Annotated in this window: 46 protein-coding genes (1 of these 46 only partly in view); 20 read left to right on the forward strand and 26 right to left on the reverse strand. The window is 39.4% G+C overall.

The window, feature by feature from the left end:
* Positions 1-1,278, reverse strand: the 5' portion of a protein-coding gene (locus A3GE_RS0107245; protein ID WP_026215432.1) for a DNA internalization-related competence protein ComEC/Rec2. 1,104 nt of this gene lie to the left of the window's left edge; only the first 1,278 of its 2,382 coding nucleotides appear in the window; the start codon lies at positions 1,276-1,278; its stop codon lies beyond the left edge, outside the window.
* Between the two features lie 266 nt (positions 1,279-1,544).
* On the opposite strand from A3GE_RS0107245, the gene dksA reads away from it, so the two are divergent.
* The 3 genes from dksA to folK all read left to right on the forward strand — a co-directional run bounded on the left by dksA (position 1,545) and on the right by folK (position 3,996).
* Complete coding sequence (gene dksA / locus A3GE_RS0107250; protein WP_018356595.1) at positions 1,545-1,982, forward strand: RNA polymerase-binding protein DksA; 438 nt, start codon at positions 1,545-1,547, stop codon at positions 1,980-1,982.
* Positions 1,983-2,211: 229 nt separating this feature from the next.
* Positions 2,212-3,516 (forward strand): polynucleotide adenylyltransferase PcnB, encoded by a 1,305-nt coding sequence (gene pcnB / locus A3GE_RS0107255; protein WP_136125965.1) that lies wholly within the window; start codon positions 2,212-2,214, stop codon positions 3,514-3,516.
* A gap of 3 nt (positions 3,517-3,519) precedes the next feature.
* Positions 3,520-3,996 carry a 2-amino-4-hydroxy-6-hydroxymethyldihydropteridine diphosphokinase gene (gene folK / locus A3GE_RS0107260; RefSeq protein ID WP_018356597.1) on the forward strand — a complete coding sequence of 159 codons (477 nt, stop codon included), beginning with the start codon at positions 3,520-3,522 and terminating at the stop codon, positions 3,994-3,996.
* 51 nt (positions 3,997-4,047) lie between these two features.
* On the opposite strand, the gene A3GE_RS0107265 is transcribed toward folK, so the two are convergent.
* A complete protein-coding gene (locus tag A3GE_RS0107265) occupies positions 4,048-4,389 on the reverse strand; it encodes a DUF496 family protein (RefSeq protein WP_018356598.1) in 342 nt (113 codons plus the stop codon).
* A 180-nt stretch (positions 4,390-4,569) separates the two neighbouring features.
* On the opposite strand from A3GE_RS0107265, the gene serC reads away from it, so the two are divergent.
* Genes serC through tpx form a run of 3 tightly spaced genes read left to right on the forward strand, consistent with a single transcriptional unit; the run spans position 4,570 to position 7,302 of the window.
* Positions 4,570-5,655, forward strand: coding sequence for a 3-phosphoserine/phosphohydroxythreonine transaminase (serC, locus tag A3GE_RS0107270; protein ID WP_018356599.1), 1,086 nt, complete (start codon positions 4,570-4,572; stop codon positions 5,653-5,655).
* 31 nt (positions 5,656-5,686) lie between these two features.
* On the forward strand, positions 5,687-6,796 hold the full coding sequence (hisC, locus tag A3GE_RS0107275) for a histidinol-phosphate transaminase (protein WP_018356600.1): 1,110 nt from the start codon (positions 5,687-5,689) through the stop codon (positions 6,794-6,796).
* Positions 6,797-6,804: 8 nt separating this feature from the next.
* Positions 6,805-7,302, forward strand: coding sequence for a thiol peroxidase (gene tpx / locus A3GE_RS0107280; RefSeq protein WP_018356601.1), 498 nt, complete (start codon positions 6,805-6,807; stop codon positions 7,300-7,302).
* Positions 7,303-7,357: 55 nt separating this feature from the next.
* On the opposite strand, the gene serS is transcribed toward tpx, so the two are convergent.
* Positions 7,358-8,647, reverse strand: coding sequence for a serine--tRNA ligase (gene serS / locus A3GE_RS0107285; protein WP_018356602.1), 1,290 nt, complete (start codon positions 8,645-8,647; stop codon positions 7,358-7,360).
* Between the two features lie 248 nt (positions 8,648-8,895).
* Here serS and A3GE_RS0107290 point away from each other — a divergent pair, with 248 nt between their 5' ends.
* The gene (locus A3GE_RS0107290; RefSeq protein WP_018356603.1) at positions 8,896-9,114 is read left to right on the forward strand and encodes an HP1242/YdcH family protein; all 219 of its coding nucleotides are present in this window, start codon (positions 8,896-8,898) and stop codon (positions 9,112-9,114) included.
* Between the two features lie 38 nt (positions 9,115-9,152).
* On the opposite strand, the gene A3GE_RS0107295 is transcribed toward A3GE_RS0107290, so the two are convergent.
* Positions 9,153-9,956, reverse strand: a complete 804-nt coding sequence (locus A3GE_RS0107295; RefSeq protein ID WP_018356604.1) for a hypothetical protein — start codon at positions 9,954-9,956, stop codon at positions 9,153-9,155.
* Between the two features lie 98 nt (positions 9,957-10,054).
* On the opposite strand from A3GE_RS0107295, the gene A3GE_RS0107300 reads away from it, so the two are divergent.
* The 4 genes from A3GE_RS0107300 to A3GE_RS0107315 all read left to right on the forward strand — a co-directional run bounded on the left by A3GE_RS0107300 (position 10,055) and on the right by A3GE_RS0107315 (position 13,413).
* A complete protein-coding gene (locus tag A3GE_RS0107300; RefSeq protein WP_018356605.1) occupies positions 10,055-10,717 on the forward strand; it encodes a trimeric intracellular cation channel family protein in 663 nt (220 codons plus the stop codon).
* A gap of 292 nt (positions 10,718-11,009) precedes the next feature.
* Positions 11,010-12,077: a peptide-methionine (R)-S-oxide reductase MsrB gene (gene msrB, locus A3GE_RS0107305; protein ID WP_018356606.1), complete on the forward strand. Its 1,068-nt coding sequence runs from the start codon at positions 11,010-11,012 to the stop codon at positions 12,075-12,077.
* 104 nt (positions 12,078-12,181) lie between these two features.
* Entirely contained in the window at positions 12,182-12,823 is a 642-nt protein-coding gene (locus A3GE_RS0107310) for a cytochrome c biogenesis protein CcdA (RefSeq protein WP_018356607.1), read from the forward strand.
* A 119-nt stretch (positions 12,824-12,942) separates the two neighbouring features.
* Positions 12,943-13,413, forward strand: a complete 471-nt coding sequence (locus A3GE_RS0107315; protein ID WP_018356608.1) for a redoxin family protein — start codon at positions 12,943-12,945, stop codon at positions 13,411-13,413.
* A gap of 383 nt (positions 13,414-13,796) precedes the next feature.
* On the opposite strand, the gene A3GE_RS0107320 is transcribed toward A3GE_RS0107315, so the two are convergent.
* A complete protein-coding gene (locus A3GE_RS0107320; RefSeq protein WP_018356609.1) occupies positions 13,797-14,147 on the reverse strand; it encodes a hypothetical protein in 351 nt (116 codons plus the stop codon).
* A gap of 113 nt (positions 14,148-14,260) precedes the next feature.
* On the opposite strand from A3GE_RS0107320, the gene A3GE_RS0107325 reads away from it, so the two are divergent.
* From A3GE_RS0107325 to A3GE_RS0107335, 3 genes are all read left to right on the forward strand, one after another.
* Positions 14,261-14,809, forward strand: a complete 549-nt coding sequence (locus tag A3GE_RS0107325; protein ID WP_018356610.1) for a sigma-70 family RNA polymerase sigma factor — start codon at positions 14,261-14,263, stop codon at positions 14,807-14,809.
* Between the two features lie 9 nt (positions 14,810-14,818).
* Positions 14,819-14,998, forward strand: a complete 180-nt coding sequence (locus A3GE_RS0107330) for a zf-HC2 domain-containing protein (RefSeq protein WP_018356611.1) — start codon at positions 14,819-14,821, stop codon at positions 14,996-14,998.
* Between the two features lie 351 nt (positions 14,999-15,349).
* A complete protein-coding gene (locus A3GE_RS0107335; RefSeq protein ID WP_018356612.1) occupies positions 15,350-16,435 on the forward strand; it encodes a zinc-dependent alcohol dehydrogenase family protein in 1,086 nt (361 codons plus the stop codon).
* Positions 16,436-16,820: 385 nt separating this feature from the next.
* Here the strand turns inward: A3GE_RS0107335 and A3GE_RS0107340 are convergent, their stop codons facing one another.
* Complete coding sequence (locus A3GE_RS0107340) at positions 16,821-17,249, reverse strand: Lrp/AsnC family transcriptional regulator (protein WP_018356613.1); 429 nt, start codon at positions 17,247-17,249, stop codon at positions 16,821-16,823.
* 142 nt (positions 17,250-17,391) lie between these two features.
* Between A3GE_RS0107340 and A3GE_RS11245 the strand changes: the two genes are divergently transcribed.
* Both A3GE_RS11245 and nhaC read left to right on the forward strand, forming a co-directional pair.
* The gene (locus A3GE_RS11245) at positions 17,392-18,450 is read left to right on the forward strand and encodes an ornithine cyclodeaminase (protein WP_018356614.1); all 1,059 of its coding nucleotides are present in this window, start codon (positions 17,392-17,394) and stop codon (positions 18,448-18,450) included.
* A gap of 121 nt (positions 18,451-18,571) precedes the next feature.
* Positions 18,572-19,972, forward strand: a complete 1,401-nt coding sequence (nhaC, locus tag A3GE_RS0107350; protein WP_018356615.1) for a Na+/H+ antiporter NhaC — start codon at positions 18,572-18,574, stop codon at positions 19,970-19,972.
* Between the two features lie 179 nt (positions 19,973-20,151).
* Here the strand turns inward: nhaC and A3GE_RS0107355 are convergent, their stop codons facing one another.
* The 12 genes from A3GE_RS0107355 to A3GE_RS0107410 form a co-directional block, all read right to left on the reverse strand.
* Positions 20,152-20,487: a hypothetical protein gene (locus tag A3GE_RS0107355; protein ID WP_018356616.1), complete on the reverse strand. Its 336-nt coding sequence runs from the start codon at positions 20,485-20,487 to the stop codon at positions 20,152-20,154.
* A gap of 77 nt (positions 20,488-20,564) precedes the next feature.
* Entirely contained in the window at positions 20,565-21,074 is a 510-nt protein-coding gene (locus A3GE_RS0107360; RefSeq protein ID WP_235181351.1) for an ankyrin repeat domain-containing protein, read from the reverse strand.
* 8 nt (positions 21,075-21,082) lie between these two features.
* Positions 21,083-21,556, reverse strand: a complete 474-nt coding sequence (locus tag A3GE_RS11250) for a GH-E family nuclease (protein WP_018356618.1) — start codon at positions 21,554-21,556, stop codon at positions 21,083-21,085.
* Positions 21,557-21,630: 74 nt separating this feature from the next.
* Positions 21,631-21,996: an Imm8 family immunity protein gene (locus tag A3GE_RS0107370; RefSeq protein WP_018356619.1), complete on the reverse strand. Its 366-nt coding sequence runs from the start codon at positions 21,994-21,996 to the stop codon at positions 21,631-21,633.
* 6 nt (positions 21,997-22,002) lie between these two features.
* Positions 22,003-23,037: a hypothetical protein gene (locus tag A3GE_RS12280; RefSeq protein ID WP_018356620.1), complete on the reverse strand. Its 1,035-nt coding sequence runs from the start codon at positions 23,035-23,037 to the stop codon at positions 22,003-22,005.
* A gap of 135 nt (positions 23,038-23,172) precedes the next feature.
* A complete protein-coding gene (locus tag A3GE_RS0107380) occupies positions 23,173-23,718 on the reverse strand; it encodes a hypothetical protein (RefSeq protein ID WP_018356621.1) in 546 nt (181 codons plus the stop codon).
* A 43-nt stretch (positions 23,719-23,761) separates the two neighbouring features.
* Positions 23,762-24,025 carry a NucA/NucB deoxyribonuclease domain-containing protein gene (locus tag A3GE_RS11480; RefSeq protein WP_018356622.1) on the reverse strand — a complete coding sequence of 88 codons (264 nt, stop codon included), beginning with the start codon at positions 24,023-24,025 and terminating at the stop codon, positions 23,762-23,764.
* 182 nt (positions 24,026-24,207) lie between these two features.
* Positions 24,208-24,624, reverse strand: coding sequence for a hypothetical protein (locus tag A3GE_RS11620; protein WP_018356624.1), 417 nt, complete (start codon positions 24,622-24,624; stop codon positions 24,208-24,210).
* Between the two features lie 15 nt (positions 24,625-24,639).
* Positions 24,640-25,074: a scabin-related ADP-ribosyltransferase gene (locus A3GE_RS0107395; RefSeq protein WP_018356625.1), complete on the reverse strand. Its 435-nt coding sequence runs from the start codon at positions 25,072-25,074 to the stop codon at positions 24,640-24,642.
* A gap of 185 nt (positions 25,075-25,259) precedes the next feature.
* Positions 25,260-25,691, reverse strand: coding sequence for a DUF6911 family protein (locus A3GE_RS0107400; RefSeq protein WP_018356626.1), 432 nt, complete (start codon positions 25,689-25,691; stop codon positions 25,260-25,262).
* 1 nt (position 25,692) lies between these two features.
* Positions 25,693-37,641 carry a two-partner secretion domain-containing protein gene (locus A3GE_RS0107405; protein WP_018356627.1) on the reverse strand — a complete coding sequence of 3,983 codons (11,949 nt, stop codon included), beginning with the start codon at positions 37,639-37,641 and terminating at the stop codon, positions 25,693-25,695.
* A 35-nt stretch (positions 37,642-37,676) separates the two neighbouring features.
* Entirely contained in the window at positions 37,677-39,434 is a 1,758-nt protein-coding gene (locus tag A3GE_RS0107410) for a ShlB/FhaC/HecB family hemolysin secretion/activation protein (protein WP_026215436.1), read from the reverse strand.
* Between the two features lie 226 nt (positions 39,435-39,660).
* On the opposite strand from A3GE_RS0107410, the gene proA reads away from it, so the two are divergent.
* Together proA and A3GE_RS0107420 are read left to right on the forward strand one after the other, a co-directional pair.
* Positions 39,661-40,914 (forward strand): glutamate-5-semialdehyde dehydrogenase, encoded by a 1,254-nt coding sequence (gene proA / locus A3GE_RS0107415; protein WP_018356629.1) that lies wholly within the window; start codon positions 39,661-39,663, stop codon positions 40,912-40,914.
* 65 nt (positions 40,915-40,979) lie between these two features.
* Positions 40,980-41,633: a hypothetical protein gene (locus A3GE_RS0107420; RefSeq protein ID WP_018356630.1), complete on the forward strand. Its 654-nt coding sequence runs from the start codon at positions 40,980-40,982 to the stop codon at positions 41,631-41,633.
* A gap of 51 nt (positions 41,634-41,684) precedes the next feature.
* Here the strand turns inward: A3GE_RS0107420 and A3GE_RS0107425 are convergent, their stop codons facing one another.
* From A3GE_RS0107425 to aceE, 7 genes are all read right to left on the reverse strand, one after another.
* Positions 41,685-43,205 (reverse strand): catalase, encoded by a 1,521-nt coding sequence (locus tag A3GE_RS0107425; protein WP_018356631.1) that lies wholly within the window; start codon positions 43,203-43,205, stop codon positions 41,685-41,687.
* A 196-nt stretch (positions 43,206-43,401) separates the two neighbouring features.
* The gene (dnaX, locus tag A3GE_RS0107430; RefSeq protein ID WP_018356632.1) at positions 43,402-45,492 is read right to left on the reverse strand and encodes a DNA polymerase III subunit gamma/tau; all 2,091 of its coding nucleotides are present in this window, start codon (positions 45,490-45,492) and stop codon (positions 43,402-43,404) included.
* Between the two features lie 12 nt (positions 45,493-45,504).
* Positions 45,505-46,047: an adenine phosphoribosyltransferase gene (apt, locus tag A3GE_RS0107435; protein WP_018356633.1), complete on the reverse strand. Its 543-nt coding sequence runs from the start codon at positions 46,045-46,047 to the stop codon at positions 45,505-45,507.
* A gap of 183 nt (positions 46,048-46,230) precedes the next feature.
* Positions 46,231-46,779: an NlpC/P60 family protein gene (locus A3GE_RS0107440; RefSeq protein WP_018356634.1), complete on the reverse strand. Its 549-nt coding sequence runs from the start codon at positions 46,777-46,779 to the stop codon at positions 46,231-46,233.
* Positions 46,780-46,944: 165 nt separating this feature from the next.
* A complete protein-coding gene (gene lpdA, locus A3GE_RS0107445) occupies positions 46,945-48,369 on the reverse strand; it encodes a dihydrolipoyl dehydrogenase (RefSeq protein WP_018356635.1) in 1,425 nt (474 codons plus the stop codon).
* A 95-nt stretch (positions 48,370-48,464) separates the two neighbouring features.
* Positions 48,465-50,369 carry a pyruvate dehydrogenase complex dihydrolipoyllysine-residue acetyltransferase gene (gene aceF, locus A3GE_RS0107450; RefSeq protein ID WP_018356636.1) on the reverse strand — a complete coding sequence of 635 codons (1,905 nt, stop codon included), beginning with the start codon at positions 50,367-50,369 and terminating at the stop codon, positions 48,465-48,467.
* A gap of 63 nt (positions 50,370-50,432) precedes the next feature.
* Positions 50,433-53,090, reverse strand: coding sequence for a pyruvate dehydrogenase (acetyl-transferring), homodimeric type (gene aceE, locus A3GE_RS0107455; protein ID WP_018356637.1), 2,658 nt, complete (start codon positions 53,088-53,090; stop codon positions 50,433-50,435).
* Positions 53,091-53,389: 299 nt separating this feature from the next.
* Here aceE and mgsA point away from each other — a divergent pair, with 299 nt between their 5' ends.
* Positions 53,390-53,848: a methylglyoxal synthase gene (gene mgsA, locus A3GE_RS0107460; RefSeq protein WP_018356638.1), complete on the forward strand. Its 459-nt coding sequence runs from the start codon at positions 53,390-53,392 to the stop codon at positions 53,846-53,848.
* 95 nt (positions 53,849-53,943) lie between these two features.
* Here the strand turns inward: mgsA and A3GE_RS0107465 are convergent, their stop codons facing one another.
* Positions 53,944-55,440 carry a YdgA family protein gene (locus tag A3GE_RS0107465; RefSeq protein WP_018356639.1) on the reverse strand — a complete coding sequence of 499 codons (1,497 nt, stop codon included), beginning with the start codon at positions 55,438-55,440 and terminating at the stop codon, positions 53,944-53,946.
* Positions 55,441-55,709: 269 nt separating this feature from the next.
* On the opposite strand from A3GE_RS0107465, the gene dnaK reads away from it, so the two are divergent.
* Positions 55,710-57,605 (forward strand): molecular chaperone DnaK, encoded by a 1,896-nt coding sequence (gene dnaK, locus A3GE_RS0107470; RefSeq protein WP_018356640.1) that lies wholly within the window; start codon positions 55,710-55,712, stop codon positions 57,603-57,605.
* Positions 57,606-57,671 lie beyond the last annotated feature (66 nt).

Below are 57,671 nucleotides of genomic sequence, written 5' to 3' on the forward strand. Positions count from 1 at the left end.
GCTTAACACAGCAAATAAGATCACAGGGACAAGAAAAAAACTGTATAAGGGCACTGCTACCAAATTGGCGAAAAAACCGCTTAGTGATATTCCATTAAATAAAATAAGTTGTAGCGGTGTAAACAACAATAATAATCCAAACTGCAGATGAAATAAGCCCAAAATCCACCGCACTTTGAGTGAAAAAGGTTGATATCGCCATTGAAATAAAGAAAGCGGTACATAGCGATACCAAATAATCAGACAAAATACTGCCCCTATCGAAAGCCAAAAACTTATCGAAAGAGGCATAAGAGGATCGCATAGTAAAAGAAAGGCGATGATTAAAATAAAAAGCCGAAAAGCTGAATAATAGCGGCGTTGTGATTGTATCGTTAAAACAAAAAGTAAGGCAGAAACTGCCCGCAAAGTAGGTACACTAAAGCCCGATAAATAAGCATAAAATAAGGCCAAAAAAGCCCCACACCATAGCGGGAAAGCCGGTTTAATATACCTTGTTGGAAAGAAAAACTGCGTCGCTCTGGCTAATAAAAACCCCATTCCCATAGCCAATCCAATATGTAATCCGGAAATCGCAATTAAATGTCCCGTATTCGTCTGCTGATAAATTTGCCATGTAGTTTGATCCAACCATGCCCGCTCCCCAAAAGCTAGGGCAATCAGTAAGCCTTGTAAAGAAAGTGCCTCCGTTTGTTTTAATGCCCTCCATAATTTTTTCTCCCGCCATGAAAAATCACTGTCGATTTTGACCGCACTTTTTAAACTTCCACTAGCGGTCACGCCCTGAGAAAAATACCATTGTTGGCGATCAAATCCCCCCAAATTCAATCTTGCAGAAAGAGGTCGAATAGAAACTTCAGCTTGCCATTTTTCCCCTAAAAAAGGTTTCGCTTCCTCTTTCCAATTAAGAAAAATTCGTTGCTCCTTTTTATTTAATATCGTACGGGCAATCACCGTTTGGTATTGTTGCTGATGTAACAAACCTTCAATTTGTAAAACCAAATTTTGTTTTTCAGGCAAAATCTCATTGGCTTGTTGTAATAAATTTAGTGCAAAAGCATGGGTATATCCGAATGCCAAAGCAATGACATTCAAAATAATGAAAAAATGAAACAGCCATATTTTTTTGAACCAATAGAATAAAAATGCGGTCAGAGTGAAAACTAAATTACATAGTAGCGTTTGTTTCCAACCGATTAACATAAAATCAGGTAGGAATAGCAACGATAACGACGCACAAATAAGACTTATTGCCAAAGTAAACAAATTTACAGACATGGGATAAGAACAATGAATAAAATGTGCGCACACTATGTATTTTTAAATCACTAAACAATCATTTCCCCTAAATTTTGGGATCTTGATCGCAAAATATAATTTTAGTGAGGAAATTTTGTTTGCTAAAAGTGGCAACATCTGTTATTTATAACGCCCTCAAAAAACAGACTTCTCAATAAAATAAAAAGTTGAGAGGCAATGATTAATGATAATGACAGGAAGTCGTGAAGTTCACGCTTAAATTCTGTTTGTATTAGGAGTGAGATATGTCAAAAGCAACGTTAAGTTTATTAGAACTGGCTGGCGTAAAACCATATCAACCAAAAAAAGATGAAGAGTACATGAATGAAAACCAACTTCTTCATTTTAAGAAAATCTTAACGGCCTGGCACGAACAAATCGTGGAAGAGGCTTCACGTACAGTTGCTCATATGCAAGATGAAGCGGCTCACTTCCCGGATCCTGCCGATCGTGCGACACAAGAAGAGGAATTCAGCCTAGAATTACGTAATCGTGATCGTGAACGCAAATTAATGAAAAAAATTGAAGCAACATTGAAAAAGTTGGATACCGATGATTTCGGTTACTGCGATTCTTGTGGTGAAGAAATTGGCATTCGTCGTTTAGAAGCCCGTCCAACGGCAGATTTGTGTATTGACTGCAAAACCCTTGCGGAAATTCGCGAAAAACAAGTTGCGGGTTAATTTACCATTCATTTAGAAAAAGTGCGGTCAAAAAAACCGCACTTTTCGCGTTTAAAAAACGGAGTTTATTATTCTTACTTATATTAAAAATTTGTTTGGCAAAAAGAAAAAAGTGCTACAACAAAAAACACCCCAAGCAAAAGCTCATTCTAGAGGAGTTGAGCAATCTGTTACACAACAATATGTGAATAAAAATACAGCCAGTCAATCTCATCGCTATAATAAAAGAATGATTAAAGCGACAAATTTTGGCATTCATCCACGTATGTTTAGCCGTAATGCGCTTTCCGTGGTTGAAAAATTACAACGTCAAGGATTTGAAGCCTATATTGTTGGCGGTTCTATTCGTGATATGTTACTGGGCAAACATCCAAAAGATTTTGATGTAGCCACCAATGCCCGTCCGGAACAAGTCCAAAATATTTTCCAACGCCAATGCCGCTTGGTCGGTCGACGTTTCCGTCTCGCCCATATTATGTTTGGCCGGGATATTATCGAAGTGGCAACTTTTCGTGCCAGTCATAATGATGCACGTAATGAGCTCCAAGCCAAACAGAGCCATAATGGAATGCTTTTGCGTGATAACGTATATGGCACTATTGAACAAGATGCGGAACGCCGTGATTTCACGATCAATGCCATTTATTACAATCCGAAAGATAATACATTACGCGATTATTTTAACGGTATTGAAGATTTAAAGGCTGGTAAGTTACGCTTAATTGGCGATCCGATAACCCGTTATCAAGAAGATCCTGTACGTATGTTACGTGCCATCCGTTTTATGGCAAAATTGGATATGTTCCTTGAAAAACCAAGCGAGCAACCTATTCACGAATTAGCTTATTTGCTAAAAAATATTCCAGCCGCACGTTTATTTGATGAAAGTTTAAAATTACTACAAACCGGTCATGGCGTAAAAACTTATCGTTTATTACGCCAATACGGCTTGTTTGAACAGCTATTTCCCGGTCTCATACCTTTTTTTACGGAAAAAGAAGATAGTTTTGCCGAACGTATGATCGTAATGGCACTCACTTCAACTGACGAACGTGTCACCGATAAATTGCGTATAAACCCTGCATTTTTATTTGCTGCATTTTTCTGGTATCCGTTACGTGAAAAAGTAGAAATATTAAAAAATGAAGGTGGATTAAATAACCATGATGCCTACGCCCTTGCCGGCAATGAAATATTGGATTTATTTTGTCAATCCTTGGCAGCCCCACGCCGTCATACAACAGTGATTCGTGATATTTGGTTTTTGCAATTACAATTACTTAAACGAACAGGATCTGCACCTGTGCGGGTAATGGAACATCCTAAATTTCGCGCAGCTTTCGATCTATTAGCAATGCGTGCCGAACTTGAAGGCGGAGACACCATTGAACTCGCTAAATGGTGGCATGAGTATCAATTCAGTAATAACGATCAACGCAATCAGCTTGTAAAAGAACAGCAATCTTTGCACCCAAAACCAAAGAAAAAATACTTCCGTTCACGTAAACGTCGCAAGGCCAGACCGATGGAATAGCATATGATAGATACATATATTGCCCTTGGTAGTAATCTAGATACGCCTATTAACCAGCTTAATAGTGCATTACAAGCAATAAAAAACTTGCCGCAAACCCGATTTCTTGCGGTAAGTTCGTTCTACCAAAGTAAACCGCTTGGTCCGCAAGATCAGCCTGATTATGTCAATGCGGTAGCAAAAATCGAAACGACTCTTCCCCCATTATCGTTGTTGGATGAATTACAACGCATTGAAAATGAACAAGGGCGGGTACGCCTGCGCCGTTGGGGTGAACGTACATTAGATTTAGATATTCTACTCTACGGAAATGAAATCATTCAAAATGAACGCCTAACCATACCTCATTATGATATGTATAATCGGGAATTCGTCATTGTACCTTTACTGGAAATTACACCGGATCTTATTTTTCCTGATGGAAAAAAACTCTCTGAATTAGCATTAAATTTTATCGATCATTCAATGAAAAAAATCTAAAAAATAACCGCACTCTAATGCTCTCAAAGTGCGGTTATTTTAACTGAATTTTTATTTGGATTTTTTTAATAATTCTGCGTGAGATTTCTTTTGCTCTTTCATCTTTCCACTGATTTCGCGACGTTGTGTAGAAAGTTCGGCACTACGAATCGTGTAATCATCAATACGTGTTTCATAGTCATCACGCATATTTTCAATAATAGCGCGAACATCTTCAATATCCATATCATCACGAATATATTGATTTAAGTTATCAAGTAATAATACGCGTTTTTGGTTGTCACGAATTTTACGGCTGATGTCTTCAATATCACGTTTTAGTTTGTTTTTTAAACGATACATACGCACATATTCCAACACTTCTTGAAAAGATTGTTTATTTACGGTTTCCATAGTTGCTCTCCCAACAAAATTATTGGCTGTAATTTAGCTTTTTTTTCCCTATTCGTCAAAGCCTTAAATTTAAATTTTTTGTCCGATATAAAAAAGCAGAGATTTTTCTAAAAAACGTTGATTATCCGCTTTTATAGTGATAAAACTTGAATCATTATTTTCTAAAAATGAGAAAACACGATGTCACAAGTCTTCAATTTTAGTGCCGGTCCGGCAATGATTTTTCCTGAAGTATTACAGCAAGCACAAGCAGAGCTGACCAACTGGTTAGGGCAAGGTGTTTCTGTGATGGAAGTCAGCCACCGCGGTAAGTATTTTATGGATCTCATTACCGAAGCAGAAAAAGATCTGCGTGAAGTATATAACATTCCTAACAACTATCGAGTGCTATTCTTACAAGGCGGGGCTCGAGGTCAATTTGCCGCATTACCGATGAATTTGATTGGTAAAAAAGGCAAAGCACTTTATTTAAACAGTGGGCATTGGTCTGCAACTGCCGCAAAAGAAGCCCGTAATTTTGCAGAAATTGATGAAATTACCATTGTCGAAAATGGTGATAATACACATATTACCCGATTAGATTTCAGTGATATTACCGATCAATACGATTATGTACACTACTGCCCTAACGAAACCATTAGCGGTGTGGGAATTTTTGAGGTGCCAAATGTAGGCGATGCGGTACTTGTGGCAGATATGTCTTCCAATATTCTTTCTCGTGAAATTGATATTAGCAAATTTGGCGTAATTTATGCCGGTGCACAAAAAAATCTCGGCCCTGCCGGTATTACGCTAGTCATTATTCGTGATGATTTGATCGGTCATGCCCGTAAAGAAACCCCTTCTATCTGGAACTATGCGGTACAAAGGGATGCGGATTCAATGATCAATACACCGCCAACTTTTGCGTGGTATCTCTGCTCTTTAGTGTTTAAACATATCAAAGCAATGGGCGGTTTAAAAACGATTACCAGACAAAATGAATTAAAGGCAAAAATGCTTTATGAGTATATAGACTCCAGCAAACTCTATCGAAATGTAGTGGCAAAAGAAAACCGTTCAACGATGAATGTCACCTTTGTTACCGGCAATCCGGAATTGGATACAAAATTCGTAGCAGAAGCAACAGCTACCGGCTTACAAGCCTTAAAAGGACACAAAGTGTTAGGCGGAATGCGGGCCTCTATCTATAATGCAATGCCTTTAGAAGGTGTAGAAGCCTTAATCAAGTTTATGAAAAAATTTGAGACAGAGAATTTACTTTAAACACAATAATAACATTTTTGACTAATCAAATATGCAATACATAAATATCGCCAATCAGGGAGTAAAATCCCTTTCTCCCTATCAAGCCGGTAAACCGATTGAAGAACTTGAACGTGAGCTTGGTATTACCAACATCGTTAAACTTGCCTCTAACGAAAACCCATTTGGTTTTCCCGAAAGTGCAAAACAAGCGATTATCAAACAATTAGATCAGCTTACCCGCTATCCTGATGCAAATGGTTTTGAGCTAAAACAAACGATTGCCAAAAAATTTGACATTCCAGCGAATCAAATTACCCTAGGAAACGGTTCAAACGACTTGCTTGAACTCTTCGCCCATACTTTTGCAGATGAAGGAGATGAAATAATTTATTCACAATATGCTTTCATCGTTTACCCACTTGTTACAAAAGCGATTAATGCCGTTGCGAAAGAAATTCCGGCAAAAAACTGGGGACATAATTTAGACGGATTTTTGACCGCACTTTCCGATAAAACCAAATTAATTTTTATCGCAAATCCGAATAACCCAACCGGGAATTTTTTAACCGGACAAGAAATCGATGCCTTCTTGGCAAAAGTGCCGGAAAATGTGCTGGTGGTATTGGATGAAGCCTATACGGAATTTACCCTTCCCGAAGAACAGGTCGATTCTTTCGGTTTACTGAAAAAATACCCTAATCTCATTGTTTCCCGTTCACTCTCGAAAGCCTATGGATTAGCGGGGTTACGAATTGGTTACGCGGTGTCTAACCCTGAAATTGCCGATTTATTAAATCGCGTTCGTCAGCCGTTTAACTGCAACAGCTTGGCGCTTGCCTCTGCGATTGCTGTGATGAATGATGATGCTTTCATTGAAAAAGTCGCAGAAAATAACCGCTCCGAAATAGCTCGTTATGAGCAGTTCTGTAAAAAATACGGTTTGAATTATATTCCGTCAAAAGGCAATTTTATTACTGTTGATTTTAAACAGACGGCGGGCTCTATTTATGAGGCATTACTGAAAGAAGGTGTGATTGTTCGCCCACTTTCGGGCTATGGTATGCCGAACCATTTACGCATTAGTATCGGATTACCGCACGAAAACGATAAATTTTTTGCTGCACTGATTAAAGTGCTAAATTTAACCCAAACTAATTAGGAGTTTTTATGACTACTGTAACCATGATGGGAAATCCCATTGAAATCAAAGGCAATTTCCCACAAAAAGGTGAAAAAATTGATAATCTTATCCTCACCGATAAAGATTTGACCGATGTCACCTTAGAAAATTTTGCAGGTAAACGCAAAGTATTAAATATTTTTCCAAGTATTGATACCGGCATTTGTGCGACATCAGTTCGTGTATTTAACCAACGTGCAGCGAATTTGGAAAATACCGTCGTATTATGTATTTCAGCGGATCTCCCCTTTGCCCAAGCACGTTTTTGCGGTGCCGAGGGCATTGAAAATGTACAAATCCTTTCCACTTTCCGCCATAAAAATGTGCATGAAAACCTAGGTGTAGATATTGCAACAGGACCGATTGCCGGTTTAACCGCTCGTTCTGTTATTGTACTTGATGAAAATAATAATGTGCTACACAGCGAATTAGTATCTGAAATCAAAAGTGAACCGAATTATGATGCAGCAATCGCTGTATTATAAGTAACAAAAAAGTGCGGTTAAAATTGACCGCACTTTTTTCATAGCTATCCCAGTATTATTTACCGATAACCTCTAATCCGCTCATATACGGACGCAATACTTCCGGTACAGTAACAGAACCATCCGCATTCTGGTAGTTCTCAAGCACGGCAACTAAGGTACGTCCTACTGCCAGCCCCGAACCATTCAAAGTGTGCACCAAACGGGTTTTCTTATCGCTTTTTGCTTTGCAACGAGCCTGCATACGACGGGCTTGAAAATCCCACATATTGGAACAAGAAGAAATTTCACGATAGGTATCCTGTGCCGGCACCCATACTTCCAAATCATAGGTTTTGCAAGAGCCAAATCCCATATCACCGGTGCAAAGTAACACTTTACGATAAGGAAGATTCAGTAATTGCAATACTTTTTCCGCATGACCGGTTAATTCTTCAAGGACTTCCATTGATTTGTCCGGATCTACAATTTGCACCATTTCTACTTTATCAAATTGGTGCATACGAATTAATCCGCGTGTATCCCGACCATAAGAACCGGCTTCAGAACGGAAACACGGCGTATGTGCGGTCATTTTAATCGGCAATTCTGCATCGTCTAAAATGACATCACGCACTAAATTCGTTACCGGTACTTCTGCCGTTGGAATTAATGCATAAGGCTGCTCCCCTTCTAACGCATTAGTATGGAATAAATCCTCACCGAATTTTGGTAATTGTCCTGTACCGTAAAGCGTTGCATGATTCACCAAGTAAGGAACATAGGTTTCTAAATAACCGTGTTGCTCCGTGTGAAGATCCAACATAAATTGAGCTAAAGCACGATGCATTTTGGCAATCTGTCCTTTCATCACAGCAAAACGCGCACCCGCTAGTTTTGCACCGGCGGCAAAATCCAAGCCATCAATTTGCTCGCCCAAAGTAACATGATCTTTAATTTCAAAATCAAATGTTCTTGGCGTTCCCCAACGTAAAATTTCAAGGTTTTCCGAATCGTCTTTACCCAGCGGCACTTCATCTGCCGGTAAATTTGGAATCGTTAATGCAATTTGATTTATTTCTCCAAGCACGGCATCAAGCTGAGTTTTTGCTTCGTTTAGTTGTTCCCCCATATTATCGACTTCTGCAAGTAATGGGGCGATATCTTCACCACGGGCTTTTGCCGCACCGATAGCTTTCGAGCGACTATTACGCTCTGCCTGCAAATTTTCTGTTTTAACCTGAAGTGCTTTACGCTGCTCTTCCAACGTAACAAGTTTTTCGGTATCAAGAATGAAATTACGTTTAATTTTTAGTTTTTCTGCGACTTCCGCTAAATTATTGCGGATTAAATTCGGATCAATCATTGAATTTCCTTAGTATTTGTTGAAATGAAAATAGTCGTATTCTAGCGTGGATTGATAAAATAAACCAGTTAAAAGCCAAGAGATAGCAAGGATTTTATAAGAATCAGAAAACGTTAAACGCCACTTTTTTACTTTTAAACAAGATAATTTTATTTTTGATCCAGTTCACACTTTTATCATTCCGCACTATTAATTTTTTATAAAAAGAGTAAAGTAAAGAAAGTTTTTATCACCTATAGGAGCTTTATATGTTTCCCGAATTCAGAGGCTTAATCACTAAACTTAAAAATAACGATGCCTACTTTGAGCGTCTATTTAACAAACATAACGAGTTGGATCAAGATATTAAAAATAAAGAAGAAAACATTCAGCTTGCAACCCATACGGAAATTGAAATCTTAAAGAAAGAAAAGTTACGGATTAAAGACGAGCTTTATGCTTACTTGAAAAAGAAAGCAGCGGAATAGAAGACCAAAGTGCGGTTAAAATTAACCGCACTTTTTTTCTATACAAATACCATCCATAACGGCAAACAAACACTGATAAAAAGCAAAATGAATAATGTGTTTAAGCCTAATGTCCATTTTTGAAAACTATGAATAACTAAAATCGCTGCAATCAAAAAGTGGCAAATAAAATAAATGGTATAGGCAAAAATACTTTCCGGATTGAACGCACTCTGAAAACCGATGAAAGTTAAAAAAATGAGCATCACCAACGCATTTAGAGTCAGTAAAACAATCATTAACAGTGGTAATAAGGCAATAAAATTTTGTAAGCGATTTTTTGCTATCACTAACGCTAAGTTAGTTAATACCACACCGGCTAAAATCGGTGTAATCAGGTTATATTCAGCGAAAGCCGACAAAGGTAGTCGGCTAAACAATATAAAATAGCTCAATCCACCTAACCCTGCCACCAAAATAGCCATCAATAAAAAACTATTACGGGCTTTTTCAACTTTTGATTGTTTCCAAATAAAGTACACCACGGATAAACCGCACAGGCTCATGATATTGGTGAAGGTATGATGATTATCGGGTAAAAGGCTCACGACCATCCATACTATCCAATATAATGCAAAGGCTAAATTTACTTTAACCAGCCGCCCTCTCTGCCCTGGGCAAATTTCACCTTTATAGAATACCAGTAAAGAAAGTAATTGCGCCACCAACACCGCTAAACCTAAATGAGGAATTGCCTGAGTTTGAGGTTTTAACGCAAAGATAAAAAGATCAACAGCTAACACCATACAAATAGTAAGTATAGAAAGTAGCGGTAAGGCAGATTTGGAGGATTGTTCAGACATAATTGAAAAATATAGAAAAATAATGTGTCATTATGCTAAAAATTCATGATATTTTAAAGTAGAATGAACGGGATTTTGACCGCACTTTAGGAACTCAAATGTTACTCAGCATTTTATATATTATCGGTATCACCGCCGAAGGCATGACCGGTGCATTGGCTGCTGGTAGGGAAAAAATGGATATTTTCGGGGTGATTATTATTGCCTCTGTGACTGCCATCGGAGGCGGTTCCGTACGTGATGTGCTATTAGGTCATTATCCATTGGGCTGGGTTAAACATCCTGAATATTTTTTAATTGTTGCAACGGCCGCGGTGATAACCGTTTATGTCGCCCCCTTTATCAACCATTTTATGCGCTACTTCCGCACGATTTTCTTAGTGCTGGATGCCATGGGATTAGTTGTCTTTTCAATCATCGGCGCACAAATCGCTATGGATATGGGACACAGTATCACCATCGTCTGTATCGCAGGTTGTATTACCGGTGCATTTGGTGGCGTATTGCGTGATTTACTCTGTAATCGAATTCCTCTTGTTTTCCAAAAGGAACTTTATGCCAGCGTCTCTCTTTTTGCGACCCTCACTTATTACGCACTTAGCACACTCAAAATAGAACACACCATCGCAGTACTAATCACCTTAATCACAAGCTTCACATTAAGGGTTTTAGCTATTCGTTTTGAATGGGGACTACCCGTATTTAACTATCAAGAATTGTCACAAGAAGAACAAGATAAGCTACCGACGAAAACAAAATAATTACAGAATCCACAAATCCTCTATCATAAACTCTTATAATCCGCTAAGCAGTCGAATTTTATGCTGATGAAACCAACATCAGCATTGTCATTCATCTTGATTAAAAAACAGGAAATTTTAGATAAATTCTCCCGTCTTCATCTAAGAATTTATGAACAAAAAATAGGTTATTTTTTACCGCACTTTTATCTTCTCCATCACGCCATAAACTCCGGATTCAAAAAATCTGTAAGAAATGAAAACATTCCTCGTCTAAAGCAATATAACTTGAATATTGAAAGAGGACTTTATTATGAAATTTTCAAAAACCTTTCTACTTTTAACCGCACTTTGTGCTACAAGCCAATCAATTTTGGCAGTAGAAAAAAACATACCAATGCAAAATACGGAGCAAAAAACTATGATTAAACCTCAACAAAATCTACGTGAAATTTATTTGGCCGGCGGTTGTTTTTGGGGAGTGGAGGCATACATGGAGCGCATTTATGGCGTGAAAGATGCGGTTTCAGGTTATGCCAACGGCAATACGGATAAAACCAGTTATGCCCTTTTAGGGGTCACCGATCACGCCGAAGCCGTAAAAGTGACTTATGATGCAAACCAAATTTCACTTGATAAATTGCTGCAATATTATTTTAAAGTGATCGATCCGACTAGTGTGAATAAACAAGGTAATGACAGAGGTCGCCAATATCGCACCGGCATCTACTATCTGGATACCGCAGACAAAACCGAGATCGAGCACGCCATTGCCACACTTCAAACAAAGTACAAAAGTAAAATTCAAATTGAAGTAGAACCGCTTAAAAACTACACGGAAGCGGAAGAATATCACCAAGATTATTTGAAAAAAAATCCGAATGGCTATTGCCACATCGACATTACACAGGCAGACGAACCCATGATTAATGAAAAAGATTACCCAAAACCAAGTGATGAAACACTCAAAGCAAAATTAACGCCGTTGCAATATTCGGTGACACAAAATAAACACACGGAGCGTTCCTTCAGCAATGAATATTGGGACAACTTTCAACCGGGCATTTATGTTGATGTTACTACTGGTGAGCCACTGTTTTCATCCAATGATAAATTTGAATCGGGTTGTGGCTGGCCAAGTTTCACCCACCCAATCGCCAAAGAAGTGGTGCATTATCAAACGGACAACAGCTTTAATATGCAACGCACAGAAGTGCTGAGCCGCAGTGGTAAGGCACATTTAGGGCATGTTTTTGATGACGGTCCGAAAGATAAAGGCGGTTTGCGCTATTGTATCAATAGTGCCTCGATCAAATTTATTCCCTTAGCAGAGATGGAACAAGCCGGATACGGGTATTTAGTAAAAACCATCAAAAAATAATGTTGGTAAGCTCTGTGAATGACTCTCAATTCATACATGAAAAATGATTATCAGCGTGTGTGAACTTAGTTTGCACACCTTAAAAAATATAAGGAAATGAAACAATGTTAGATCAACAACTTCTTATCGGTACAGTATTTTTAGCGGGGATTGCCTCTTTTCTTTCCCCCTGTATTTTTCCGATCATCCCCATTTATTTTGGAATTCTCAGTAAAGGAGGAAAAAAAGTCCTGAACACCTTTTTATTTATCTTGGGACTTTCGCTTACCTTTGTAAGCCTTGGCTTTAGTTTTGGTTTTCTAGGGAATATTTTGTTCAGTGATACGACTCGTGTGATTGCCGGAGTGATCGTGATTATTCTCGGGATTCATCAACTTGGTATCGTTAAAATCGACTTGCTTGAACGCACTAAATTACTGGAAATCAAAACATCGGGAAAATCGACCGCACTTGAAGCGTTCGTGCTTGGCTTAACCTTCAGTCTCGGTTGGACACCTTGTATTGGACCAATTCTCGCCTCCGTCCTTGCGTTGTCCGGCGATGAGGGATCGGCACTGTACGGTGCAGCGATGATGCTTGTTTATGTCTTTGGCTTAGCGACCCCCTTTATGCTGTTCTCACTTTTCTCAGATAGCTTGCTTAAACGGACTAAAAGCTTAAATAACCACTTAAACAAATTCAAAATCGGTGGTGGAATTTTGATTATTGTGATGGGATGTTTATTAATTACCAATAACTTAGCCTAGCATTCGCTATGCAGGTTCTTAAACCAAGCCATATCGCAGGTTTTAGAAAACTATCAATGTGGCTTGGAATTGAATAACTCCATACCGTTTGGTATGGCAGAACAAAAAGGAAAAAACAAATGAAAAAATTACTCTCAATCTTATTAATGACATTCAGCCTTCAGGTTTTCTCGGCGACTAACTTGGCGGATATCCCCCTCAAGGATTTAAACAACCAACCTGTTACCCTTGATAAATACAAAGGCAAACCGGTGTATATCAAAATGTGGGCATCATGGTGCCCTATCTGTTTGGCTGGTTTAGCGGAAATTGACGATTTAAGCGCCGAGCAACATCAAAATTTTGAAATCATTACACTCGTTTCGCCTTCTCATAAAGGTGAAAAAGCAACGACAGATTTCATTGAATGGTACAAAGGTTTAGACTACAAAAATATTACTGTATTATTGGATGAAAAAGGGGAAATCATTGATCGTGCTCGTGTACGCGGTTATCCTTTTAATGTATTTTTAGATACTGATTTAAACATCAAAAAAACCGTGCCGGGGCATTTAAATACAGAAAAAATTCGCCAATTTGCCGAACAATAATAAGGCATAAGTGCGGTAAAATTTTTTAAAGTTTATGCGCCCTTCTCACAATGTAATAAATACCTGTTTCTGAGATCATACAATCAATACAGGTATTTTTTATTTGTAGTAAAAGTGCGTCGGTATGGACGAATTATCAATAAATCCGTGATAGATTTGTTCAAAAATATGAGCTTTATATTTGTAAAATATGACAATAAAGATACTAGATTGCTGCCAAAGGTTGGAGAGAGATAGTTGTTAGATATCTCTCTTTGTTTAATTATCCTGTGGATATTTGCAAAAGAATTTATGATTGATTTTGGTGATCGACTAAGCGATCACCATTAAACAGAATAGTTGGTTATACACAGTTTTGGAGATACTCCAAACCTTGTTTACTATTATTTCTTCATATCTCCCTTCATCATACCATCAGATTTCATTTTCATGTCATCTTTCATCATATTGTCAGACTTCATTTTCATACCATCTTTCATCATATTGTCAGATTTCATTTTCATGTCGTCCTTCATCATACCCTCAGATTTCATTTTCATGCCATCTTTCATCATATTGTCAGATTTCATTTTCATGTCGTCTTTCATCATACCCTCAGATTTCATGTGCATGGATTTTTCACAATCCATTTTGTCTTTTGAGCAATCCGTGTGCATGGAAGAAGCATAACCACTTGTTGTACCAAATAAAACCGCTATACTGATGATTGTGCTTTTTAATGTGATATTTTTCATTTTTAGTTTCCTTCTGTAAGTGATACATTATTTCTTTGAATGGACTTTATTCGTCCATTGAAGTTAGACGAAGAAACTTTTGATTTCTTACAAAATTTTTTAAAGGAATAACAATGCCTAATCAAATTTCTGAAAAGGAATTACATACTATTCGGCAACAGATGTTGAAATTTGCCGAATTACAATTACACAACCATGAGCTTGCAGAAGATCTCGTGCAAGAATCCTTTTTAAGTGCATTTAAAAATATCGATCATTTTAAACGTGAGGCCGCATTTAAAACTTGGATGTTTGCCATTCTAAAAAATAAAATTATTGATTACTTGCGTCAAAAAGGACGGATTGTTTTAGAAAGTGAAATAGACGAAGAAGATTCGCCGAATACATTTTTTGATGAAGCCGGCCACTGGAATTTGGCATGTACACCGAGTAATTTAAAAGAACATGAAGAAAAAGTTTATTCTGAAGAATTTTGGCTAATTTTTGAAACCTGCCTGACTTGTCTGCCGGCTCAGCAAGCACGAATTTTTATGATGCGTGAATTTTTAGAACTATCATCGGGTGAAATTTGTCAAGAAACACAATTAAGCACGTCTAATTTACATACCACACTTTATCGTGCCCGCTTACAACTGCAACATTGTCTTTCTCGGAAATTATAAGGAGCCTCTATGCATTGCCGTCAAGCTACAAGAATCATCTCAGACTCCCATGAACGCCCGTTAACTTTACAAGAAAAGGTCGGTTTACGTCTTCATTTAGTGACCTGCCCTCATTGCCGTAATTTTAAGCAAAATTGTGGCAAGCTAAGTCAATTAATGAAAGAATTTGCAAAAAATTCAAAAAAATAAAAAAGCGGAAGTGTTAAGCTTCCGCACAAATATTGCTTCGTCAATTCCGTTATTAAAGAAATGACCGCCTGAACCTGCTGATGTGTAGAAGATCAAACTTTTTTGCAATATCCTCTGTTTTATCCCCTCTGGCTATGCGTGGTGAATCTGGGGGATTCTCTATCCTTTAACCCAAATATACTCATTCATGTAACACGTTAATTTTGAAAACACATTGTTAATTTTTTGTTTCTTTATTGTAGGTTATTTGTTGATCAATAGATCGCCATCTATTAGAATATTGGGCGTGCGGAGATATCCGTACATTTGTAAACATGGAATAGAGACCATTCATTAGCAAGGAGACCCACTATGAATAAAACAATGAAAGCAATGACCTATTACGGTGCAAACGATATTCGTTTTGAAGATCGTCCTGTCCCAACACTTATTGACCCGACAGATGCAATTATTAAAATGGAAAAAACGACCATTTGCGGTACAGATTTGGGCATTTGGAAAGGAAAAAACCCGGAAATTGAACGTGTTGCTTTGGAAAACACCGGGAAGTGGAATGGACGTATTCTGGGGCACGAAGGGATCGGTATTGTTGAAGAAGTCGGCAGCGCAGTAAAAAACTTCAAAAAGGGAGATCGAGTAATTATCTCTTGCGTGAGTAAATGTGGTTCTTGTGAAAACTGCCAAAAACAGCTCTATGCGCATTGTCAAAAACAAGGCGGATGGATTATGGGTTATATGATTGATGGAACACACGCAGAGTACGTCCGTACACCTTTTGCGGATAATTCTCTGTTTTTATTGCCTGATAATCTCAATACAGATGTGGCAGTCTTTCTTTCTGATGTCTTGCCGACAAGTCACGAGATTGGGGTGAAATACGGGCAAGTTCAACCGGGTGATACCATTGCTATTATTGGTGCTGGTCCGATTGGAATGGGTTGTTTGCTAACCTCTCAATTCTATTCTCCTTCGACTATCATTGTAGTCGATATGGATGATAACCGTCTTGCCCTCGCTAAAGAATTAGGGGCAACCCATATCATCAATTCATCTAAAGAAAATGCGGTTGAAAAAATACTGTCTATTACAGGGCAGCGTGGGGTGGATTGTGCAATGGAAGCTGTAGGTTTACCTGCGACTTGGGATATTTGCCAAAAAGTTGTGAAAGAAGGGGGAAATTTAGCAAACGTAGGCGTACATGGTCAGTCGGTAAACTTTGAAATTGATAAACTGTGGATCAAAAATTTAACGATTACGACAGGATTGGTAAATACCAACACAACAGGTATGTTATTGAAATCATGTCAGTGTGGCAAATTACCTCTTGAAAAATTGGCAACGCACCATTTCAAATTGAGTGAAATGACAAAAGCATATGACGTTTTCAAACATGCCGCAGATGAGAAAGCAATGAAAGTGATTATTGAAATGGCATAATCTGAAATACTCAGTATTTACATCAATAAACAGCGATCTGACAGCTTGTATTAAACTATAGAAGATCAAACCTAATCTGACAGTCCCCGTTTAAAATTACAGTGTCTGTCAGATTAATTTAAGCTTAAATTCTTTTCCTCCCAAACTCTTTTTCCATCAAGAAATGTTGTCATTCATTGGCCTGCTTCCACAGCATATTTTTCCTTGATGAGCCCAATGATGGCTATAATTTATTAATCATCTAAGCCATCTTGCAATGTATAATCCAAGTTTAAAAAGAAACATCGGATACTGCGGAAAAATAATCAAATTTTAACCGCACTTGATAAAAAACCGGCATTCTTGGTGCCGATTTCTTTTTTATCTTGAGAATTTTTTATACAGACTAAGCATAACGTTTTAAATGAATATAGGTTTCTGAAGAAGTAATCGCCTTAATTGAACGGATTCGCTCCAATGCTTGTCCGAGTTCTTCCAATGAGGGCGCGATAAGCTCGATAAGAATATCCCAACGCCCGTTAGTATCATAAATCGCATTGATGCAAGGTTCACCTCGAAGGATTTGGACGACCTCTGCGGTTGCACCGCCATCAATAATCACGGTTGTCCAAGCCTTAATACCATCAGATTCTAGCGTTGAGTGAAGCTCTACCCGATAGCCCAAGATAACCCCCTCTTTCTCAAGTCGTGCAATGCGGTTTACCACAGTTGCTCGGGAAACTTTTAATTTCTTGGCTAAAAATGCAATAGAATATCTCGCATTTTCCCGCAATAGACTCAATAATTTTTGATTGGTTTCGTCCAAAATTGACATAATGCAAGTTCTCCCTAACAAAATGATTAAATTTTGCTAAAACATTAGCATATTTAACTATTTTAATTAATAAAAAAATCTTGCACACTAGGGCCATCATAACAATTCATTAATATTTTATTAACCCAAAAGGAGAGAAGTTATGTCATATCCATCCACTATTACAGGAAGTTTGCCAACTATTATCATTAGCCCGCAAGATGTTGCCAATATCATCCAACGCCAAGGCATCAAAGAAACGCTGGAGGGCATGAAAAACTATATATTGGACGATTATCTCAATTGGAATTCTTTTGATAAAACCTCTCGAATTTCCAATCACGTTCCTGACGGGGTATTAGAATTAATGCCTATCGCCAATCAACAGCAGTACAGTTTTAAATATGTAAATTGTCACCCTAAAAATCCAAATGAAGGGCTTTCGACTATTTTAGCCTTTGGCGCATTGATCAGTAATGATACGGGACAGCCCGACGTTATTAGTGAATTTACTCTTACTACTGCCTTGCGTACTGCGGCGACTTCAGTGCTTGCAGCGCAATATCTTGCACGCCCAAATAGCAAACGAATGGCAATTATCGGCAATGGTTGTCAAAGTGAGTTTCAAGCTCTAGCATTTTATCATTTGCTTGGTATTGAAGAATTGGCTTTATTTGATATTGATCGAAAAGCAAGTGAAAAACTTGCCGGAAATTTGGCAAATACCTCATTAAAAATTGAGATTTTTGATACTGTAGCGCAAGCTGTCAAAAATGCGGATATTATTACTACAGTAACCGCTGAATATTCAAAAGCGAACATTATCACGCCGGAAATGATTGAAGCAGGGATGCACATTAATGCAGTGGGAGGCGATAATATCAATAAAACAGAATTACACGTGGATGTAGTGAAAAATGCTCATGTTTTTGTCGAATTCGAACCTCAAACACGGATCGAGGGCGAATTGCAAAATATGCCTGCCGATTTTCCTGTTACGCCATTATTTGAAATCTTCCAAAAAGGGGAATCAGCCCGCCAGTCTGAGGAGGAAGTCACTTTATTTGATTCTGTGGGATTTGCTATTGAAGATTTCTCAGCCATTCGATATATGAACGATACAGCAATCAAATTAGGTTTAGCGCGTCCGTTGTCACTTACTCCGGATTTGAAAGATCCAAAAGACTTATTTGGTTACCTCACAGATTATGCAAATCTTTAATCATTCTAAAATATCAGTTAGATAATAAGGATATGTGCAATGATGTATTAAGCACAATTATATTTTTCATTAAAAAGTGCAATTATCCCACTTGAATTGTACTTCTCAGGAGGAGATTTGTATGTCAAATACAAAATTTCAAACACCAAATCAACAAATCGATATCCCTTTCCTGTATGCATTACTGCCGGTTCTTGTGATGGTTATAGCAATGGCAGTTTCCATTATTAAGTTTGAGGCTTCACCACATGTTCCTTTAATTATTGGTGCGATTACAGCAACATTGGTTGCAATGAAGTTTGGTTATCGCTGGGATACCATTGAACAAGGCATTTACCGAGGTATCAGAATGGCTCTCCCAGCTATCGTGATCATCATTATGATTGGGCTTACAATCGGTGCTTGGTTAGGCGGTGGCATTGTTGCAACAATGATTTATTATGGTTTAAAACTGATTTCACCTTCGTTATTTCTGTTCACTATTTGCATTATTTGTGGGGTAGTCACACTTTCTATTGGTAGCTCTTGGTCAACAATGGGAACCATCGGTGTCGCCGCAATTGGCATTGGTCTAAGCATTGGAATCCCAACCCCAATGGTAGCCGGTGCTGTGATTTCAGGAGCTTATTTTGGCGATAAAATGTCACCACTTTCTGATACCACTAACCTTGCATCAGGAATTACCGGTACCGATTTATTTGAACATATTAAACATATGCTTATCACAACATTACCAGCTTATCTTATCGCATTAGGTTTTTATTTATATATAGGTATGCAATTTGGCTCCTCACATGCAAATCTCTCTCATATCCAGTCCATAATGGAAAAAATTACCGAAAATTTTGTTATCAGCCCTTGGTTATTGGCAGTTCCGGTGATTGTTGTATTGTTAGTGATGAAAAAAGTTCCTGCTATTCCGGCATTAACAATTGGAATACTACTAGGTACACTCTGCCACATTATTATACAAGGTAGTGATGTGGGTACGGCTGTTAAAACACTACACGATGGATTTAAAATTCAAAGCGGACACGAGGTAATTGATACCTTGTTCAATCGTGGAGGAATTGAGTCAATGATGTACACCATTTCTCTAACCATTGTCGCAATGAGTTTTGGCGGAATTGCCGAACAAACAGGAATGCTGAGATCAGTTGTTTCAACGATTTTGCATTTTGCCCGCAATGCCGCTATGTTAATTATTGCCACAATTTTTTCTTCAGTCGTCACAAATTGTACAACTTCAGAGCAATATATTTCTATTTTATTACCAGGCAGAATGTATGTTACCGCCTATAAAGAACGGAAATTACACCCTAAAAATCTCTCTCGTGCTTTAGAAGACGGAGGTACGGTCACATCTGTACTTGTGCCTTGGAATACTTGTGGCGTATATGCTTACTCAATGCTTCAAGTCAGTGCATTTGAATATGCACCTTATGCCGTTTTTAATTACACCGTTCCTTTGCTGGCAATTATGTTTGCTCTATTTAATATTAAAATTGAGCGGATTAAATAAAATGTATAAATTCGCAAAACATTTTGTATAAAATCATTTTATTTTGCATAAACCACTTCTAACTTTTATGTAAAAAAACAAATCACTATTTTATAAAAAAAATGTCCTTTAAATCATCGTTAAAGGGCATTTAAATCCAACTGCCCATCCCATGTAAAAAGCGACAGCCGTCACCGCCACTACAGCAATGAAACCTTACTATTATTCTCTGAAAGAGCAATCCTATAAAGAGCTTCTAGTTCAGCGCCTTGCGAATAAATATTTTTTGCGGCTAAGTGGACATCTCCACCGCCTTTAATCCGGCTGATTTCCACATCATCTTTACGTTCGTTACGATAATGGTTGCCTCCGCCCATTTTTTCATCAAAACCAACCGAAAGTGCGGTCAAATTTAGGTTATTTTTGGCGGAAAGATAGGTTTGCCCCTTCCCGCCATTAACAATATCCGCACCACCAAGATTGATGTTATTCGCTTGGATTTGCAGCGTGCCGTTTTCGCCTTTAACGTGTAACAAGGCTTGACAGTCAAGATTGTTTTTTCACTACCTGACGGGAAAGTCTGTTTCTATAATTACCATTCAGTAATTTTTAACTATGCGTATTTCTCCATCATTTCAAAGAACGCAGAATAATTAGGGTCATCTCCCTTAAAATCCTTTAACCCCTCCAATAAATAATCTTGACCATTAAAATAATGAACATCACCACCATTTTGTAGCATTAACGCCAATAAATCCAACCTATCCGGATAACGAATACACATTCTTAGTGGAATAAGATTATCAATATTCGGTATATTCGGATCTGCCCCCGCATTCAGCAAGGCGATCGCTGCATCGACATTTTTTCCTCGCATGGCATAGTGTAAGGGCGTCATTCCATAGATGTCTTGAGCATTAACATCTATCCCTAATTTGATAAATAACTCGATAATATCTACTGATGGATGAAAATATAATAAAGACCTATGTAAGTAATTCCATTTTTCCATATCTGTGACGAGTAATGGATCGGCTATTTTTTTCCTAACAAAAATATCTTCTAATAACTCTAAATCATTATTTGCGTAGGCTTCTACTATTTTTTCTTGAATTGTTTTCATCTTCTCTCTCATTTATTTAATTTGAAATAATTTTGCATATCCATCCGGATATCCTCAATATTGCCCTTACCCGGCATTTCATTTTTATGACTGCGGTTTTCCGACATATTTTCTAATCTAAACCGCTCCGGTCTTGCATTTACATAATCATTGAATTGCTTCTGAGTTAAATTTAACTCCTTCGCTGCTAAAGATAATCTCCGATGCTCCCAACCATAAGCGTGTCCAATATCGATTGGAGCTTTAATGATATTCCCATCTAAATCCCTATAATTCCCATTCGGCAATTTTTCATAATCTGCAAAGACTTTCTGCATTGTCTCCGAACGTAAATAAGAGCGATTATAAAGCCCGTCAACCGCATTCCCCGTTGAGAGATAGCGCCCGGTTTCAGCATCAATTTGTTGGGATAAGCGGTTAAAATGCGGATCCACACCGACTCGATGATTTGGCATTTCAAAACGATTTAAATCCTTTTTCAAGACCGTCACCGTCTGCCCGCTACTATCTTTAATTAAATTGATAGGCAGGATAACCGTCGATTTTATACTTAAAATTATTTAACAAATTTATGATTTTCATATTCCCAATCAAAATAATATCGTAATTGATTTAATACATCTTCCCAGCTATCACCAGATATACTATTGACTCTATATCTAATTTCTCGTTCTATATCATCTATATCATCTATATCATCACATACAATAAAACTCTTAGAAGCAAGAACTATTTTTGCGTTTCTTACTAATTTAATATTAAATACTTCTACTGAAAAATAATCTCCGCTTTCCTTACCTTTTTCACCTATGGTTAGAGATAATTTTAAATTATACCCTGTAGGATCAAGGATTAATAACTGAGCTTCATTTTTTGATGAGACTCCATAATAGTTAATATCCTTTAAATCTGCAATTATCATAATTTTTTACTCCTTAATATTAAGATGTAAATTGCTTTCTGATTTTTCTATATATTTATGCTTATTTTGATCATAAACTAGTTTTATCCGTTCAAAATTAGCTTGAATACCTGTTTGTGCATAAGAAGAATTAGATTTATGCTTAGCAGGTCTATATTTCCTTGTTCCATCAGCACTCGTTAATCCCCCATCACTGTTGCGAATAGCGCCATCGCCGACCCATTCGCGTGCAAGTCTCTCTGCCTCTTGACGAGTAAATGTTCCATTAATCGTTAGATTTCCTTTACCAAAGGCTGCGTGATCTAATACGGGATTCTTAGCGACTACATTCTGGAGATTTTCTACAACTAATTGTTCTTTTAATTTAGGATACAACGCCACATTCTCAGCACCTGTTGATATCCTTGTCGTTTGATTTTCATACCCTGTCGTTTTCCCAACAATAGGCAATTTAGAATTAGAGTTTGCCCAATTAGGTAACAGCCCCGTTTTTCCAACCCCTTTCTTCACTAACGCCGCCGATTTCTGCAACAACTTCGCCCCCGCAGCACCAACAACCATTCCGCCAACCGGTGTTGAACCAAAGTTACCCAAGATATAGCCTTGCATTTCTCCTGCTAGTGCCGGGTCATGTTTTACCGCATATTCATATTGTTGATTCCATTCATCCATTGAAACATAAACTTGCTTTATCACTTCATTCGGATGGGTGACTGCATAAGCAAGGGATTTTACGGTTTCATCAAGATTTAAGATTGCTTCCGCCGTTTCATAAAGTTTTTGAGCAATAATCTCTGCCGTCACTTCACCCGTTACCCCTGCAACCGCACCCGTGAGCGGGTCTTTGCCTGTGACTTGGAACTCTATCGCCGAAAGTAAGGCGTGAGCTATCAGGTTGGTTGCCTTATCTTTTGCTGTATCGCCCTTCGTCATTTCGTGGATTTTATTGTTGAGATAAGGCGAGGCAAGTGCCACTATCGCGCCATTGGTGTCGTTTTGTGCTGCGGCTTGAAGCGCTGCCGTCACCGCCCGAATTGCCATTCCATTCGGGCTGCCTATGCCGTAAGTGCGGTCGATATTCTCTTGGATTTGGTTGATTTATTTTCCAAGCATATAAGAATCAGAGACCAATGCATACAATTATTCACACACTTTACGCTTACTTTTGAAATACAATCATTTATATATAAACTTTATTTTATCTCCATCGTTATGTTTTTTTATACTATCTAATATCTTACTCTTTAAAATAATCATCCTTCTTACATTACATAAATATAAATTATTGATACTGTAATCCCCACCTAAAACAAATGGCAACTTAGGTAATAGCACTTCATCAAATAAAATTTCAGAATTTTTCTCTTGCCATTCCTTCGCAATACTATAAGCTGTATAATAATTATAGTCTGATAGCAAAGTACTAGAAAAATCTTCCAGATTACTCCCCATTAATTCTAAATCACCTGACTCAAAGTCATATTTATAAAATAAATCCTTATATATACAAAACCCCTCCCCCAATATATTATCAGCAAAAAATAACATATCCTTCAGATTAAGTTCTTTAGCCAAAAACTCATTCCAAGAATAAAAGCCTCTGCTAAATGATTCAGATATTGGTAATACTCTAAAAGAACCTTCAAAAGCTAAAAAACCGTTCTTTTCAATATAAAATTTTTCAAGTAATGTGGGCCCATTAAATTTATTAGTTTTCTCCAAGCTATCACTAGATATTTCAAATAATTTTTTAAATAACTCATAATTAGCCCTTTATTATAATTTTAACTTTATCACCATCAGATAGGCTTTTACATTGATTACCAATACACTTACCAGAACCCCTATTATCACTAGGTTTTATATGTTTTACTGAAGCCCCCTCTCCACCTTCCTTAAACATCGCAGGAGGATATTCATCCCAATCTAAACCTGATTTTATTGGAGTATCTTTTAATGCCTCTCTTCTTCTATTTCTAGCACCTTGCCTATCAACGGTAAGAATATCAGGGTGTCCATTAGCATCCATTAGCAATAGCTTCTTCCATGTGTAAAGCTGATTCAGGATACTTTTTCTTATCTATAATTACTTTAGGATAATCCTCATCACCGATATTCTGTCTATGATAATTATCCATTCCTCCCTTAGGATAATTTTTATCTTTGCTTGAAAAAGAAAGTTTAGGAAATTTATTTTTAAGACTACACTGCCTAATTACCACAAAGAGAATTAAGCCACTTAAAATAATATTCTTTTTGTAATTCGACTGAACTAGTTAAATCATGTTCCTCATAATCAAATAAATTAACCACATTATCAAACGTTGCTTGTTTTCCTAACTTCATTTCATATGCTTTTAATCCCATTCCCATTTGAATAAACATTCTAGATGGATATACATTAAGCTTATATCCTTTACAGAATAAGATTATGTTAGGATAGCAAAATTTAAATTCAGATAAACATTCAAAGAAATTATCTTTAGTTATAACAACTAAATGTTCAAGATGAACTATAAGCTTACATTTATGATCAAATTGTTCTTCAAGAGTAACATTTAAATTTTTGATAGATTTATTATCTATAGATGCCTTTATAAATAAATCTTTCTTATAAAATTCTTCCATTCTTACTACCTTTACTCATCGATTTAAAATACTGTGATTACCTAACTTACCATTTTTATCAACAGGGGTAACACCTAAAATATTTTTAGGATTTATGCCGTATGGTATAGCTATTTCTTGCTCACTTGGATAAGGACTTGCAGAGCCTAATGTCCTATTCACATCAATACCTCCATTGGGCTTAATTGCATATACATATCCATTTCTAGAACCAAAGTTTGTTGCAAAATTAATAGCAACTCCTTGAGATATAGAAGTACTAACAAAATTACTTGGAGGAGAAGTATTATCTCTCACATTCTCTTTAAATCCTTTAGATTTGCCTTGTTGCATCGCATCATAATAGGCTTCTGCTTTTTCTTCATCGCCGTTGAAATATAATTTCGCAAAGAGTTTGATATCATCCAAGCGGTCTTGATGCGGGTCAACATCAAAGAAATTATTCTCCACCGCCCTTTTCGCCGTGTCCGCCCCTGCCGTAGCAGTGAGGAATGAGCCGCCCTGTTGTTTCGTTGAGCCATTGGCTTTCGCGGTGAGTGCGCCCGTTACACCTGCAACCGCCCCCGTCAGCGGGTCTTTGCCTGTGACTTTTTTGATGATTGCGTCCGTTTCACTCTATTTTTACATGAAGTCTTTTAATAGATCCTATCCATTAAGTCATAAGAAACATTTCCTGTTTCTAAAAACTCCAAAAAAACTTTCTTAATAAATTCAAAATCCGTTGTTATTGCATTTGGGGGGTATAATTCCCCATCAGACAAAAACTCTATCAAATCCCCCCCCCCGTTAAAATTAGCCTTTCCTCTAATAATCATTTCTCCATTAGCTCCTACATATTCAAGTAAAGTAAATAAATACTTTTCTCCATCATATTGAACTGATAATTCAGAGGGACCAAGCTCAGGCTCAGGATCCACACTCAGTCTTGCAGCTCCTGTACAACACCTTAAAAATTCTAAATTTTTTATAATATCTTCTTTTGTTGGATTGTGTGTCGAAATTAAATTATTGTATTTTTTATTTAAACCTTTTCCTTCATATAAGGTACATGAAAAAATCATCTTCATTTTATTCCTTCCTTAACTTAATTGATGACATACCCACTTTCCAATCGTAAATGACAGGAATACCATCTTGATTGACAGCATGAACGGTTACTGACTTCAATCCTGCTTTCTCTGCTGCCAATGCTATATCTTGACGGCAGTACGAACAAACATCCTTACCTTGAACTTGAATGACCATATCTTTGCCCTTTGTACCACCTCTCTCATAAGCTTGTTGGATTGCACCAACTTCTGCATGAGAATTTTCCATATTTGAGTTTGGATAAGGTTTTCCATTTGGTAATGGAGGTTTTTGTGAAATATTTTCAGCAATTAGTGTTGGTTTGTTTGGATCTGCAAATTTATCTGCTCTTGCTCGCTGATTTGTATCCACATAAATTTTTCCATTAATATCGACTTTGGCAATAACATCAATATTCTCAAACTTAACTCCTTGAGCTTTCAGCATTTCATTTGAAAGTTGTTGCTTTAATGGGATCGCTGTCGCATTATTTTCTGCTCTACTCGGATAATCACTATCCCCCACTTTTTCACGCTGATAATTATCCATTCCTCCCTTAGGATAATTTTTATCTTTGCTTGAAAAAGAAAGTTTCGGCAACTTATCTTTCAATGCTATACCACCTAATCCCATGGCTTCCCCTAAGCCTAAAGCAAGCGTTGCATACTGTATGCTATTCGGTAATTGCGCTCTTGTTTTGGCATTTTCTGCTTCAACAAAATCACTCATTTTAGCTTGGGTTGCCCGACTAACATCATTAAAATAAGAGCCCAATCTTAGATAGCTAAAGTTTTCATAGACTGCTTCATCACCAGTTTTCATCATCTGAATATGAGGCATATAACAAACCGGGTTATTTCCGCATTCCTGCAAGAGCTCTTGTCGATTTTTTTCACTTAATTTAGCGTATTTTTCAAAAATAGGTTTTGTGTCTTTCCCTTCTTTTTCGGCTTGTGCCAGTTCCTTGATAAGATTGTCTACTTCAACATTATATAAATAATTATTCTCCACCGCCCTTTTCGCCGTCTCTGCTCCTGCCGTAGCAGTGAGGAATAAGCCGCCTTGTTGTTTCGTTGTACCATTGGCTTTCGCTGTCAATGCACCCGCTAATCCCCCCGCCAGTTGGCTTAAGGTGCTGATGTTCTCTTTCTCACTCGCCGTCAGTTCCTTCGGTGATTTTTCGTAAAGTTTTTGAGCAATAATCTCTGCCGTCACTTCGCCCGTTACCCCCGCAACCGCCCCCGTCAGTGGGTCTTTGCCTGTGACTTGGAACTCTATCGCCGAAAGTAAGGCGTGAGCTATCAGGTTGGTTGCCTTGTCTTTGGTTGTGTCGCCCTTCGTCATTTCGTGGATTTTATTGTTGAGATAAGGCGAGGCAAGTGCCACTATCGCGCCATTGGTGTCGTTTTGTGCAGCGGCTTGAAGCGCTGCCGTCACCGCACTGATTGCCATGCCATTCGGGCTGCCTATGCCGTAAGTACGGTCGATATTCTCTTGGATTTGGTTGATTTGTTCACCAAGCTGTTGGGCTTGAGGGTTGTTTTTGCCGTATTTTTCTTCCAGCTTAAACTTCTCAAGCGCCAGCTTGTTGATTTTCTCCCGCTCTTCATAGGTGGCGATACTGATAGCATTATTGGAAATTTCCCCTATCACTTGCGCCATTTCTTGCCGTTCCTGAACCTTGCTCAAGTCTTGTTGATTAACTCTCTGATTCGCCTGCTTTGTGTCTCTCGAAAGTGCGGTCAGTTTTTCCGGTGTTTTGGTGTCAATCTGGATGTTTTCGCTGATGGCCGATTTCGTCAGGCTTCGTTCACTTTCATGGCTGTTGCCCAAAAGACTCAACGCACTGCTCAGTGCCTGCATTGGGTTTATTCCGCCACTGCCCGCACTGATACTCGCACTTTCCGTTTTGATTTCACTTCTGTTTTCTATGTCTGTATGACCGAGTGAACCTGTCTTAAAGCGGTTTTTCTCTTGGGGTGCCTCACTGTCAATGATGGCTCCATTTAATTGGGTATGGTGACGAACATTGACATCCATTCCTTCTTCACCCACTTGAATGCCTGTTTGTTCTTTCACCTGTGCATAATCCACCTTCGCGTTATTATACGCCGCATTCACCGACGCCCCTCCGCCCGAACCATAGGCTATCGAACCGCTCGCTCCCGCACTCACTTGTTTCGATTCATATTTTTCCGTATCTTGACGGCTGGTGAGATTGAGGTTTTGAAGGTCTGCTTCCCAACGTTTCGCTTTAACATTGGCAGCGTCAAGGCTTAAGCCCCCTTCTTCACTATTCGTGATGAGTTTATCCGCTTGAAGACGGCTGTTTTGCCAACGCTCGCTATCCGAGTTCGATTTGCCTTTCGACGCCTTCACCGACCCTTCCAATCCAAAGCCGTAGCTGTTGCCGTTCATCCCCACAAAGACACCGACACTACCGCCTACCGATTGGTTTTTCGTGCGTTGGTGCACTTCATCTTTTACGCCTTTAACATCTATCCCTTGTTTGCCTGACAGTGCCATCTCTTTGGCATTCGCATCCACCCCTTCAAAGGTCAGTTTTTCATCTCGTGCCTTCACATTTAATGTGCCTGTGCTCAACGTCGATTTTTGATGGCTTATGCTTTGGCTTTCACTGCTTTGCGTTTGTTTTTGGTTGCCATAGCTGACACTGATTTTCACACTCGGATTAGATGTCGTGCCTGTGCCTTGCATTTCCCCTGACCGTAACGCTTCCAAGGTTTCCGCCACTTTGCCCACGTTTTGTGCCGCCATCGCCACTTCTTCCGCCGCCTTCATTCCATAAAGCGCTTTCAGCTTCGGATTGGCTGCCTGCTCACTGCGTTTTACACTCTGATAAGCCGCTTGTGCCATATCCGTCACCGGCGTGCTGACCGCAAGCGTTAAACCCGATTGTTGATACTCATGCCGTTCATTTGTGTTGATGATGTCTTTCCCCGCTTCCACCTTCACTCCCGCACCTTCTATATCAATGCGATTAGTACGTGGCGTGATAAGGTCTGTTCCCATCACGTTAGCCTGTTTGCCTGCTTGGATTTGAATATTCCCTTTCATTGAGCCTAAGGTGCTACGTGCATCCGATTGCGTCCAACCTTCGCTTTCTAAATGATGTTTTTCTGATTTAGAACCAAAGGTGATGCCACCGCCACCGGTGAACACGCCCGAGGTTTTCTTGGTTTCTTTATGAATGTTGCGGAAATGATTCGTGTCTGCCGCAATATCCACATTTCCGCCGGCTTGGATAAGCAAGTCATTTTCCGCTATCGCTTGCAACCCTTTGCCTTTCACCTCATGACCTGCCGCAAGGACTATCTCCTTGCCGCTCACTTGACTGCCGCGTTGTGTCTCCGATTGTTGTTTGTCAAAACGCGTTTTAGTGACTTTTGCCAAACTGCCGCTCTTCGTTTTGTGGAATTCTTCAAAATCATGACTCACCTTCGCACCATTTAGCACGAGGTCGTTTTCTGCAAGAGCGGTAAGTTTCGCCTCACTTTCTAGTTCAGCGCCTTGCGAATAAATATTTTTTGCGGCTAAACGGATATCTCCACCGCCTTTAATCCGGCTGATTTCCACATCCTCTTTACGTTCGTTACGATAATGGTTGCCTCCGCCCATTTTTTCATCAAAACCCACCGAAAGTGCGGTCAAATTTAGGTTATTTTTGGCGGAAAGATAGGTTTGTCCTTTCCCGTCATTGATAATATCCGCACCACCAAGATTGATGTTATTCGCTTGGATTTGCAACGTGCCGTTTTCGCCTTTAACGTGAAGTAAGCCTTTGCGACCGATTCGGGTGTCGCTACGTTGATAGCCATCTACATTAACCGAGGTGGTATGGGTGGTACTGGTATGATTAAAATTACCCGCCACGTTGAGCAAGATGGCTTTATCTGCTTCCAGAACCCCGCCAAGGTTATCCATATCAGCACGCACATTGCCCACCAACGCACCACCGCTAATCTTGCCACTGTTGCGAATGGTTTCACTGTCAAACTGCACGACCTCCCGACCGGCAACGGTGCCACTATTGATAAACGCCCCGCCTTTATGGGTAACTTGATTTGCCGAAAGTAAAGCACCATTGCCCGTGATATCGCCTTTTCTTGCTACGGCATAGACTTTCGGTACGAGTACGCTTTCAACCTTGCCATTCGGTAAGCTCACCTGTTCCGTCTCCAACCATACAATATCCGAGGTGAGCCGTGCCACTTGGCTTGGAGAAAGCGCAATACCCGGGCGCAAATTGAATTTTTGCGCAAAGGTCACTCCCGCATCCATTAATCCTTTGTACTGGCTATCAAAATCACTGTAATCGCCAACAAAGTTTCTGCCCGTTAATCGGTTGATTTGCTCCCGCACTAAACGTTGCTCGTAAAAGCCGTCACCCAGTCTTTTTTGAACTTGGTTTGGCTCATAACGCATCGCATTAAACATATAATCCGAACTTAACCAACGTTTGTGATTGGTAAAATCCGGGTCCGTTTCAATGAGCACGTGATTATTCGGATTCGCATTGACTCGATATAACACATTTTGTGGTATCACTAAATTCGGGCGAATACTGCGGACTTCTTGATTATCATTTAACCGAATACGCTCAAGCGGACGCACCGTTGAATCCGTTGGCGATAAAGACCGGAATCCCTCTAAATGCCCATTCAGTACCTTGGATTCAACCGATTGTCCTTTGCCTGACCATGCCGACAATTTATCCACTTGACGGGCATCGCCGCCTAATTGGGTAAAGCGTGCCGAATCCCCTGCACCTAATGTGCCAAGCGTCAGATTACCTGCCGAAGAAAGCCCGTCACTATTTACTTTCACTTGAGTTAAATCCAATTGATGCGCGGTGCTATTTTTCAACTTATCATCTGTTTTCTTATTGATAGCATAATCGCCATTTTCTACAACCTTAAAGATCTTCATATCAAATGGTGTTTCAATAATACGGGTATAAGCCCCGTGCCCGTGCCATTTACGTTCGTGATAACGTTTAAACCCACCACGCCATCTTTCATAGGTGTAAACCTTGCTACCGCTATCGGTAACACGGTGCAAGCCTTTTTCATCAATGTTTTGAATCTGATTTTCCAATGACATTTTTTGTCCGGCAACAACAACACTGCGATCATTGATAAAAGATTGGTTATGCACCTCAATATCGCCCCCTGCGAGAATTTGCCCCGGCACAGTCTTCAGCACGTTACTTTCATCTTTGCGGCGATTTGTAATATGTAATTGCCAGAAATTTTTATAATCCCGATTTGCCAATGAGCCTAAACGGGCTTGATTGTGGCGTTCAATCCCGTTATCCACCGCCTCCAGGCTAAACCGATATTTGTATTCCCAATCCTCAAGCGGCTTAATGTGGGCAAGATAGTAATTCCATTTGATGAGTCGTTCCTGATATACCTTGGGATTTTTATAATGAAGCCACCATGAAGGACGAACCGGGCGTTTAAACTTAAATTCACCGCTCTCAATCCCTTCAAACCACTCGCTTTCCTCATACCAAGGTTGTTTGGCCAGTTCCTCAAAAGGAAACTCTGGCTGGGGTTCTTGTGGAGCCGGTACGTTAAAATACGCCCAAATTGGGCTGTCCGTACCATATTGCCCTTCAAGCGTATAACTGCAAACCGGATTGCCGTCCATATAATCGCAAGCCATTTCATTACGCTCGGCCAATGGGGTATCTGCCGTAATCACATCACCGGGTTTTAATAATACCGGTGCGGCACCATCACTGTTATAGACCAATTTACCGGCCCGACTCCATCCCGCCCAACGAAGTAATTTCATTGAAATGTGAGGATCATCAAGATTAATTTTAGATTTATCGCCATTTAGCGGATTGGTATAGTTTGTTTTCAATTTGTCACGATCATCACGCCCCATTGGAACAATATAGGTTTCATTCACGGCTTTTTCGTCTAACTTCGTGATGTTATTCGGTGCTTGACCCGTTTTAACGTGCTCAACCGTAAAATGGGTATTGTTATTATGGATTTGATTGACGTTCAGTTTAATATTACGTTCAGATTCAATCACACTGCTGTTATTACGTAACACCTCTGCCTTACCTTCCGCTTGATGATTGGCATTTAATGTTCGTCCAAAACGCATTTCCCCTATACTGAATAAGGTTGCACCTACTTGGTGATCGGATAAATAATGTGCTGTGTTGTTTTCAATTTCACGGGCAGTAATATCCAAATCCCCTCTTGCTGCGATGATCGCAGATTTAATTTCATTGCCGTAATTTTTATCACTATTTTCAATTCTATCCGCTTCAAGAGCGACATGATCGCCATAAATACGTCCTTTGCCCGTATTAATTAATTGCCCACCTGCTTTAACAATGGTTTTAGCCTGATCATCAAGACTCACACCATTAATTAAGCCTTCATTGATTAAATTGCCTTTTGCACTCAGTTGCGTATTCGCACTGCTAATTCGCCCCTCTACACGATTGGTAATATGGTTGGCATTTAAGGTGACACTTTCATCGGCATAAAGGTTGTGTTGATTAATTAGATTTCCTGCGGTGCTAATCCGTAAATTTCGGTCGGCATTAATGGAGTTGGCAGTCACAAAATCTTTTTGTTGTGTGATAGAGACATCTTGTCCTTCAATATGACCGTTGGTCGTGACTTCATCGGCTAAAATAGATAAGGCTCTCTCCGCTTGTAACCGTCCACCTTGGTTATCAATTCGGAGATTTTTTCCCTCAAGAGAGACCGAACCGCCCGTCACATCACCTCGACGGTTATCTAAGGTCTGTTGAACAGATAAGTGACTCTGTCCACGACTATGAATTTTTCCTTGGTGGTTATCAACTAATCGAGCCGAAAGTTTCAATGAAGAGGCTAAAATCCCCTGGCTCATCTTTTCCTGTGCTTGTTTTGTTTGGCTATTATTAAGATCTGCCGTATTGAGGATGAGCTCATTACCACTTTCAATAAATGATCCCGTATTGCCCACTTTTTGATTATTAATCCCTGTTGTGGCATTTAAGACTAATTTATCTTGAGTACGAATTTCACCGCCACGATTATCCACTTGGTTGGTATGAATGATGGTTTCCCCCATACCATAAATTTTGCCGTTTTGTCGGTTATCAATCAGTCCTTTGATACCAATATTGCTTTGTTTCTCTGCATAAATCTTACCTTTCTGATTAAGAAGTGAGGCACTTTCAATCTTCAAATTCTCTTTGCCAATCACTTCGCCCTGTTGATTATCAAGGTTTTGTTGTAATTTCAGGCTAAGCAGCCCTTGCTCGTTATACACCACACCTTTATGGTTATTCAATCCGTCAGCGGTTATGGTTGCTTGCTGTTTGGCGGTAAGATAACCAAGGGTATTATTGATATTTTCAATCGATGAAATGGCTAAACGTCCTTCTATCGCACGTACCTGTCCTTTATGGTTGTTTAACCCACGAGTTTGTATCGCCAGTTTGTCTCCGGCTTTTACTTGCCCCTCTTCATTGTTAATGTTGTCACGAGTTTGAATTGTCAGTTGATGAGTCCCCTGAAGCAACCCACTCTGATTGTCAATTGACTGAGCGCTTACCGTTGATGAAACACCGCTGATTCGACCTTGAATATTTCGAATAGCATTACTCACTGTCACATTTTGCGAGGCAAGCGAAGACAATACTCCGGAATCATTATGAATCGACAGCGCATCAATGGCTTGATTTTTCTGGCTCAATAAATAACCGTTTTGGTTAAAAAAATCTTGTGTCGTTAAAGCAAGTCCACCAAGGGAAATAATGCCTTTGTTTTGTTCCTGAGTCTGTTGATTATTGAGATGACCTTGATGGGTATTAATCACCATATTTTGACGACTCTGAATTAATCCTTGGCGATTATCCAGCTCACCACTATTAATTGTAAGATTTGCACCGGCACTTAATTTCCCGAGCCGACTAGTTAGTTTTTGCTGTTTGGTATGAATCTCAAGATTGCCTTGTTCTGCAATGAGATTTGCTTCACGGTTATTAAATTGACCACTACGAATAACACCATTGCTTTTAGCAATAATGTCACTTTTCTGGTTATCTAATTGACCTGATGTTGTGATATTGACATTCTCACCGATAATTTGACTATGATTGGTAGAAAGCACCTCACCACTCGCCGTCATATTCAGTGATTGACCTGATTGCACAACACCATTTTGTTGATAAAGGTTTGAAAGATTAGCATCAAGATGATTTTTTGCTTCAATCACTCCATCATGATTATTCACCGTACCGGCATTTAAACGTAAGTTAGTGCCTGTAGAAATAACCCCCTGTTGATTATGTAGGGAAGATGAACCTATTTGAATATCGCCTTGTTTTGCAGATTGGAGATAACCTTGTCGGTTATTTAACTCGCCTGAAACAATAGTTAAATCTTGTTGGCTGACGATATGACCCAAGGTGTTATTTAAATATTGTTGGTACGTATTGAGCAGAATACCCGTTTGACCTTGAACGAGCCCCTGTTGATTATCCAACGCACCGCTATCTAAGCGTATTTTTTGCCCCGCTACAATTTTTCCGTGCTGATTATTTAAATGATATTGCTGCGAATTAATGGTTAAATTTCCTCTCTCAGCCAATAATAAGCCCCGTTGATTATTCAGTGCTTGACTCGTTATGGCGAGATTTTGTGTTGCTGAAACTTCACTGTTCGCATTTGTAAATTTACCTTTAACTGTTAATATTGCATTATCCGCAACAATAAGACTCTTCTCGGTAGAATCGACTGTTCCGGCATTCAACACTAATTCTCCGGCACCGACTTTTCCCATCTTTTGTGTAAAGAGATCACTGACAGCCAAAACAACTTTTTTTGCGCCTGAAATAATCCCTTCCGTATTATCAATACGTTGAGCATGCAACAATAAATCATCACGGTTTTGCAAAATACCGAAACGATTAGCTAATTCAGTTATATTTAGCTGAGAAGACTTAGCAGAGATACTTCCCTGTGTATTATCTAATTTACCGGCATGAACGGTTAAATTGCCTTGGCTCAAAATGCCTTGATATTCACCTTGGGTCTGTTGATTGTTTAACAGCTGATTGTGAGTATCAATCCGGATGTCTTGTTGGGAATAAATCGATCCGCCTTGATTTTGTAATTCTCCGGAATCTAATTCAATATGCCCTTTTGCGGTAATATGACCTTGACTATTATCCAATTGCTGTTGCTGCGTGTTAATCTTAATATTTCCTGCAACACTATTTATAGAACCTAATGTATTACTTAAGGCTTGGCTTTGAATCGTTAAATCATTGAGTGTATTTAAACGGCTTTGTTGATGATTAAACTTACCTAAAACTTGAATATTGGCACGATCTGCGGCAATCAGGCTCTTATCTGTACTATTGAGATTTCCTGCATTAAGAATAAGCGCATTTGCGCCCACTTGTCCCCCTGCTTGGGCAAAGGTATTTTCAATAGAGAGTGAGGCTGTTGATTTTGCCGATATCGCACCGTAATGATTTTGAACGGATTGCGCAACAAGATTTAAGGCTTGAGCAGTCCTCATCAAACCGTGAGTATTATTCATCTCTGTCGCCTTAATCTGCTGATTTCCCTCGCTCACAATACGCCCTTGCTGGTTCATTAAATCTGCGGAGTGAATGTTCAACTCACCTAAGGTCACAATCCCTTTATCTTGACTATCCGTTAAAGTTTGTTGATTGGATAAACGCTGCCCCTGTGTATTTAAGCGAATAGATTGCTGTGATTGAATCAAACCGCTGTCATTAACCAGTTCACCTGAGGTTAGTGACAATGCTTTGGTTGAGACAAGCGCTCCACCGGTAGAATCTACTTTATTTTTACCGGCATCAACGGTAAGTTTTCCATTAGCTATCAAACGCCCTTTTTGATTAGCCAAATCTGCAGAATGAATGTCCAACTCTCCCAACGTCACAATCCCTTTATCTTGGCTGTCCGTTAAAGTCTGTTGATTGGATAAACGTTGTCCCTGCGTATTTAAATGAATAGATTGTTGTGATTGAATCAAACCGCCGTCATTCACCAGTTCGCCGGAGGTTAGTGACAATGCTCTGGTTGAGACAAGCGCGCCGCCGGTAGAATCCACTTTATTTTTACCGGCATCAACCATGAGTTTTCCATTCGCAATAAAACGTCCTTGTCGATTATCAATGCCTTGAGCATTAACGCTAAAATCACCTTGTGTTTTAAATGTTCCACCTTGATTTTGTAGCTGCTCTACCGTATTAATCGAAAAGGCGCTCGTGCCTGTTTGTTCCCAAGTCGCATTTTTCGTATTGAGTGAGCGCTGTTGCGTAGAAATCTTATCCGCTTTCAGGTAACTATTTTGTGTTTGAAGTGCAGTTGGTGTTTTTAACGTTAAATCACGCTGCGCAATTAGAAACGCATCATTGGCTTCTATCTCCCCTTGAATGCCATTAATGTTGATTGAATAAGCGGAAGTATGGCTTTTATCTAAATTAACATTCGCACCTTTTACGTTGATTTTACCGGAGGCAAGGTTTCGACCTTGCAACGTTGCTTTGCCCGAACTATTAATAGCTATTGTTTTTCCTTGTGCGGAGAGATTTTCCAGTGAGCGTTTCTCACCTTCAGCCGTATCTTTTACATCTGCACCGGCGGCAATAAGTGAACGGGTTGAAGCAGTGACACTTGGTGCATTATAGTGAATATTCCCTTTCGCAATGGATTCACCTTGTTGGGTAATACCCCGATCGGCGGTTTTATGAATATTGCCAGCTCGGGCAACAATGACACCATCTTGCTTAATGTCTGATTTGCTATTAAGTGTGATATCCCCCTGACGATTTTCAATTTTGCCACGGTTTTCAATACCCTTTGTACCGCTGAGCTGAACCGCTTTATTCGCATTTAACGTACCGCTATTGACAATTCGCCCTTGGCTGTCAATTTTAAGGGTTTCGGCATTCACCCCGATATGCCCTGCATTGTGTACGCCAACACCTTGTTCGGTACCAATCAGATGAATTTTATCGGCATACATTCCCCCTAACTGCCCCACATCAATCGCAACTTGTGGCTTCGTTTCTTGTGTAGTGGCTTGATTGGTATGAATAATTTGTAAATCCTCAGGTTTGCCCGTACGCTTAACCGTATTTTTACCGGTCACCACCTTCATTTCTTTTTTCGACCAAACGCCTGCATTGATTTGGGTTTCTTGAGCAATAATCTCCGTATAATCCACACGGCTGTTATCTAAACCTTTACCGGATACGCTAACCTTACCTTTTTGGACCACAAAGTTTTCAAGGTTGCCATGTTGAATTTGAGGTTTACCCGTTGTGAGGGTCGTACGATCTGAGTTAATCACGCCACAACCGTCACAATGAATACCTGACGGATTCGCAATGATAACATCCGCTTTTTTACCCGCCACTTCAACATAGCCCTTAAGCACAGAGGGATCCGATGAATTCACTTCATTTAAAATGACTTTTGCTTCACCTCGGGCAAGATAAGGGTTACCTTGTACCCACCCGCCCTGTTGCGTTTGTACATTGGTTCGGCTGTTGTTTAATATTGCCCCTTTGGTATCCACATCAAACTTACTGTATTTATTGTGGGATAACCCTTGCTCATTTGGAGTCTGAATATTGACCTGCGGCAAACCGTTTGCCGTTTGTAGTACGATGGGTTGCTGGGTTTTAGGGGCTGATTTGTCTGCTTGGATAATTAAATTAGCGGATACCGTGCTGGAAAATGAAACAAATCCCAGCGCACAAAAAAGACTAAAAGTCAGTGGTTGAATCTTGGCAAACAACTGAGGGAAGCGAGATGAAGCCCGCTCCGTTGATTTTCCTTCTGTTTTTGCTAATTCCGATGTAACAACCAAACATTGTAACGTTTTACTGAAAATGACACGGAAACAATTTTTATTCATTTTAACTATCCTTTAATTTTTAATAATACGTTTAATTAGAAACTATAACCCACATTAAAACCGGCTACGGTATTTGATGTTTTAAAACCGGTTGGCTTACTTATTGGTTTTCCAACAAAAACATCATAGTAAAAACCTTTCCATCCCCCTTTTAACCCAATTGAACTTCCAATAAGATGATGTCCTAACTGATTCTTGGTTGACCATCCCATCACTCGACCTCCATCAAGAGCCAAATAAAGCTGTTGTCCTTTACCATTCATATTCCAAGCAAACTCATTACGCCATAACCAGCCTCGTTCACCGGCAAGCGTCAGTTCGCCATCAAAACCTCTCACTGTATAACGCCCGCCAATACTGAAACGGTCTTGAGCAATTAAAGGGGTTTTATTCCATTGTGCACTCCAAGCGGTTTGATATTGCCAGTATTGTTTGCCCAACATAAAGGGTTGGGTAAAATTAACGGAAGCAAGAATAATTTCCGGACGAGAAGTCCCTTCCCCCCAAAGCTCTTCCGGAGCTGACAATGCCCCCCTTGCACCGGTTCCCCGTTTATAACTACCGGATAACTCAAGAACCGCATCGCCAATATATTCTTTATGAGAAAGTCCTGCTTCCCACCCCGCCATACGACGTTTTTGCACATCAATCTCCGAACCATCTACATAGTTACCGGACTGACGAGACCAAAATCCTCCGAAAATAGAGGTTTTACGCTTACTATCCCGATAAATTAAGTAAGATAGCGTCGCCTTTGTGGTATTACTTTTTCCCGAATAGACATAGTGATTATCAAAAGCGCCTAAAACTTCTTGACGATAACGGTTATAGGTTTGTGAAGCCGATAAGGTCCAATAGCCGAAAGGGATAGAATAATAAAAAGTTAAATTTTTACTAGCACGGCCACCTTTTTCATCATTGTGCGTTTTTAAACTATGCGTAAAAGAGGTATAAAAAAGATCGTTAGCAGAAAAGATATTATCAATTGACAACGTTCCACTCACTTGATATTGCCCGGTTGATTTCGAACCAGAATCATCCAAACTTAAATTAATTCTAAAAGGTAAGGCTTGTTGATAACTGATTTTAATATCGCTAACACCGATATCCGTCTTACTTGGCAATAACTCAAAGTTCGCTTCAGCTGTTGGTACCCGTTTAAGATTTTCAAGGGACTGTTCCATATCTCTCACATTCAAGAGATCACCCTTTGAGAAGGTAAAGCCTGTTAAAGCATGTAAACGGCTAAAACGTGGAACTCTGCCATTGTCCTCAACGAGAGTATCCCCTACTTTACCGGGAATAACCGTCAATACTAAGGCACCGCTTTTCAGGTCCTGCTCTTGTGTTACAACACGTGTGGTAACGTATCCTTTTTCAATAATTCGATTTTGAATTTGTTTCATCAAAATCCCTAGCCCTTCTCCGCCAAAACAATGTGGGAGAGTGAGTTTTAAATCCTGAGAAGCTTGATTTAATGCCCATTGGAATTGGCTCTTGGAAGAGAAGTCTTCCGATGGATAATCAATTAATGTGATATGATGAATGGGGTAACAAGGAGTTTCTTTATTAGAGAGGGTCAATCTTTCGTAATTTTTCGTATCTAAATGAACATCTGCCTGAGGTTGCAGGATTTTCTCTTGCACCTGCTGATTTTGTTGTTGGCGCTGCTGCTGAAGCGCATCAATTTGGTTTAAACGGGAGAAGGTTTCTTTTTCTGGTTGGTTGGCAAAAGCAAATAATGGTACCGTTGTGAGGAGCGTAATTCTATGAAGTTTTCTTCTTGTTTTCATACGTTTAATTAAAATAGTTTTATTCACTTTTTTAATTCTACTACCATAATATATGAAAACAAATACTTCATAAGCATTATTATCTTAAGTAATGTATTTTTGTAGTACATATAAAAATAGCTTAGACTATGTAAATTTTCTCTAAAAACCTCATTCTTAGCTATTTGACCTTCTCCATTTTTCAGATAAGCTACCCACCATTATTTTTTATTTTGAGAAACATACTATGTTAGAACAGATGGGGAAACAAGCCAAAGAGGCGGCTTTTGTGTTGGCACAATTAAGTACTACGGAGAAAAACCGTGCTTTAAATATTATTGCCGAACAGTTGGAACAACAAGCGGATCATATTTTATCTGAGAATGCAAAGGATATTGAACTGGCAAAACAAAACGGACTATCTGAAGCCTTGATCGATCGCCTTTTGCTCACCTCCGAGCGTTTACAAAGTATTGCCAACGATGTACGCCATGTGATTTCCCTTGCAGACCCTGTAGGTAAAATTATTGATGGGGGAACGCTGGACAGCGGTTTAAAAATTGAGCGTGTCCGCACGCCAATTGGGGTGATCGGCACGATTTATGAAGCACGCCCGAATGTTACTATTGATGTGGCAAGCCTTTGTTTAAAAACGGGCAATGCAGTAATTTTGCGAGGAGGAAAAGAAACCAGATTTTCTAATAATATTTTGGTAAAAGTGGTACAAAATGCCCTTGAGCAAGCTGGATTACCCAAATTTGCCGTACAAGCCATTACGGATCCGAATCGTGATCTCGTAATGCAATTATTAAAACTGGATCGCTATGTGGATATGATTATTCCTCGTGGTGGTGCAGGTTTGCATGAACTTTGCAAACAACATTCAACCATTCCGGTCATTATAGGTGGGGTCGGCGTTTGCCATACCTTTGTAGAAGAAAGTGCGGTTCAAAATCAAGCCGTTTTAGTCATCGATAATGCGAAAACTCAACGCCCAAGCACTTGTAATACCCTAGAAACCTTACTCGTCCAAAACTCTATCGCTGCTGAATTTTTGCCTAAACTCGTGACGCAACTTGCACCGAAAAACGTAAAATATCACGCAAAATCAACCGCACTTGAAATATTAAAACAAGCCGGAGCAACAGTAGATCAAGTCAATGAGCAACAATTGCGTGAAGAATGGGGATCACTTGATCTCAATGTAGTTATCGTAAAGGATATTCAAGAGGCAATTTCTCATATTCGTGAATATGGCACGCAACATTCCGAAAGCATTTTAACTTCCTCTCAATCTTTGGCACGCCAATTTGTGAACCAAGTGGATGCGGCGGCTGTTTACGTGAATGCAAGTACACGTTTTACTGATGGAGGGCAATTTGGGTTAGGAGCTGAGGTTGCCGTCAGCACACAAAAACTTCATGCCCGTGGGCCAATGGGATTAGAAGCCCTGACCACCTATAAATGGGTATGTGAAGGAAATTACACCACGAGAAAATAACCGTTATTTTCAACCTCACTTTCTGTCTCCCTATAATAAAGTGCGGTTATTTTTAGGAGCATTTTATGAAAAAATTACTTTCCTTACTGATTATCATTGCCGCCTTAATCGGCATTGCTGCCCTGCAACCTTCCGCAACCGCTGACAATGCCGATGACGGTAAACGAAATGTTGTCGTTTCGATTGTTGCGAAATATTTCCCGTTTGAAGCAGAAAATTTAACCGCATGGTACGATAAAAATATCGTTTACGCAGATAATCCAACGGATAGTGCCCTGACCTTTAAGTTAGATGAAAAAGCGATCACCCTTGCCGCTCATCAAACGCAAAAACTCATTTTAGAACCGGGACAACATCGTTTAGAGCTGGCTGACGGAAAAGTGGTTGAATTCACACAGAGAGAAGGAACAAACCGTTCTATTTTAAACCCCACAGCTTCGCCTTATTTCTTTTGGAAAACCGTTTATGGTTCCGTTAATTTACCGCTTGAATATAAAACAGTAACCATCGCAGGAAAGCCCTACGAAGGACCTTTTGAAGTAAGTAATGAATATTTGATTACACGTATAGGTAATCAACCTTGGCGTTTTGGTTTGGATGAATCAATTCCTGACACCGTCGCCGTCAATAATGATCGGAATACTTACACCTTAATTTTTAGTAAAGCTTATCGCTTACCGGATTTTATTAACGCCTATCCAATGCTATCGGTACAATAAACAAAAAGGGTTGATGTCATTTTGACATCAACCCTTTTGCTTTTTAGTGAATTATAATAAGCCGCCTTGACCTAAAGCCGGATCAGTATCGCGCGCTTTTAAAGCATCTTCCACCGTTAAACCTAATGCTTTCGCAACACCTTCACCGTATGCAGGCTCACACCAGTGGCAGTTACGGATATGACGATATTTGATGAAATCAGGTGCATCGCCCATTGCTGCTGCGGTATTGTTGAATAACGCTTGTTTTTGCTCTTCATTCATTAAGTTAAACAATGCGCGCGGTTGGCTGAAGTAATCGTTATCATCTTGACGATAATCCCAGAATGCCGCATCACCGTTAATGCGAAGTGGTGGCTCAGCAAAGTCCGGTTGTTGTTGCCATTGATTAAAGCTATTTGGCTCATAATGCGGTAAGCTGCCATAGTTACCATCTACACGACCTTGACCATCACGTTGGTTACTGTGAACAGGGCAACGAGGACGGTTTACCGGAATTTGACGATAGTTCACACCTAAACGGTAACGTTGTGCATCAGCATAGTTGAATAAACGAGCTTGCAACATTCTATCCGGACTTGCTCCAATTCCCGGAACTAAGTTGCTTGGTGCAAACGCAGATTGTTCTACATCAGCAAAGAAGTTTTCAGGATTACGGTTAAGTTCAAATTCACCCACTTCAATTAACGGATAGTCTTTTTTCGGCCACACTTTGGTTAAATCAAACGGATGATAAGGCACTTTTTCCGCATCTGCTTCAGGCATAACTTGGATAAACATTTTCCATTTCGGGAAATCACCACGTTCAATTGCTTCATATAAATCACGTTGGTGGGTTTCACGATCGTTTGCGATTAACTCTGCCGCCTCTTCGTTCGTAAAGTTTTTGATACCTTGTTGAGTATGGAAGTGGAATTTCACCCAAAAACGTTCGCCCGCTTCATTCCAGAAACTATAAGTGTGTGAACCATAACCGTGCATATGGCGATAACTTGCAGGGATACCACGCTCACTCATCACGATAGTGACTTGGTGTAATGCTTCAGGTAATAACGTCCAGAAATCCCAGTTGTTGGTCGCAGAGCGCATATTGGTACGTGGGTCACGTTTCACCGCTTTGTTTAGATCCGGGAATTTGCGGGGGTCACGTAAGAAAAACACCGGTGTATTGTTACCCACCATATCCCAGTTACCTTCTTCGGTGTAGAATTTTAATGCAAAACCACGAATATCACGTTCTGCATCTGCCGCACCGCGTTCACCCGCTACCGTAGTGAAACGTGCAAACATTTCCGTTTTTTTACCTACTTCGCTAAAGATTTTAGCACGAGTATATTTAGTGATGTCATGTGTTACGGTAAAAGTACCAAATGCACCTGAACCTTTTGCGTGCATACGACGCTCAGGAATGACTTCACGGACGAAATCCGCTAATTTTTCATTAAGCCATAAATCTTGCGCAAGCAATGGACCACGCGGACCAGCAGTTAAGCTATTTTGGTTATCGACGACAGGTGCGCCATTTCCCATTGTTAAAGGCGTTGAATGAGAAAACGGACATTTTGATGTCATAATATGCTCCTTTAGATTGAGTTTAAGTAAATTTCGTGTGGGATAATATCAAAAGGTTTAAGCGATTAAAATCTATTAAATTAATCAAAAAAACCAATTTAAAATTTTTCTCTATAAAAAAACCGCACTTTCACTAACATTTATGAAGTGCGGTCTGTTTTCTCGCTATTTTACAACAACTACGTTTAAAACTACTCTAAACGGGACGAATACTATCAATATCCAATTTAGCATCAAATTCTTGTTGTAGGAGAAGGAGTTTTTTATCCTGTTGAAGCTCATCTCGAGCTTGTTCCCGCAAATCTTGATAAATTCTTTTACGATAAGTCATTGGCGTTGCAATATCACGATCATCTAATTGAATATCAACGGTCAGTAACTTTTCATAAAATTGACTGAATGCTTCAGCCAGTAAATAAATACTACGTTCTTGGCGTAAATGCGCTTTACTTGAATGAAGTCCTAGACAAATTTTATTTTCAGTTTTGTCAAGTAAAAAGCAATTTAGAGCCAATTCTTTTGAAAAACCGCTCACACCGGAACTTTCCACAATGTTAGCCCATTCGTCCTGTTCTTGTGTCATTTCAATGATACGTGAATTCAGCTCCGGAGTAATATCCTTCAAAATAGCTTGCTTAATATCAGAAGGTGCAACAGCCACCGTTTCTTTTGCTAATTCCGGATTACGCCATTCCCAACGATAATTTTCTGCCTCAATAATATCCTGTTCTTCCTGTTCCAAATCAGAATTATCTTCCATTGTATTCATTATGGTTTGAACATTTTTAGATATTTCCGGCATATTTTTTGAAATTGTCGGCTCGGCTTTCTTAGGAGGTGTCATTTCACGTACAGGAAGTGCGGTCATTTTTCGCTGTGTTTTTTGTGCATCAAGTATTTGCACCTGATGTATTGCTTCATTCACAGCATCATTCACTTCTTTTTGACGGACTTGTCGCTCACTAGTTTCAATTTGATCAAGCTGTTTTAGTGCTTCTAATGCCGCCAGCCCAGCGAAATTTACTTCGTTATTTGTTGAAGGTGAAGAGGAAGAAATAGGTTGAACGGACTTCGTTTTCTTATAGTTAGATTTAATATTTTGCGACAACACCGGTACATTAATATAATTGCCTTGATTTTCAACGACTCCTTTCTCAGTCGAATCTGTAACGTTAGCAGGTAAACTCGCCTTAGGTGTTGCCGTAAGAAACTTTGGGTGGAATGCCAATGCCCTCAATAGGGTCATTTCTACCCCTACACGATAATTCGGTGCTGCATTCAGCTCTTTTCTGCCTGAAACAACCACTTGATAGAAAAACTGTACGTCTTCCGGTGAGAGATGTTTCGCAAGGAAAGAGAGATGCTCATCTTCATGAGCTGAATTTTGAGGCAATAACTGCATTAATGCAATTTGGTGAAGCTTTTCCGCCACTTCTGCCAATAACTGCTCCCAATCACCGGCTTTTTCAGAGACAGCTTGAAGAATTTTCATCAAACGTTCGCCATTCCCTTGATGTAGAGCATAAATAATATCAATAGCTTGAGTATCATCTAATAAGCCTAACATTGTATTCACCACGTTCACTGTGACATGGCGGTCGCCCATTGCAATAGCTTGGTCAGTTAAGCTTAAACTATCCCGGATTCCACCCTGAGCAGCTTTCGCCAGCTTATCTAAAGCTAAGGGATCAAAAGGAATATTTTCTTGATCGAGAATATGCGCAAGGTGTTGCGAAATTTGCTGTTCATCTAACGCTTTCAGATGAAATTGCATACAACGGGATAAAATCGTTACCGGAAGTTTTTGCGGATCCGTTGTAGCCAGCAAGAATTTTACATACTCAGGCGGTTCTTCCAACGTTTTAAGTAGTGCATTAAAAGAATGGCGTGACAACATATGCACTTCGTCAATTAAATATACTTTAAAACGCCCAATCACCGGTTTATATTGCACGTTATCGAGTAATTCACGTGTATCTTCTACTTTTGTCCGTGAAGCCGCATCAATCTCAATCAGATCAATGAATGTTCCCTGTTCAATAGCTTGACAATTCTCACATTCTCCACAAGGGTGATCCGTAATACCGTTTTTAATGCAATTCAGGCCTTTGGCAAAAAGACGCGCAATAGAAGTCTTTCCCACACCACGCGTACCCGAAAACAGATATGCATGATGAAGTCGCTGTTCTTTTAATCCGTTAGAAAGTGCGGTAATAATATGCCCTTGCCCGACTACCTCCTCAAAAGTTTGAGGTCGCCATTTTCGGGCTAAAACTTGATAACTCATTGGTTTGTTTTGTTAATGACCTTCAAAATTGACTAAAGTATAGCAATCCACGCCTAAACTATTTAAACGTTTCTCACCACCAAGTTCCGGCAAATTAATCACAAATGCTGCATGATTAACTTTTCCACCTAAACGCTCGACAAGTTTAACCGTAGCTTCTACAGTACCACCTGTCGCAAGTAAATCATCAATAATTAATACATTATCACCCGGAGAAACTGAGTCAGTGTGGATTTCTAAAGTATCTTGCCCATATTCTAATTGGTAAGATTGAGAAATTGTTTCACGGGGTAATTTTTTAGGTTTTCTAACTAATTCAAAAGGTAAGCCTAGCGCAATCGCAACCGGCGCACCAAAAATAAAACCACGGGATTCAGTACCCAGCACTTTAGTAATATTTTTATTACGGTACTGTTCAGCGATCAGTTCAATACTCGCTTTGAATGCAGCCGGAACCTCGAGCAATGAGGTGATATCACGAAAGATAATTCCTTCTTTTGGATAATTAGGAATAGATTTTATAGACGATTTAATAAGTTCAAGTTGTTTATTCATAAATGAGTTCAATGATAAAGTGAGATAATGTCAATTTTTTGGACTCAAATTCTATCATAAAATACTGGAAAAAATGGAAATTTCCTGATGTAAACAATATAAAAAATCTTCAAAAACAGAAAGGCTAAATGAAATTGTCATCTCATTTAGCCTTAAAAAATACTTTAAAAAAACAACCGCACTTTACATGATACGACGTGATTGAGTATAAGTTCTTGCCCAATAGTTTTCATCTAAAGAGCTAATGGTAACCCCTTGGCTGGAACTGGCATGCATAAACTGGTTGTTACCGATATAAACACCGACATGGTGATTACCGCGGAAGAATACAAGGTCACCTTTTTGTAATTCATGTTTACTGATTTTACGTCCTAAATACCGCTGTTCCGCTGTAGAACGAGGAAGTTTAATCCCATAAGCATTAAAAAAAGTTGTTTGCATAAATGCTGAGCAATCAATACCACGTTTGCTGCTTCCGCCCATTCTATAGCGTGTTCCTGCCCATTCATTATAAACGCCGGCAAGTGCTTTATCGCTAACTAAACCAGAACGGGGACGGTTTGTTCTTAATGTCTGATGAATACCACGCTCACCCTTTTCTAATTTACTTATTAATCCGGTGAGTTGAGCATCATCACTTTCTGAAATTTTATTACGATAGGTATTATTTCCGCTTGAACATGCGGTGGCGAGTATGATAACTCCAGTAATTACTAAAAATCGCTTTAACATACTAAAAAATTTAAAAGAATCAGAATTATATAAAACTGCTTCCCAAGGCTATCAAATATAAAGGTACATAGCCAGTTAAAATTGAATTTTTATACCAATTTATAATATGATTTCTAAAAAATAAAGGCAATTCATAGGAATTGCCTTTTAATCGTTAGGAACTAACTATTTTTTCTTCGCTTTAGCATTAGGGAGATCGGTAATCGACCCTTCAAAAACTTCAGCGGCTAATCCGACAGATTCGTGTAATGTTGGGTGAGCATGAATAGTTAATGCAATGTCTTCCGCATCACATCCCATTTCGATCGCAAGACCGATTTCACCTAACAATTCACCACCATTTGAACCAACAATCGCTCCACCAAGAATACGATGCGTATCTTTATCAAAGATAAGTTTTGTCATCCCCTCTGAGCATTCAGATGCAATCGCACGACCGGATGCTGCCCATGGGAATTTCGCAACTTCGTAATTCAAGCCGTCCTGTTTACATTCTTTCTCTGTTTTACCTACCCAAGCGACCTCCGGCTCAGTATAAGCAATTGATGGAATGACTTTCGGATCAAAATAGTGTTTTTGTCCCGCAATAACTTCAGCGGCAACATGACCTTCGTGAACGCCTTTATGCGCTAACATCGGTTGTCCAACAATATCACCGATCGCAAAAATATGCGGCACATTAGTACGCATTTGTTTATCCACATGAATGAAACCACGTTCATCAACTTCAACACCGGCTTTACCTGCATCAATTAATTTACCGTTTGGTACACGACCGATAGCGACTAATACGGCATCATAACGTTTCGTATCGTTGCAGGCTTTACCTTCCATTGAAACATAAATACCATCATCTTTCGCTTCAACTGCCGTTACTTTAGTTTCAAGCATTAACTTAAATTTCTTCTCGATTTGTTTGGTATAAATAGCGACCACATCTTTATCCGCAGCCGGAATGACTTGATCAAACATTTCAACCACTTCAATCTCTGAACCTAATGCGTGATAAACCGTTCCCATTTCTAAACCGATAATACCGCCACCCATAATTAATAATTTTTTCGGTACTTCTTTTAATTTAAGTGCATCGGTTGAATTCCAAATACGCGGATCTTCGTGTGGAATGAAAGGTAATTCGATTGGACGAGAACCGGCTGCAATAATCGCATTATCAAATTTTACAGTGGTTGGATTACCATCACGATCACGGGCAACTAAAGTATTTGGATCAGTAAATGCTGCCAAACCTTCCACCACGGTGACTTTACGTTGTTTCGCCATACCCGCTAAACCACCGGTTAATTTTGCAACAACCGCATCTTTACCGGCACGAACTTGATCTAAATCAATTTTAGGCTCACTAAAATAAACACCGTTTTTCTCAGCATGTTTTGCTTCTTCAATTACTTTGGCAACATGTAATAATGCTTTAGACGGGATACACCCCACATTTAAGCATACACCACCAAGCGTAGAATAGCGTTCAACAAGCACTGTTTCTAATCCAAGATCCGCACAGCGGAATGCTGCGGAATAACCTGCCGGACCGGCACCAAGTACAACGACTTGGGTTTTAATTTCTTTACTCATTTTTACCTCGTAAAAACGTTGAAATTATTGACCGCTCTTTTGAGCAATCAGGAACATTCAAAAAAACGCCCCTCAAGCGCGAGAGGCGTTATTTATTACATAATCAAGCGACGTAAATCCGCTAATACAGAGCCAATATAGCTAATGAAACGTGCACCGTCAGCACCATCAATCACACGGTGATCGAAAGATAATGACATTGGAAGAATTAAGCGAGGTGCGAATTCTTTGCCGTTCCATACCGGTTCCATAGAAGATTTAGAAACGCCTAAAATCGCCACTTCCGGTGCATTGACAATTGGTGCAAAATGCGTTGTACCAATACCGCCAAGGCTTGAAATAGTGAAACAGCCACCTTGCATATCAGATGCTGAAAGTTTACCTTCGCGGGCTTTTTTCGACACTTCCATTAACTCACGAGAAAGTTCGATGATACCTTTTTTATTCACATTTTTGAACACAGGTACCACTAAACCGTTTGGTGTATCCACCGCAACACCGATATTGATATATTTTTTCAAGATCAAGCGTTGTGCATCTTCAGTAATTGAACTGTTGAAACGAGGATAGGCTTCCAAGGCTTTCGCGACGGCTTTCATGATAAATACAACAGGGGTAATTTTCACACCTAATTTTTGTTTTTCAGCAAGTACGTTTTGTTCCTTACGGAAAGCTTCCAAATCGGTGATATCTGCTTTATCAAAATGAGTAACATGTGGAATCATCACCCAGTTACGATGTAAGTTTGCACCAGAAATTTTATTGATACGGCTTAACTCAACTTCTTCAATTTCACCAAATTTGCTGAAATCCACTTTCGGCCATGGTAATAAACCAAGACCTGCGCCATTTGCCACACCATTGCCAGCCGCTGAAGAAGTTGTTGTTCCACTTTCATAAGCTTTAACTGCAGTTTTCACATAAGCTTGAATATCTTCCTTAACAATGCGTCCTTTACGTCCCGTACCTTTTACTTTGTCTAAGTTCACGCCAAATTCACGAGCTAAACGACGAATTACCGGAGTCGCATGTGCATAACCTGTACTTGCTACGACTTGCTCTTGGCTTAAACCTGATACATTGCCGCTTTCTGTCGTAGAAGCCGGAGTCGCTGTTGTTTGTGCAGTAGGAGCAGCCTGTGCGACAGGAGCCGCTACCGGTGCTGCACCTGCGACTTCAAAACGCATAATTAATGAACCGGTTGATACTTTGTCACCTGATTTTACTAAAATTTCTTTTACCACACCCGCAAATGGTGCAGGTACTTCCATTGACGCTTTATCACCTTCAACCGTAATTAAAGACTGTTCTTCAGAAACAGTATCACCTACAGCAACCATAATTTCGGTAACATTCACTTCATCACCACCGATATCCGGTACGTTTACATCTTTAATTGCAGATGTTACCGGTGCGGCAGCCGCAGGAGTCGATTCTTGAACCTGAGCAGAAACAGCTGGTGCTGCGCCTGCTACTTCAAATTTCATAATTAATTTACCGGTGGAAACCTTATCACCTACATTGATTAAAATTTCTTTTACCACACCTGCGATTGGTGCCGGTACTTCCATAGACGCTTTGTCGCCTTCTACGTTAATGATAGATTGATCAAGTTCAATGGAATCCCCTATTTTCACCATAATTTCAGTGACGTTGACTTCATCAGAACCGATATCAGGAACGTTTACTTCTACTACGCTCGCTGCCGCAGGTGTATCAACCGATTTCACTTCTTGTGCAGGCGCTGCTGATACCGTAGCTGCTGTTTCTGCAGAATCCAATATCAACATTGGTGTACCTGTAGTGACTTTATCACCAACTTTCACTAAAACTTCTTTTACTACCCCCGCTTCCGGCGCCGGTACTTCCATTGAAGCCTTATCGCCTTCTACGTTAATAATACTTTGATCTACTGCAATGGTGTCACCGACTTTTACCATTACTTCCGTTACAGTAACTTCATCGCTACCAATATCAGGAATTTGAATTTGTTTTGACATTTTTTGTTCCTTAATAAAGTGCGGTCAAATTTACTAAAATTTTTGACCGCAGTTTTCCATCAATTACGCATAAAGCGGATTGATACGATCAACATTCAAACCGAATTTAGCAATAGCATCCGCAACAACTTGATTTGTTACAGTACCTTCTTTCGCTAATTGAGAAAGAGCGGCAACAACGATATAACGTTCATCTACTTCAAAATGCTCACGTAAATTTGCACGGCTGTCTGAACGACCAAAACCATCCGTACCCAATACGTGATAATGTTTAGTCGGTACAAATGCACGAATTTGATCAGCATAACCTTTAACGTAGTCTGTTGATGCCACTGTTGGTAAATCAGCCAATACTTGTGCCACATAAGGTACGCGTTGCTCTGCTGTCGGATGTAATAAATTCCAACGAGTCGCATCGTTACCTTCACGAGCCAATTCATTGAATGATGGTGCAGAGAACACATCGGAAGTCACACCATAATCATTTGCAAGGATTTGTGCTGCTTCACGAACATGACGCATAATCGCACCAGAACCTAACAATTGAACGTGTCCTTTACCTTTACCTTTCACTGTTTCAAATTTATATAAACCTTTACGGATACCTTCCTCTGCACCTTCTGGCATTGCCGGTTGTTCAGTCACTTCATTCAATGTAGTGATGTAGTAGAACACATCTTCTTGTTTTTCGCCGTACATACGTTGAATACCATCTTGAATGATTACTGCCACTTCAAAGGCAAATGATGGATCATAAGTGACACAATTAGGAATCACACCAGCTTGGATATGGCTATGACCATCCTCGTGTTGTAAACCTTCTCCGTTGAGTGTTGTACGACCTGAGGTACCACCAATCATAAAACCACGTGCAAGCTGGTCACCTGCTAACCACATCATATCGCCCACACGTTGGAAACCAAACATGGAGTAATAGATGAAGAAAGGAATCATTGGCTGGTTATTCACAGAGTATGAATTTGCAACAGCCAACCAAGATGCCGTCGCACCTAATTCATTGATACCTTCTTGTAATACCTGACCATCAGTAGCTTCACGATAATAAGCGACCAAGTCACGGTCTGAAGGCACATATTTTTGACCATACGGATTATAAATACCGACTTGGCGGAATAACCCTTCCATACCAAAAGTACGCGCTTCATCTGCGATGATTGGTACAATTGTTTTACCAATATTTTTGTCTTTTAATAAGGTATTTAATACACGGGTAAATGCCATAGTGGTTGAGATACCACGAGGTTGTGCATCTAGTAACGCTTTAAAATCATCTAATGCCGGAACTTTATATTCCACATCAAATTTAGGTTTACGAGCAGGCACATATCCATTTAATGCTTTACGGTGTCCGTGTAAATAATCGTATTCTTCAGAACCTTCTGGGAATTTAATGTACTCAAGTTTTTCAACTTGTTCATCGGTTAATGGTAATTGGAAGTAGTCACGGAAACCTTTAAGGCTTTCATAAGACATTTTTTTAGATTGGTGGGCAGTATTTTTACTTTCTGCTTCAGGAATTTTATAGCCTTTAACCTGTTGCGCTAAAATAACAACCGGTTTCGTTGCATTTTGTGCTTTTGCGTAAGCCGCATAAAGTTTTTCTGCATCATGCGCGCCACGGCGTAATGCCCAAATTTCATCATCAGTCATATCAGCAACTAATGCTGCAGTTTCCGGATAACGACCAAAGAAATGTTCACGTACGTAAGCACCATCTTTCGATTTGAATGTTAAGTAGTCACCATCTACTACTTCCATCATTAATTGGGTTAATTTACCGGAAGTATCTTTCTCAAATAATTTATCCCAGTTACTACCCCATAGAACTTTAATCACTTCCCAACCAGCACCGGTGAATAAACCTTCTAACTCTTGAACAATTTTACCGTTACCATTTACCGGTCCATCTAAACGTTGAAGGTTACAGCTGATTGTGAAAATTAAATTATCCAAGCCTTCGCGTGCAGCAAATGTTAATGCGCCTTTAGACTCAATTTCATCCATCTCACCATCACCTAAGAAGGCATAAACTTTTTGGTCTTTTGTATCTTTCAAACCGCGGTTATCCAGATATTTTAAGAAACGAGCTTGATAAATTGCATTAACCGGTCCTAATCCCATTGAAACGGTTGAGAATTGCCAGAACTCAGGCATTAATTTCGGATGAGGATATGAAGATAATCCGTCAACAAAGGCTTCTTGGCGGAAATTATCCAATTGCTCTTCCGTTAAACGACCTTCTAAGAAAGCACGTGCATACATACCCGGTGCAGCGTGACCTTGGAAGAAAATTAAGTCACCACCATTTTTCTCTGTTGCTGCCTTAAAGAAATGGTTATAACACACTTCATACATTGTTGCGGCAGATTGGAAAGTAGAAATGTGACCACCTAAGTCGAGATCTTTTTTCTGACTACGTAGAACCATTGCGATTGCATTCCAACGTACAGCAGAACGGATGCGGCGTTCAATTTCATGGTTACCCGGGTAAGCAGGTTGCTCGGATACAGGGATAGTGTTCACGTAATCAGTGGTTACGCCTGTAGGTAATGAAACACCATTAGTACGCGCTTGACCTATTACTTGTTCAATAATATATTGCGCGCGCTCAACACCTTCTTCACGAATCAAAGAATCTAATGATTGCAGCCAATCTTGGGTTTCGATTGGATCTACGTCATTTTTTAAAATCTCAGACATAGGTTTTCCTTATCTGTTAATTAAGTGAAAATTAGTTCAGCCAAAAGCCAAACACGAATATAAGAAATGCCTGTTTCAGCTTTACAAGCATTTAACAAATTTCATAAATTTTAGAAGATTTTTTGAAATAAAGATAGTAAATTTTCTACCAAACTACTTTTCTCTTCATCCTATTTACCTAAAGTGCGGTAGTTTTCCGGCGTATTTTAATTAGCTCATTAAAACCATAGGTAAAATCATTGCATCCGTATAATCTTTGCGCTAGAGTCTCCTCTACTTTCAAGACAAGGACTTTCTTTATGAAATCAACGACCAGAACACTCTATCAACACAAACGCATCGCCCTCGTAGCCCATGATAATTGTAAACAAAATCTTATTCAGTGGGTGAAAAAGCACAATATCTCACTAAGCGCTCATCAACTTTATGCGACTGGAACAACGGGACATTTACTGGCTCGGGAAAGCGGTTTGACAATTAAACCACTATTGAGTGGTCCAATGGGTGGCGATCAACAATTGGGCGGACTTATTGCAGAAAAGAAAATTGATCTCATCATTTTCTTTTGGGATCCAATGAATGCCGCACCTCACGATCCGGATGTGAAAGCCCTTATGCGCATTGCAACCGTATGGAACATTCCGGTCGCGATTAATCAAACGACTGCAGATTTTTTACTCACTTCTTCACTTTTTGAGCAAAATATAGAAATTGAAATTCCCGATTACGAAAGTTATTTGAAAGAACGTCTAGGATAAAACTCAGTAAAAATTAACCGCACTTCAAATACAAAAAAGGAGATAAATGACATTATCTCCTTTATTATTTCATCAAAAGCGGATGGACATTAAGCCTAATGTTGCATCACCGCGCTCATTAATAACATAAAGATTATGCTTTTAGCCTGCTCTTCTGGCACAGCTTGACCGTTTAGTTTTAATTCGCCATTTTCAAGCGCAAGTTTCATCGTAATCGATTTTTCACTATTTGCGACAATACCGTTGTTTGCTCCTTCACTCGCCATTTCTTCAATTTTAGCTCTAATATTTGTCCGTTCCTCTTCTGAGGTAAATTTCGTTAAAATCGCTTCAACAGTTGCTTTATCCAATTCAATATTCACGGCAAAGTCAGTGAATTGGTTATACAAACCGCCACTCATCAAGTCGAATTTAGGATCTTTAGCTAAAGCTACATTTAAATCCAACGCCAATTTTCCTTGATTGTCGGAAATCGAGATTGGGTTAAATTTAATTTGCGGTTGGTTATTAAAAATTGCCATACCGTATTTGGTAAACCACGATTCAACAATTTGCTCTATCGCCACACTATTGCCTAAATATCCTTCTTTGAATATATTAATGAAAGATTCAAACAAAGCATTAACTGAATTGGCTTCAAGATGATTTAGTTCTAGGTTATAAACTAATTTACCTAGCTCTGTTTTATCCCTCCCTTCCATATCAATTATTAGCGAATCAATAGAATTTGTGCCCTTGAAATTTAAAAAATCATCTTTAACATCAAGCTCAGCAATTCCTTTCACACCTTTTTCTATGATAGACAGGGTTTTGTTCGTTCCGCTTACCGCCGAAATTTCAATGCTATCAATAGAAGATGTGCCTTTCCCTATTTGAATATAAGTCCATTTTGTCGGTTCAACACTCCCTTTGTATTTAATTCCTTTTAATTGAGTTTTAGATTCTACACCTTCATCAGAAGCACTATCTCTTTTACCATTACTTGAAGAATGAAAGGTTAATTGATCTGCCGAAAACTCATATTCCCCGGAAAGAGCTTTATCCATTGCAAAGCCGATATTGATACTTGACCAAGCAGCCTTCTCTTTTGAGGGTTCGGAATAGCTCACTTCTCCGCCCGCCACTTCAACCGTGCCTTTTGTTGTTAAACCATAACTTGTTGAGGCGCGATACTGAATCGGCTTGTCTGATTTAATCACATCAAATAACGGCTGTGTGCTTTCATTTTTAGTGATAAAACCTTCTGCCGAAAACATTACCGGCATAAAGTCAAATTTCATCAGTTGATTAAGCGGTAACGGCCCATGATAAAGGGTTGTTGAAAAAGGAATCGTCCATTGTTTTTCTTCTTTTTCCAAAGAAATTACAATTTCATCTTCCACTTGAGAGCTGAAAAAACCACGCTCAAATTGCTTATTTTTAAATTCAATATTGAAGGAATCCGAGTCCCCCAAAGTACGGAATCGTTGGTTTGCCAATTCAATTTGACGTTTATATTCCGTTTCCGCAGTTTGACCGGTAAACCATACACCACCCACCCAAGCTGCGCCAAGTATGGCAATCACGCCAATTGCAATCTTTGATTTTTTCATAAGTATCCCTTTGATAATAAAATGTAAAAATTACGTAAATTCTACCGCACTTTTCCTTCTTATCTACCTTTTTATCAAAAAATTTACAAATTCTCTCTTGAAGTTTTATGCTTTGTTCTTATCTTACAAAGCAAGAACGGAAACGGCGGTATTTTTAAGTAGGAAAAATAAAAAATTTTTAAATTTTCTCTTGAAATACGAAGAAGTATCCACATCTTACAGTTCATAGCAAATTACACTGAATTAAAAAATTTAATTAGGAGAACAAAATGGGAAAAATTATTGGTATTGACTTAGGGACAACCAACTCTTGTGTGGCTGTAATGGATGGCGACAAACCTCGCGTTATTGAAAATGCTGAAGGCGATCGTACCACCCCGTCAATTATTGCTTATACAAATGATAACGAAATATTAGTCGGTCAACCAGCAAAACGCCAAGCGGTAACCAATCCAAAAAATACCTTGTTTGCAATCAAACGTTTAATTGGTCGTCGCTTTGAAGATGAAGAAGTAAAACGTGATATTGATATTATGCCGTTTGCTATTACTAAAGCAGACAACGGTGATGCTTGGGTTGAAGTAAAAGGCGACAAATTAGCGCCTCCGCAAATTTCTGCGGAAGTATTGAAAAAAATGAAAAAAGCTGCCGAAGATTTCCTAGGTGAATCGGTTACAGAAGCGGTTATCACTGTTCCTGCGTACTTTAACGATGCACAACGTCAAGCCACCAAAGATGCGGGACGTATTGCAGGGTTAGATGTGAAACGTATTATCAACGAACCGACTGCGGCGGCGTTAGCTTACGGCTTGGATAAAGGTCAAGGCAACAAAACTATCGCAGTTTATGACTTAGGTGGTGGTACATTCGACTTATCCATTATTGAAATTGACGAAGTCGGCGGCGAGAAAACTTTCGAGGTATTAGCAACCAACGGTGACACCCACTTAGGTGGTGAAGACTTCGACAACCGTATCATTAACTATTTAGTTGATGAGTTCAAAAAAGAGCAAGGGGTGGATTTACGTAACGATCCGCTTGCAATGCAACGTTTAAAAGAATCGGCTGAAAAAGCAAAAATTGAGCTTTCTTCTGCTCAACAAACCGATGTAAATCTTCCTTACATCACAGCGGATGCAACAGGACCTAAGCATTTAAACATTAAATTGACCCGTGCAAAATTAGAATCGCTTGTTGAAGATTTAGTAGCCAAATCTCTTGAACCGGTTCGTATCGCATTAAAAGATGCGGGCAAATCACCGTCTGAAATTGATGATGTGATTTTAGTGGGTGGTCAAACCCGTATGCCATTGGTTCAACAAGAAGTGGAAAAATTCTTCGGCAAAGCGCCACGTAAAGACGTTAATCCTGATGAAGCGGTAGCAGTCGGTGCGGCAGTTCAAGGTGGTGTATTAGCCGGTGATGTGAAAGATGTATTATTGTTAGACGTTACCCCATTATCACTTGGTATTGAAACCATGGGTGGTGTAATGACGACCTTAATTGAGAAAAACACAACGATTCCGACTAAGAAATCACAAGTGTTCTCAACGGCGGAAGATAACCAAAGTGCAGTAACTATTCACGTGTTACAAGGTGAGCGTAAACAGGCATCAGCCAATAAATCTTTAGGTCAATTCAACCTTGAGGGCATTAATCCTGCACCTCGCGGTATGCCACAAATTGAAGTGACTTTCGATATTGATGCAGATGGTATTATCCACGTTTCTGCAAAAGATAAAGGCACAGGAAAAGAACAACAAATCACGATTAAAGCGTCTTCCGGTTTAAGTGATGAAGAAATTCAACAAATGGTGCGTGATGCTGAAGCCAATGCAGAATCCGATCGTAAATTTGAAGAATTGGTTCAAGCTCGTAACCAGGCTGATCACCTCATTCACAGTACACGCAAACAACTGGATGAAGCAGGTGATAAAGTCCCAGCAGCAGATCGCGGCGTGATTGAAAGTGCGTTAAGTGACTTAGAAACTGCGGCAAAAGGTGAAGATAAAGCGGTCATTGAAGCGAAAATTCAAGCCCTTGCCGAAGCAGCACAGAAACTTGCTCAAACCGCCCAACCACAAGGCGAACAAGCGCAAAGCAACAGCAAGCCAAACGATGATGTTGTTGATGCCGAGTTTGAAGAAGTGAAAGATAGTAAGTAATTTTCTACTTATAGTGCCTATTCCATAGGGGAGCATTTAATGTTCCCCTTTTGTGCAATAAAGATT

This window comes from Rodentibacter pneumotropicus DSM 21403, from assembly GCF_000379905.1.
Lineage (GTDB): Bacteria > Pseudomonadota > Gammaproteobacteria > Enterobacterales > Pasteurellaceae > Rodentibacter > Rodentibacter pneumotropicus.

Bases quoted from the DNA above. Each gene is read 5' to 3' on its own strand.
- dksA (WP_018356595.1), top strand. From the start codon at position 1,545: ATGTCAAAAGCAACGTTAAGTTTATTAGAACTGGCTGGCGTAAAACCA.
- pcnB (WP_136125965.1), top strand. From the start codon at position 2,212: ATGATTAAAGCGACAAATTTTGGCATTCATCCACGTATGTTTAGCCGT.
- folK (WP_018356597.1), top strand. From the start codon at position 3,520: ATGATAGATACATATATTGCCCTTGGTAGTAATCTAGATACGCCTATT.
- A3GE_RS0107265 (WP_018356598.1), bottom strand. From the start codon at position 4,389: ATGGAAACCGTAAATAAACAATCTTTTCAAGAAGTGTTGGAATATGTG.
- serC (WP_018356599.1), top strand. From the start codon at position 4,570: ATGTCACAAGTCTTCAATTTTAGTGCCGGTCCGGCAATGATTTTTCCT.
- hisC (WP_018356600.1), top strand. From the start codon at position 5,687: ATGCAATACATAAATATCGCCAATCAGGGAGTAAAATCCCTTTCTCCC.
- tpx (WP_018356601.1), top strand. From the start codon at position 6,805: ATGACTACTGTAACCATGATGGGAAATCCCATTGAAATCAAAGGCAAT.
- serS (WP_018356602.1), bottom strand. From the start codon at position 8,647: ATGATTGATCCGAATTTAATCCGCAATAATTTAGCGGAAGTCGCAGAA.
- A3GE_RS0107290 (WP_018356603.1), top strand. From the start codon at position 8,896: ATGTTTCCCGAATTCAGAGGCTTAATCACTAAACTTAAAAATAACGAT.
- A3GE_RS0107295 (WP_018356604.1), bottom strand. From the start codon at position 9,956: ATGTCTGAACAATCCTCCAAATCTGCCTTACCGCTACTTTCTATACTT.
- A3GE_RS0107300 (WP_018356605.1), top strand. From the start codon at position 10,055: ATGTTACTCAGCATTTTATATATTATCGGTATCACCGCCGAAGGCATG.
- msrB (WP_018356606.1), top strand. From the start codon at position 11,010: ATGAAATTTTCAAAAACCTTTCTACTTTTAACCGCACTTTGTGCTACA.
- A3GE_RS0107310 (WP_018356607.1), top strand. From the start codon at position 12,182: ATGTTAGATCAACAACTTCTTATCGGTACAGTATTTTTAGCGGGGATT.
- A3GE_RS0107315 (WP_018356608.1), top strand. From the start codon at position 12,943: ATGAAAAAATTACTCTCAATCTTATTAATGACATTCAGCCTTCAGGTT.
- A3GE_RS0107320 (WP_018356609.1), bottom strand. From the start codon at position 14,147: ATGAAAAATATCACATTAAAAAGCACAATCATCAGTATAGCGGTTTTA.
- A3GE_RS0107325 (WP_018356610.1), top strand. From the start codon at position 14,261: ATGCCTAATCAAATTTCTGAAAAGGAATTACATACTATTCGGCAACAG.
- A3GE_RS0107330 (WP_018356611.1), top strand. From the start codon at position 14,819: ATGCATTGCCGTCAAGCTACAAGAATCATCTCAGACTCCCATGAACGC.
- A3GE_RS0107335 (WP_018356612.1), top strand. From the start codon at position 15,350: ATGAATAAAACAATGAAAGCAATGACCTATTACGGTGCAAACGATATT.
- A3GE_RS0107340 (WP_018356613.1), bottom strand. From the start codon at position 17,249: ATGTCAATTTTGGACGAAACCAATCAAAAATTATTGAGTCTATTGCGG.
- A3GE_RS11245 (WP_018356614.1), top strand. From the start codon at position 17,392: ATGTCATATCCATCCACTATTACAGGAAGTTTGCCAACTATTATCATT.
- nhaC (WP_018356615.1), top strand. From the start codon at position 18,572: ATGTCAAATACAAAATTTCAAACACCAAATCAACAAATCGATATCCCT.
- A3GE_RS0107360 (WP_235181351.1), bottom strand. From the start codon at position 21,074: ATGAAAACAATTCAAGAAAAAATAGTAGAAGCCTACGCAAATAATGAT.
- A3GE_RS0107370 (WP_018356619.1), bottom strand. From the start codon at position 21,996: ATGATAATTGCAGATTTAAAGGATATTAACTATTATGGAGTCTCATCA.
- A3GE_RS12280 (WP_018356620.1), bottom strand. From the start codon at position 23,037: ATGGCAATTCGGGCGGTGACGGCAGCGCTTCAAGCCGCAGCACAAAAC.
- A3GE_RS11480 (WP_018356622.1), bottom strand. From the start codon at position 24,025: ATGGATGCTAATGGACACCCTGATATTCTTACCGTTGATAGGCAAGGT.
- A3GE_RS11620 (WP_018356624.1), bottom strand. From the start codon at position 24,624: ATGGAAGAATTTTATAAGAAAGATTTATTTATAAAGGCATCTATAGAT.
- A3GE_RS0107400 (WP_018356626.1), bottom strand. From the start codon at position 25,691: ATGAAGATGATTTTTTCATGTACCTTATATGAAGGAAAAGGTTTAAAT.
- A3GE_RS0107405 (WP_018356627.1), bottom strand. From the start codon at position 37,641: ATGAATAAAAATTGTTTCCGTGTCATTTTCAGTAAAACGTTACAATGT.
- A3GE_RS0107410 (WP_026215436.1), bottom strand. From the start codon at position 39,434: ATGAAAACAAGAAGAAAACTTCATAGAATTACGCTCCTCACAACGGTA.
- proA (WP_018356629.1), top strand. From the start codon at position 39,661: ATGTTAGAACAGATGGGGAAACAAGCCAAAGAGGCGGCTTTTGTGTTG.
- A3GE_RS0107420 (WP_018356630.1), top strand. From the start codon at position 40,980: ATGAAAAAATTACTTTCCTTACTGATTATCATTGCCGCCTTAATCGGC.
- A3GE_RS0107425 (WP_018356631.1), bottom strand. From the start codon at position 43,205: ATGACATCAAAATGTCCGTTTTCTCATTCAACGCCTTTAACAATGGGA.
- dnaX (WP_018356632.1), bottom strand. From the start codon at position 45,492: ATGAGTTATCAAGTTTTAGCCCGAAAATGGCGACCTCAAACTTTTGAG.
- apt (WP_018356633.1), bottom strand. From the start codon at position 46,047: ATGAATAAACAACTTGAACTTATTAAATCGTCTATAAAATCTATTCCT.
- A3GE_RS0107440 (WP_018356634.1), bottom strand. From the start codon at position 46,779: ATGTTAAAGCGATTTTTAGTAATTACTGGAGTTATCATACTCGCCACC.
- lpdA (WP_018356635.1), bottom strand. From the start codon at position 48,369: ATGAGTAAAGAAATTAAAACCCAAGTCGTTGTACTTGGTGCCGGTCCG.
- aceF (WP_018356636.1), bottom strand. From the start codon at position 50,369: ATGTCAAAACAAATTCAAATTCCTGATATTGGTAGCGATGAAGTTACT.
- aceE (WP_018356637.1), bottom strand. From the start codon at position 53,090: ATGTCTGAGATTTTAAAAAATGACGTAGATCCAATCGAAACCCAAGAT.
- mgsA (WP_018356638.1), top strand. From the start codon at position 53,390: ATGAAATCAACGACCAGAACACTCTATCAACACAAACGCATCGCCCTC.
- A3GE_RS0107465 (WP_018356639.1), bottom strand. From the start codon at position 55,440: ATGAAAAAATCAAAGATTGCAATTGGCGTGATTGCCATACTTGGCGCA.
- dnaK (WP_018356640.1), top strand. From the start codon at position 55,710: ATGGGAAAAATTATTGGTATTGACTTAGGGACAACCAACTCTTGTGTG.